The sequence below is a fragment of the Comamonas terrae genome (assembly GCF_001544075.1).
GTDB lineage: Bacteria > Pseudomonadota > Gammaproteobacteria > Burkholderiales > Burkholderiaceae_C > Comamonas > Comamonas terrae.
Genome location: NZ_BCNT01000006.1, coordinates 111,174 through 166,818, shown reverse-complemented (window position 1 = coordinate 166,818; position 55,645 = coordinate 111,174). Strand labels below are relative to the sequence as shown.

Below are 55,645 nucleotides of genomic sequence, written 5' to 3'. Positions count from 1 at the left end.
GCCGAGAAGGCCAAGCAGCTGCTCACGCAGGACAAGGTGGCCGTGGTCTTCGGCTGCTGGACCAGCGTGTCGCGCAAGTCCGTGCTGCCGGTATTCGAGCAGAACAACGGCCTGCTGTTCTACCCCGTGCAGTACGAGGGCGAGGAGCTGTCCAAGAACGTCTTCTACACCGGTGCCGCGCCCAACCAGCAGGCGATTCCGGCCGTCGAATACCTGATGAGCAAGGAGGGCGGCGGTGCCAGGCGCTTCGTGCTGCTGGGCACGGACTACGTGTACCCGCGCACCACCAACAAGATCCTGCGCGCCTTCCTCAAGTCCAAGGGTGTGAAGGACGCCGACATCCTCGAGACCTACACGCCCTTCGGCCACAGCGACTACCAGACCATCGTGGCCGACGTGAAGAAGTTCTCCACCGGCGGCAAGACGGCGGTGATCTCCACCATCAACGGCGACTCCAACGTGCCCTTCTACAAGGAGCTGGGCAATGCCGGCCTCAAGGCCAAGGACGTGCCCGTGGTGGCCTTCAGCGTGGGCGAGGAGGAACTGCGCGGCGTGGACACCAAGCCCCTGGTGGGCCACCTGGCCGCGTGGAACTACTTCATGAGCGTGAAGAACCCCACCAACACCGCCTTCATCCAGCAGTGGAGCGACTACGCCAAGGCCAAGAACATCGCCGGCCACAAGGACAAGCCGCTGACCAACGACCCCATGGAGGCCACCTGGATCGGCATCCACATGTGGAAGCAGGCCGTGGAAAAGGCCAAGAGCACCGATACCGACAAGGTCATCGCCGCCATGGCCGGTCAGACCTTCACCGCGCCCGACGGCTTCAGCGTGAAGATGGACGAGAAGAACCACCACCTGCACAAGCCCGTGATGGTGGGCGAGATCAAGGCCGACGGCCAGTTCAGCGTGGTCTGGAAGACCAAGGGCCCGGTCAAGGCCCAGCCCTGGAGCCCGTTCATCGAAGGCAACGACAAGAAGAAGGACGAGCCGGACATGAAGTGAGCCACGCCCCTGAGCGGCTGGCGCCGCTTCCCCCTCTCTCGCTTCGCGGGAGGGGGACGGCACCCTCGGTGCGGGGCGGCGCGGCCGGCGTAGGCCCTTCCTCGGTGCCCGCCGATGGGGTGCGCCAGTTTCATGGGCCATGGGGATCTTGCGTTTGGCAGGATTTTCCTGGGGAAGGACTTTTGAAATGATAGCTGCTGACGCTTGATGGATAAGCGCTGGAGGTGGTTCTGACTATGAAAATCCTGCACCTGGCATGGGTGAGTGCACTGGGCCTGCTGCTGTCCCTGCACAGCCACGCGCTGACCGCCGAGCAGGCCTTTGCCATGGCGGCGGCCGAGGACAACGACGCGCGCGCCGCGGCCATCAACGCCGCGGTGCTGGCGCCCGATGCGGGCGGCCCCACTGGCAGGACTGCCGCCTACCTGCAGGCCCTGGCGGATGACGCCGTGCGCACCGCCGGCGGCAAGGCCTATGTGGTGCAGGGCGATGCCGCGAGCGACCCCGCCACCGGCGCGGCCGCCAAGTTGCCCGCCGATGCCGAGGAGGTCGTCAACAACAACTACCTGCGCGGCGTGATCGAATCCGCCCAGGCCGCGCTGGCGCTTTCCAGCAGCGACGTGCAGCAGCGCCGCAAGGCCGCGCGGCAGATGGCCGCCGAGCCCGATGCCGCCCGGCTGCCCCTGATCGCCAAGGCCCTGGCCGGCGAGAGCGATGAACAGGTCAAGGCCCTGCTGGGCCGTGCCCGCGCCGCCAGCCTGTTGGGCAGCGACGACGCCGCCCAGCGCCTGCAGGCCGTGCGGCAACTGGCCGGTCTCAAGACCCCCGAGACCCAGCTGCTGCTGAACCAGCGACTGGCCGACGAGACCGACCCCGCGGTGCAGAAGGCCATCCAGGCCGCGCTGCCGGCGATTGCCGAATCGCTGGCCTGGGGCGAGCGCCTGGGCGCGGTCTTCAGCGGCCTGAGCCTGGGCTCGGTGCTGCTGCTGGCGGCCCTGGGCCTGGCCATCACCTACGGGCTGATGGGCGTGATCAACATGGCGCATGGCGAGCTGATCATGATCGGCGCCTACGCAACCTACCTGGTGCAGGTGCTGTTCCAGCGCTGGCTGCCGGAAGCCCTGTTCGGCTGGTACCTGGTCGTGGCCGTGCCCGTGGCCTTCGCGGCTGCCGCATTGGTGGGCGCGGTGCTGGAGCGCGGCGTGATCCGCTTCCTCTACGGCCGCCCGCTGGAGACGCTGCTGGCCACCTTCGGCATCAGCCTGGTGCTGCAGCAATCGGTGCGCAGCCTGTTCGGCGCGCAGAACGTGGGCGTGGAAAACCCCGCGTGGATGAGCGGCGGGGTGGCTCTGCTGCCTAACCTCACGCTGCCGTTCAACCGCATCGCCATCATCGCCTTCGCCTTCGCGGTGCTGGGCGCCGTGGCCTTCATGATCGCCAGGACGCGGCTGGGCCTGTTCGTGCGCGGCGTGACGCAGAACCGCGCCATGGCCTCGTGCGTGGGCGTGAACACCGCGCGCACCGACACCTATGCGTTCGCGCTGGGCTCGGGCATCGCGGGCCTGGCCGGCTGCGCTTTAAGCCAGATCGGCAACGTGGGGCCGGACCTGGGCCAGAACTACATCGTCGACTCCTTCCTGGTCGTGGTGCTGGGCGGCGTGGGCCAGCTCGCGGGCACGGTGTATGCGGCCCTGGGCCTGGGCGTGCTGTCCAAGCTGCTCGAAGGATGGACGGGCGCGGTGCTGGCCAAGATCGCCGTGCTGCTGTTCATCGTGGTCTTCATCCAGAAACGTCCGCAGGGCATCTTCGCCCTCAAGGGCCGCAGCGCCGAGGCATAGATGGACTACCCCCTGAAGCGCCTTGCGCTTTCCCCCTGGAAGGGGGACGACAGCCTCGCTGCAGGGCGGCCTTTGCTCGCCGTCCCTGTCGAGAGCCGATCTTTTCAAACGTTGTGCCCGGGATCATGGATATGACAACTGCTCCACCTGTTTTTCGCGCAACCATGCCGCCCACGGCACTGCCCGCTCCCGAGCCCCTGCTCGGCGCCCGGGGCTGGGCCGGGTTCCTGGCCGCGCTCATCGTGGTCTGCGCGGTGGCGCCGGCCCTCAACCTGTGGGTGCCCGAGGGCAGCGCGCTGCACCTGTCCGACTACCTGGTGGGGCTGCTGGGCAAGTTCATGTGCTACGCCATCGTGGCCCTGGCCATCGACCTGATCTGGGGCTACACCGGCATCCTCAGCCTGGGCCACGGCCTGTTCTTCGCGCTGGGCGGCTATGTGATGGGCATGCACCTGATGCGCGAGGCCGCGGGGCCGGGCGCGCTGCCCGCCTTCATGGGCTTCCTGGACTGGAAGGCGCTGCCCTGGCACTGGGCGCTGTCGGGCAGTTTCACGGCCACGGTGCTGCTGGTGTTCCTGGTGCCGGGCGTGATCGCCGGCGTATTCGGCTACTTCGCCTTCCGCTCGCGCATCAAGGGAGTGTATTTCTCCATCATCACCCAGGCGCTGACCTATGCAGCCATGCTGCTGTTCTTCCGCAACGAGACGGGCTTCGGCGGTAACAACGGCTTCACGGGCTTCACCAGCCTGCTGGGCTTTTCGCTGAACACCCCGTCCATGCACGTGCTGCTGTTCGCGCTGTCCGGGCTGGCGCTGCTGGGTTGCTTCCTGTTCTCGCGCTGGCTGATCCGCAGCAAGTACGGCCGCGTGCTGCAGGCCGTGCGCGATGCCGAGTCCCGCACCATGTTCTGCGGCTACAACCCGCTGCCGTACAAGCTCTCGGTCTGGGTCATCTCGGCCATGATGTGCGGCCTGGCGGGAGCGCTCTACGTGCCGCAGGTGGGCATCATCAACCCCGGCGAGATGAGCGTGGGCAACTCCATCGAGATGGCCGTGTGGACGGCCGTGGGCGGGCGCGCCAGCCTGGTCGGCCCCATCATCGGCGCCTTTGCCGTCAACGGCGGCAAGAGCTGGCTCACCGTGGCCGCGCCCGAGTCCTGGCTGTACGTGCTGGGCGCGCTGTTCATCGTGGTCACGCTGTTCATGCCCGGCGGCCTGATTCGGTTGCCGCAGCAGATCCGCGAATGGCGCGAAAAGCGCCGCGCGCAATCGGCATCGTTGAAGAGTACGCCTGTCAAGGGAGCCCTGGCATGACGCCCGACCTGATGGAAGCCGGCAGCGAACGCCTGCAGCACTACCGCGAACACCGCGACGAACACCGCACCGAATCCGGCGGGCGCAGCGCCAGCATGGCGCGGCCCGTGGTGGCCGGCGAGGTGGACGTGACCCACGGCCGCATCCTCTACCTGGAGGACGTGCACGTGAGCTTCGACGGCTTCAAGGCCATCAACGGCCTGAACCTCGACATCGCGCCCGGCGAGCTGCGCTGCATCATCGGCCCCAACGGCGCGGGCAAGACCACGATGATGGACATCATCACCGGCAAGACCCGGCCCGACCGCGGCACGGTGTTCTTCGGCTCCACCATCGACCTGCTGCGCTACAACGAGCCGCAGATCGCCGCCATGGGCATAGGCCGCAAGTTCCAGAAGCCCACGGTGTTCGAGCAGCTCACGGTGTTCGAGAACCTGGAGCTGGCGCTGAAGACGCACAAGGGCGTGGGTGCATCCATGCGCTTTGCGCTGAACGGCGCGCAGAAGGACCGCATCGCCGAGGTGCTGCACACCATCCACCTGGCCGGCAGCGTCACGCGGCAGGCCGGGCTGCTGAGCCACGGCCAGAAGCAGTGGCTGGAGATAGGCATGCTGCTGGTGCAGGAGCCCAGGCTGCTGCTGCTGGACGAGCCCGTGGCCGGCATGACCGATGAGGAGACCGCGCGCACGGCCGAGCTGTTCCTCACGCTCAAGGGCAAACACTCGCTGATGGTGGTGGAGCACGACATGGGCTTCATCGCCACCATCAGCGAAAAGGTCACCGTGCTGTGCGACGGCGCCGTGCTGGCCGAGGGCCCGCTGGCCCAGGTGCAGGCCGACGAGCGCGTGATCGAAGTCTATTTGGGGCGTTGAGGGGCCGGACATGCTCAAAGTCAACAACCTGCACCAGTACTATGGCGGCTCGCACATCCTGCGCAACGTCAGCCTCAAGGCCGAGATCGGCAAGATCACCGTGCTGCTGGGCCGCAACGGCGTGGGCAAGACCACGCTGCTCAAGAGCCTGATGGGCCTGGTGCCCATCAGGAGCGGCAGCATCGAATGGCAGGGCCGCGACATCGCGCGCAGCACGCCCTACGAGCGCGCGCGCGCCGGCATAGGCTATGTGCCGCAGGGCCGCGAGATCTTCGCGCGCCTGACGGTCGAAGAGAACCTGCGCATGGGCCTGGCCTACAGCCCGGCGGGCACCAAGATCCCTGCCGAGCTGTACGAGCTGTTCCCGGTCCTCCAGCAGATGCTGCACCGGCGCGGCGGCGACCTCTCGGGCGGGCAGCAGCAGCAGCTGGCGATCGCCCGCGCACTGGCGCCGGGGCCGCGCATGCTCATCCTCGACGAGCCCACCGAAGGCATACAGCCCAGCATCATCAAGGACATAGGCCGCGTCATCCGCATGCTGGCCAATCGCGGCGACATGGCCATCGTGCTGTGCGAGCAGTACTACGACTTTGCCGAGGAGCTGGCAGACCACTATGTGGTCATGGAGCGCGGCGAAGTCATCGCCAGCGGGCCGGGCAGCGAGATGCAGGAAAAAGGCATCCAGCGCCTGGTGGCGATCTAAGATCGGGGCCCATGGGCTGGCATGCACAACTGAATCTCGACTACCGCGCGCAACAGGGCAGGACGGCCGTGCACTTCACGCACGACGGGCCGCTGCGCGTGCTCAAGAGCCTGTATCCGGAAGGGCCGGGCATCTGCCACAACGTGCTCGTGCATCCGCCGGGCGGCCTGGTTGGCGGCGACGTGCTGGACATCGCCGTGCGCGTGGGCGAGGGCGCGCACGCGCTGGTCACCACGCCGGGCGCCACGCGCTTCTACAAGAGCAATGGCGAGCCCGCGCTGCAGCGCACGCGGCTCAGCCTCGCGCCCGGCGCGCGGCTCGAATGGCTGCCGCTGGAGGCCCTTGCCTACAACGCCTGCGAGGCGGTCAACCACCTGGAGCTGGAACTGGCCGAAGGCGCGCAGCTGCTGGCCTGGGACGTGACGGCCCTGGGCCTGCCGCTGGCCGGCCAGCCGTTCGAGCAGGGCTGTTTCACCCAGCACCTGGAATGGCCAGGCCGTTTCCTGGAGCGCGGCGTGATCGCGGCGCACGATCATCTGCTGCTGGACGGCGGCCTGGGCCTGGCCGGCCGGCGCTGCCTGGCCAGCCTGGTGTTCGCCAGCGGCTCGCCTGTGGCGCGCGCGCAGCGCGAGGCGCTGCTGGAGGCCACGCACGAGTTGCTGCAGGCCGCGCCCTCCGATGTGGTGGCTGGCGTGACGGCGCCCAACGACCACATGCTGGTGCTGCGCGCGCTGGCACCGGTGGTGGAGCCGGCCATGGCGCTGTGCAAAAGCGCCTGGGCATTGTGGCGCAGCCAGCTTTGGGGGCTGCGGGCCGCTGCGCCCCGGATCTGGGCCATGTGAGTAGCGGCCCCGCGGGCTATGGCTCCGGCAAGCCGTGCGGCGGATTGCCGGCCACGGGCTTGGCGACCGCGCCGCCAGGGCTTGCGGCGACCAGGACGAAGGCGATGCGTGCAGGCCTGCCTGAGCGGTTGGCCCAGGCATGGTTGGTGCCTCGCTGCACCAGTACATCGCCTGCGCGCAGCACCGTTTCTTCCTTGTCCAGGATGGCGACCAGCTCGCCCTCCAGCATCAAGGCATAGTCCACCGAATCGGTGCGGTGCATGCCGGGATGCTCGCCGGGCTGCACGTTCCGGTGCGCATCGCCGTACATGCGTGAGAACGTGGCGTTCAGCGCCTTCTCTAGCTCCTGCGGATCGGCCGGTTCGGCAGGAATGTCGAGAATGCGCAGCACCGTGCCGGACGGTGGGGGAGCCACGCCCTGGTGCAGATGAATGGTATCGGGCGATTCGATCGGCGCAGGCGAGGCGTCCGTACGCCAAAGGTTGGTGATGCGATAGCCGGGCCGCTCCGGCACGTACCGTACCGCGGGAGAAGGTCCGTCCTCGCAAACGTAGGACCGGCCTTGATCGTCATTCGCTGTCACGACGCGGCGAATGGGGGCGAGGGGTGTGGAATCGATCATGTTGTCTGCATTGGTCAAAATCAGGGAGCTGCTGCACCGTTGCGTCTGGCCGTCTCGCCCTGCTTGCGGAACTCGGCGGCGATGCGCTGTTCCCATTGCCGGTGGTTTTGATAACGCACGACCTGGTCGCCCTGCTGCGCAACGCGCCTGACGGCTTCGGACGCGGCGGCGCTGGCGCAGGCGGCATCGAGTTTGTCCAGCACGGCCGGCGGCACGCCGCGGGGGGCAAACAGTCCTGCGAAGGAATCTTCCTGGACGTGCATGCCCCGCTCCTGGAAGGTGGGCACCTCCGAAAAGGCCGGATGGCGCCGCTGCGACGTGACGGCGAGCAAGCGCAGCTTGCCCGCCCGGATATGCGGCGCCGCCGACGCAACGATGCTGCTGACGAAATCCAGCCGGCCCGCGAGCAGTTCCTGGATGGAGCCCGCATCGCCTTTGTAGGGAATATGGTTGAGCTGCAGCTTCTGGTCCCGTTCCAGTTGGTCCATGGCAAGAAAAGGCGCCGAGTTGGGGCCGGGCGAGCCGTAGTTGAGTGGCTTGTGCCTGGCGGCTGCCACCAACTGCTCTATGTTCTGGTAGGGGCTGTCGGTGCGCACGCTTACGCCGAGGATGTTTTCGGTAACGCCGCACACGGGCTGCACGGCTTCGGGATCGAGCTTGAGCCCCTTGACGTAATGAGGCTGGATGGTGATGGGGGTCATCGGCGTAAAAGCCAGGGTCGAACCATCAGGGGGCGACTGCGACAGCACGTTCATGCCAATCACGCCGGATCCGCCTTCGCGTGAAATCACCACAACGCTTTGGCCGAGCTGCTGGTGCAACGCATCGGCCAGGGTGCGCGCCATCACATCGGTGGAACTGCCCGCAGCCCAGGGGTTGATGATCGTCAGCGGTTTGCGGGGCAGCGGGTCCTGGACCTGGCCCCAGCCAGGCATGCAGGCCAAGGCTGCAGCGGCTGTCAGCGCACAGCGTCTGATGCTCATGTTCGGTTTCCTCGTTGTTGGTGGCCGGGTTCTCGTACATCATAATTCAGTCAGTCGACTGAAACAATGAAGCCGGTGCCACTCGACCCCGCAAGATATGGCTGCAGGTCCTATCATTCGAAGCCATGACGCACATCACTTCCGATGCCGCATTTCCCCATGGAGCAAGCGCAGGCGGGCGACCCCGCCGCGGGGCCGCGCCCGGTGCAGCCGATGTGGCGGATGGCCTTCCCGGTGATGCTCCACGGACCCAGGCCCGCCGGCGCATGCTGCAGGCCGCCGAACAGTTGTTTGCCCGGCACGGGTATGCAGGCACCTCGCTGCGTGCGGTGATGGCGGATGCCGGCGTGGATACCGGCGCCATCCATTACCACTTCAAGAACAAGCTCGGCCTGCTCAAGGCATTGTTTGAAGAGCGTGTCTCGCGCGTCAACGAGCAGCGTGAAGCCTTGCTGTCCGGATTGGAGCAGCGTGCGCAGGCGCCGGCCATTGAAGAGGTGCTGCAGGCCTTCATCGCGCCGGCCTTGCATACGGCCTATAGCCCGAGCGAAGCCGCCTTCAACCGGGTGACGGCCCTGTGCTCCGTCGATCCGTTGCAGGAGGTGCGCGAAGTCGTATTCCAGGCCTACGACCCTGTCGCGCAGCGCTTCGCACGGCTGCTGCGCCAAGCGGCACCGCACTTGAGCGACACCGCATTCCAGTGGCGGCTGGAGTGCATGTACGGGGCGATGATGTACATCCGCTCCGACAATGGGCGCGTCAGCTCCCTGCTCAACGATGCCCACCGCAAGGAGCCGGTGGAGCAGGTCATCGCCCAGCTCGTGGCATTCACGGCAGCGGGATTCAAAGCGGGAGCGGATGAAACAGCCCCGCGCCGCCAATGAAAAGCGGCAAGCGGAATGCGAAGCGCCGGGAAAGCTGCGATGCGCGCAGCCGCTCCCGGCAAGCTACCGGCCATCACCGTTGAAATTCCCGAACTCGTTCTGTCGAGCGAGACCGCTGATATCGATCACCTGGCTTTCGCGGAGCATTTCGAGGCCACGGTGTCCCGCTCTGCCCCGGATGGCGCCGTCGCGCTTCAGCGTCGGCAGGATTCGCGGGGACGGACAGGGGACGCCGGCATCGGGCCGTGCGAAGCCAGGGCCGAGCAGGCCTACCTGAAGGAGTGCATCCTCCGTCAGGCGGCGGACATCTTCATACTGGACGACGCTTCCAGGCTGGGTCGCGTCCGGCAGCAGCACTGAACGCTGCTCGACCACGCCTGGGCACTGCTCACCGACGCCACGGCTGCGCGGCTGGAGCCGTCGCGGCGCCCAAGCAAGTGCACGTGGCGATCGTGCACGCCTGGGGCCGCGGCGGGTCAACGCATCTCTCGGGTCGAGGTGGCTGGCCCTAGTCATTCTGAGAACCCCTCCGCGCCCACCCCGTCGTATGCTTCTCGATGGCGCTGAACAGCTCGTACATCAGCATGGCCATGGCGCCGACCACGATCAGGCCCGCGAAGGCCAGCCCCATCTGCATCGACGAGCCGGCCGACACCAGCAGGTAGCCAATGCCCTCGTTGGCGGCCGTCATCTCGCTCACCGTGGTGCCCACGAAGGCCAGCGTGATCGCCACCTTGAGCGAGGCGTAGAAGTAGGGCAGCGAGCGCGGTAGGCCGACCTTGACCAGCACGTCCCAGCGCCTGGCGCCCAGCACGCGCAGCACGTCCTCCAGCTCGGGCTCCAGCGTGGCCAGGCCGGTGGCGATGTTGACCGTGATCGGGAAGAAGCTGATCAGGAAGGCCGTGAGGATGGCCGGCCCCGCGCCGATGCCGAACCACACCACGAGGATGGGCACGAAGGCCGCCTTGGGCAGGGCGTTGAAGGCCGTCATCAGCGGATAGAAAGCCGCGTAGGCCAGGCGCGACGAGCCGATCAGAAAGCCCAGCAGCACGCCCACCACGATGGCGAGGCCGAAGCCCGCCATCGTCACCCAGAAGGTGCGCCAGGCGTGGCCGGCGATGACGCCGCTGAACTCCGCCAGCTGCCGGCCTATGGTCAGCGGGCTGGGGAAGATGAACTCCGACACTCCGAAGCCCGAGCAGATGATCTGCCACAGCACGACGACGGCCAGCAGCACCACCCACGGCGCCCAGCGTTCCACGTTCTTGCGTTGCATGCGATGTTCCCTCTGGTCTTATGGATGGATGGCGGCGCCGCCGGCCGGGGCGTGGCGCATGGCGCCGATGTGGCCGCGCAGCTCGAGCACGATGTCGGTGAACTCGGGGGTATAGGTCAGCGCCAGGTCGCGCGGACGCGGGAAGCCGATTTCGCGGCGCACGACGAAGCGGCCGGGGCTCTTGCTCATCACGTAGACCGTGTCGGCCAGGAACACGCTCTCGCGCAGGTCGTGCGTGACCAGGATGACGTTGAAGCCCTGCTCGGCCTGCAGGTCGCGCAGGATGCACCACAGCTCCTCGCGGGTGAAGGCGTCGAGCGCGCCGAAGGGCTCGTCGAGCAGCAGCATCTGCGGCTCGTGGATCAGCGCGCGGCAGATGCTGGCGCGCTGCTGCATGCCGCCCGACAGCTGCCAGGGGTACTTGTCCTCGTAGCCGGCCAGCCCCACCTTCTGCAGCAGCGCGCGGGCACGGGCCTCGTACTCCTGGCGCCGGGCCTTGAACCGGCCGCGGTGCGGCTCGACGATCTCCAGCGGCAGCAGCACGTTGTCCACCGTGGTGCGCCAGGGCAGCAGCGACGGCGCCTGGAAGGCCATGCCCGAGATCTTGAGCGGCCCGGTCACGCGCTCGCCGGCCACGAGGATGCGGCCGATGGACGGCATCTTCAGCCCCGTGGTCAGCTTCATGAAGGTGGACTTGCCGCAGCCCGAGGGGCCGACGATGGCGATGAACTCGCCGCGGCGCACCTGCAGGTCGATGCCCTCCACGGCAAAGTGGTTGGCGCGCAGCAGCTCTTCGTTGTAGGCCAGCCAGACGTCGCGGAATTCCACGAAAGGAGCTGCGGGGTCGGATTCAACAGAATGCATAGAAAAACCGGTTCAGGCGCTTGTGTGGCAAGCGCTGGTAGCTATTGAAATTGATGCTTACTTGCTGGGTAGCACATGGCGTTCGGCGGCCGTGGGCAGGAAGCTGCCGTTCCAGACGGCTTCCGGCTTGACCCGCGTCTTGGTTCCATACACATCCGAGACCTGCGATGCCATCAGCGCCAGGCGCGTGGGCGCGATCTGGCCGAAGCCTTCTGCGCGCGCGTCGGGGGTGTTCACCACGGTGGCAATGGCCAGTTGCAGGCGGCGTGTTTCCAGCTGCGTGTTGACGATGCCGTCGCGTTCCTTCACATAGGCAATGGCCGCGCCGGGGTCGGCCATGACTTCCCTGGCGCCCCGGGTGAAGGCCTGCAGGAAGGCCTTCACCGCTGCCGGGTTCTCCTTGATGAGCCGGGGGCTGGCGATGATGGCGTTGCCGTAGAGCTTGACGCCGTAGTCGGCGAAAGGCATCACGGTGATGTCGGCGGCCTTGACGCCGCGTGCCTCCAGGTTCAGCAGCGAGGTGAAGGTGAAGCCGGTGATCGCATCGACATCGCCGCGCACCAGCATGGTCTCGCGCAGCGGCGGATCCATCGCCGTCCACTGAACGGATCCCACCTGGTTGGCCTTGGCGAACAGCGCAAAGCCGCGCCGGCCCGCGTCGAACACCGGCGCGCCCAGCTTTTTGCCCGTCAGGTCGGCAGGCCTGGCGATGCCGCTTTTCTTCAGCGCCATCACCGAGGCAGGCGTGTTGTTGTAGACCATCATCACGGCCACGGGCTGGTTGGGCACGTCGGGGTTGTTGGCCTGGAACTCCATCAGCGCGGCCAGGTCGGCAAAACCCATGTCGTAGGCGCCCGAGGCCACGCGCTGCACCACGCCGCCCGAGCCGCTGCCGGCGTCGATGGCGACATCCAGGCCTGCTTCCCTGAAGTAGCCCTTTGCAGCCGGCTGGAGAAAGAATGCGGCCGGGCCTTCGAAGCGCCAGTCGAGCTGGAATTTCAGCGGTGTGGCGGCCTGTGCCGGCGCCAGGCCGGCACAGGCGGACAGCGCCAGTACGGTGTGCAGGAACAGTCGTTTTTGCATGGTGGCTTCCTCTCTGATGAAATGAAAACGGGAATGGGGATCAGCTTTTCCAGGCGCCGCGGTGGGAGGCCGAGGCCTCCTCGATCAGCGCCGGGCCTATGCATTCGATGGGGTGCGAGGAGGCCGCGAACACATCGCGGCAGGACAGCTCGGCGTCCTTCTGGTCCAGCCGCTCGCCACGGAAGGCGCGCAGCCGCACCGCGTCTATGCCGTAGACCACGCGGCCTATGGCGGACCAGAAGATGGCGCCTGCGCACATCACGCAGGGCTCCGCCGACGAATAGAGCGTGGCGCCCGCAAGCTGTTCGCGGGTGTGATGCGGACTGGCTGCGCGGATGGCCGACAGCTCGGCATGTGCCGTGCAGTCGCCGCTTTCGCCGTTGGCATTCGAGGCCTGTGCAAGCACGCTGCCGTCGGCACCGACGATGAGCGCGCCAAAAGGCCGGTTGCCGCGCGCGCGGGCCCGGTCGGCCAGCGCGATGGCCTGGCGCAGATGGCGGTCGTCGTGCTCGTGAAGCCTGCATTCGACAGGCATGGAGGGGGTGGAATTTGCCATATGCATCCGCCTTCAGGCCTTGGCCGTGCGTGCCGCTGCTGTGGGCAGCAGGCTGCGGTTGAAGATGCTGTCGACGGAGGGCTGGGCCTTGAGCGAGAAGGCCTGGGCCACTTCCGCTATCTGCTGGGCCAGCAACTGCGGATGGATGTCGCCCAGGCCGTGCCTGTGCGTGTCGGCGCCGGCCACGTACTGGCGGGTGATGGCCCAGCGTGCCAGCTCCACCTTCTCGTCGAGGATGGGTTCGCGCTGGCGCATGGCGGCCAGCGCGGGGCCCGGATCGGCCAGGGTCTCGACGATGGCGCGGTTGCTGGCGCGCAGAAAGGCCGCGACCGCCTGGGGACGCTCGGCCATCAGGTTGCCGGATGCCAGGATGGCATTGCCGTAGAGGTGCACGCCTGCATCGGTATAGCGCAGCACGGCCAGCTCCTCGGGCTTCATGCGGGCGAACAGCGACACGGCCGAGTCGTGGAAATAGGTGGCCGCGTCCACGTCGCCGCGCACCATCACGTTGTCGCGCGCCGAGAATTCGGTGGTGGACCAGGTGAACAGGTCGGCCGGCAGGTTCTGCCTGCGGGCCACGATGGGCCAGGCACGGCGTGTGGACTCCACCGCCGCGGCAGCCACCTTCTTGCCCTTGAGGCTGGCGAAATCCTGGCCGATGCCGCGGTCCTTGCGGCCGATGATGACGAAAGGCGCCCGGTTGTAGTACTGGTAGACGGCCTGCACCCTGGCCGCGCCGGGGTTCTGTGCCTGGAACTCGATCAGGGCGCTGAGATCGCCCAGCCCCAGCTGGTAGGCGCCGCTGGCGACGCGCGTGATGGATGCCACCGAGCCCGAGCCCACGTCGATGGACACGTCCAGGCCTTCCTCGCGATAGTAGCCTTTTTGCTGCGCCAGCAGGAACGGCGCTGTCTGGGACGTGATGCGGTAGTCCAGCGTGAACTTGAGCGGGACGAGAGTCCTGTCCTGCGCATGGGCCAGCGGCGCGCAGGCAACGGGAAGAGCGGCTAGGAAATGGCGGCGTTGCATGATGGATGTCTCAGGTCAGGAGGACAACAACCCCGCCAAGGCACCGGTGTCCGATGGCGGGAATGACATGAGCAATTTCCGGGCGCTGCGCGATGCGCAAGGCTGAACGCTTCTACTCGTGGAACCATTCAAGCAATAGGCGTGCCGGATTGCCTGCCGTGCATCGGCCTGCTGGAGATGCTTCAGCTTGGTGCCTGGGAGCCCTTTGCCGGGACCTGTTCGTTCGCGCCTCGCACCAGTTTGGGGCCGCTTCGGAAAGCGGCGCCCTGTGCGACGAACTGGCGCGCAACTTGCATTGCGCAGCGGCAAGAGTAGAAGCGTTCAGCGTGCACATGCGGCCTGCCCGGCCGGCCTCGCGGGTCATTGCTCTTGTCCCACAACCAAGGCAATCAAAGGAACCTGCCATGCATACGCTTCATCCCTCCGCTCCATCCACGGCCTATGCGCTGGGCGAACTCGACAAGGAATCCCGCATGGGCGGGATGGGCGAGGAAACCCATTCGCGCGAAGTGCGCATCGTCGATATCTCCGACTTCGAGGCGCGCCGTGCCGAGATCGCCGAGCAGATCTGGGCCGCTTCCGTCGAGATCGGCTTCTTCCAGGTCTCGGGCCACGGCATTGCGCTGGCTGATATCCAGGCCGCCTTTGCGCGCGCCGAGCAGCTTTTTGCATTGCCGCGCGAGACCAAGGCACGGTGGCCCCTGGCGCGCAATGCAGGCTGGGAGCACAAGGCGCAGATCCGTCCCTCCACCAGGACGCCGGACCAGAAGGAGTCCTATCAGGTCACCCGGCCGCGCATGGATGGCCTGTGGCCCACGGACCAGGAACTGCCGGGCTTTGAGCGGGCCACGCTCGATTTCGAGCACCAGTGCTGGACCGTGGGCATGCAGTTGCTGTCATGCTTTGCGTGGAAGCTGGGCTTCGATGACGATTTCTTCACCCGCGCGCACAACCCCGCGTCGCCTGCCTACCAAAGCACGCTGCGCATGCTGCATTACTTCGCGGTCGATCCTGCGCTCAAGGACGAACTGGGCCTGTGGCGCGCGGGCGCGCACACCGATTTCGACTGCCTGACGCTGCTGTTCCAGCGCGAGGGGCAGGGCGGCCTGCAGGTGCTGCCGGGCAAGGAGATGGAGTCGCGGCAGTGGACTTCCGTGGAGCCGGTGGAGGGCGTGATCACCTGCAATATCGGCGACATGCTCATGCGCTGGAGCGACGATCGGCTGCCGAGCAACTTCCACCGCGTGCGCAACCCGCTGCCGCACGAATACCAGGGCGCGCGCTACAGCCTGGCCTTCTTCTGCCAGGCCAACGAGGATGCCGTGATCGAGGGGCCTGGCAAGAAATATCCTCCCATCACCGCAGGGGAGTATCTGCGCCAGCGCATCAGCGCCAATTTCTCCAGCCGCTACTGAGCGATTGTCCCGGGCGTCAGGCCGCCATGAAAAAAGCCGCCAGGTCTTGTGACCTGGCGGCTTTTTCGGTGTCTGGTGCCCGGGGCCGGAATCGAACCGGCACGCCTTGCGGCGGGGGATTTTGAGTCCCCTGCGTCTACCAATTTCACCACCCGGGCTGGCGTAGTGCAGATAGAAATTATGGCACAGTATTGTTCATGAAAAATTATTTGACCATCGAACATGCTATCGGTCACACGCCGCTGGTGGCATTGCAACGCATTGGCGCGGATGCAAACCGTGAGCGCGGCAACGTGGTGCTGGGCAAGCTCGAAGGCAACAATCCCGCCGGCTCCGTGAAGGACCGGCCTGCACTGTCCATGATCCAGAGGGCGGAGGAGCGCGGCGAGATCAAGCCCGGCGATGCGCTGATCGAGGCGACCTCGGGCAACACCGGCATCGCGCTGGCCATGGCGGCGGCCATCAAGGGCTATCGCATGATCCTCATCATGCCCGAGGACCTGTCCATCGAGCGCGCCCAGACCATGAAGGCCTATGGCGCCGAGCTGATCCTCACGCCCAAGAGCGGCGGCATGGAATACGCGCGCGACCTGGCCGACCAGATGGTGGCCCAGGGCAAGGGCGTGCTGCTGGACCAGTTCGCCAATCCGGACAATCCGCGCGCCCACTACGAGACCACGGGCCCGGAACTGTGGGAGCAGACCGGCGGCGAGATCACGCATTTCGTGAGCGCCATGGGCACCACGGGCACCATCACCGGCGTGGCCAGGTTCCTCAAGGAAAAGAACCCCGGCATCAGGATCATCGGTGCCCAGCCTGCCGAGGGCTCGCGCATTCCCGGCATCCGCAAGTGGCCCGAGGAATACATGCCCAAGATCTACGACGGCAGCCTGGTCGACGAGCAGGTCTCGGTGACCCAGGACGATGCCGAGGACATGGCTCGCCGCATGGCGCGCGAAGAAGGCATTTTTGCCGGCATCTCGGCTGCCGGCGCCTGCTGGGTGGCCCAGCAGATCGCCGAGCGCGAGCGCAATGCGACCATTGTTTTCGTGGTCTGCGACCGTGGCGATCGCTATCTCTCGACAGGCGTTTTCCCCGCCTGAGCATTTCTTTTGAGCATGGATGCAGCGCCCCCTTCAGAGGGGCGCTGCGCGTTGCCGGCGCTTGACGCCGCGATCACCAGGAAAGTGGAGGGTTTCATGGCCTATGAGACACGTTTCTGCACCAACTGCAGCACCGAGCTGCAGTGGATTACCGCCACGGAAGACAGCGGCAATGTGGCGCGGCTGCGCTGCCAGGCCTGCGGCTGGACGCATTGGGGCAATCCCACGCCCGTGCTGGCGGCTGTGGTCGAGGGCGATGACGGCCGTGTGCTGCTGGCGCGCAATGCGCTGTGGCAGGAAGGGGTGTTCGGCCTGATCACCGGCTTCATGGAGGCCGGCGAGTCGCCCGAGGCCGGCATTTGCCGCGAGGTGCTGGAGGAGACCGGGCTGAAGGTCAAGGCGCTGCGCCTGCTGTCATGCTCCGAATTCCTGCGCATGAACCAGGTGCTGATTGCCTACCATGTGCGCGTGGACGGCCGGCCCGAGGACGTGAAGCTTTCGCCCGAGCTGCTGGAATACCGCTGGCAGACGGCCGAGGAGTCGCTGTGCTGGCCCGCTGGCACGGGCTATGCGCTGGCCGAGTGGATCAAGCAAAAGGGCTTCGAGCCGCGCTTTGGCGCCTTCCGCCCGGGGCAAAATCCCGAGCCCGACCCGGCGCGCTGGCCTGTGAAGTACTGGTCCGAGGACCCGCGCTTTGTTGTGGCCCCCGCGCTGGACTGAAAGCCTGCCGGGCAAAGACCGCGTCGGCCTTGCCATGGCGCGGCTTTCCTAAAATCCTGTGCCATGCAGCGAGGCGGTCCGGCCGGGCCGGATCTGCCGCCGCGTCAGGAATCTTCAAATGCACATAGACCAAGAAATCGATACCCGCGGGCTGAACTGCCCGCTGCCCATCCTCAAGGCCAAGAAGGCGCTGGCGGCCATGGAAAGCGGCCAGCTGCTCAAGGTGGTGGCCACCGATACCGGCTCCATCCGCGACTTCCAGGCCTTTGCCAAGCAGACCGGCAATGCGCTCGTGGAGCAGCAGACGGTGGGCGACGAGTTCATCCACATTCTCCGCCGCCGCTGAGGCGGCCCTGGATCCATGAGCTGCCGACGCGCAAAGGGCCTGCATTTGCAGGCCCTTTGCATTGGAGGAGCGCGCAGGGGATGCGTCAGATGCTCAGGTTCTTGAGGTAGTCGCGGAAGCTTGCGCCGACCTCGGGGTGTTGCAGCGCCAGTTCCACCGTGGCCTGCAGAAAGCCTTCCTTGCTGCCGCAGTCGTAGCGCTTGCCCTTGTACTGGAATGCGTAGACGGCTTCGGTCGCCATCAGGCGCTCGATGGCGTCGGTCAGCTGGATCTCGCCGCCCACGCCCTTGGGCTGGTTGCGGATCTCGTCGAAGATCGCGGGCGTGAGCACATAGCGGCCGGCCACGCCCATGCGCGAAGGCGCCTTCTCGGGAGCGGGCTTTTCCACGATCTCCTCGATGCGCATCAGCGCGCCGCCGGCGGCCTCGCCCTTGACGATGCCGTAGCGCTTGGTGTGCTCCAGCGGCACTTCCTGCACGGCCAGCAGCGAGCGGCCCTGCTTCTGGAAGGCGGCCGTCATCTGCGCCATCACGCCGGGGCCGCCGTTGTCGCCCACCATCAGGTCGTCGGCCAGGATCACGGCAAAGGGCTCGTTGCCCACCAGCGGCTCGGCGCACAGCACGGCATGGCCCAGGCCCAGCGAGCGCGGCTGGCGCACGAACAGGCAGTTCATATCGGCCGGGCTGATGCTGCGCACCAGGTCCAGCATGGCCTGCTTGCCGGCCTGCTCGAGCTCGTTTTCCAGCTCGTAGGCGGTGTCGAAATGGTCCTCGATGGCGCGCTTGCTGCGGCCGGTGACGAAGACCATGTCGCGGATGCCGGCCTCGTAGGCCTCTTCCACGGCGTACTGGATCAGCGGCTTGTCCACCACGGGCAGCATCTCCTTGGGCGATGCCTTGGTGGCGGGCAGAAAGCGGGTGCCCAGGCCGGCGACGGGGAAGACGGCTTTGCGGACGCGGGTATGGCTCATTTTTGCTCCTGAAATAAAAGCTGCCAGCGCTGGTTGGCAATGGGATTTCGCAGATTCTTCCTGCAAAACCCAATGCCTGCAAGCGCTGGCAGCTTCTGTTTTTGCATCAACCCAGGCGGGCGAGCTGCTCCTGGATGCGGACCAGCGTGGCGCCGAAATCGGCCACGCGCTTCTTTTCCTGCTCGATCACGGCCGGGGGCGCCTTGGCCACGAAGGCCTCGTTGGACAGCTTGCCGTTGGCCTTGGCGATCTCGCCTTGCAGGCGCGCGGCTTCCTTGGACAGGCGGGCCTTCTCGGCGGCCACGTCGATCTCGACGAACAGCGCCAGGCGGATGTCGCCGACCACGTTCACGGGCGCGCTCTGCGCGGCCTGGCTCCAGGCCGCCTCGTCGTCGAAGACCTTGACCTCGCTGAGCTTGGCCAGGTTCTGCAGCACGGCGGCATTGGCGCGCAGGAAGTCGGCGTCGGCGGCATTGCCGGCCACGGCCAGCAGCGGCAGGCGCTGGGCGGGCGAGACGCCCATCTCGCCGCGCAGCGTGCGGCAGGCGTCCACCATCTGCTTGAGGCGGTCCACATAGGCAATGGACGCCTCGTCGATCTTGGCGGGCTGGGCCTCGGGGTAGCGTGCCACGGCGATGGATTCGCCCGGCAGGCCGGCCACGGGGGCCACCTTCTGCCACAGCTCTTCGGTGACGAAGGGGATGATGGGGTGGGCCAGGCGCAGGATGGCTTCCAGCGTGCGGATCAGCGTGCGGCGCGTGGCGCGCTGCTGCGCCTCGTTGCCGGTCTGGATCTGCACCTTGGCGATTTCCAGGTACCAGTCGCAGAACTCGTTCCAGACGAAGTCGTAGATGGCGTTGGCCACGTTGTCCAGGCGGAACTCGGCAAAGCCCTTGGCGACTTCGGCCTCGACCTTCTGCAGCTGCGAGGCGATCCAGCGGTCGGGCTGGCTGAAGTGCATGTAGCCGGCGAACTCGCCGCCGGGCTGGCACTGCTCCTTGGTGTGCTCCTTCAGGCCGCAGTCGTAGCCTTCGCAGTTCATCAGCACGAAGCGCGAGGCGTTCCAGAGCTTGTTGCAGAAGTTGCGGTAGCCTTCGCAGCGCTTGCTGTCGAAGTTGATGCTGCGGCCCAGCGACGCCAGCGCCGCGAAGGTGAAGCGCAGCGCATCGGCGCCGTAGGCCGGAATGCCTTCGGGGAATTCCTTTTGCGTGTTCTTGCGCACCGTGGGCGCGGTCTCGGGGCGGCGCAGGCCGGTGGTGCGCTTGTCCAGCAGGGGCTCGAGCGCGATGCCGTCGATCAGGTCCACCGGGTCCAGCACATTGCCCTCGGACTTGGACATCTTCTTGCCCTGCGCGTCGCGCACCAGGCCGTGGATGTACACGTGCCTGAACGGCACGCGGCCCGTGAAGTGCGTGGTCATCATGATCATCCGGGCGACCCAGAAGAAGATGATGTCGTAACCGGTGACCAGCACCGAGGAGGGCAGGTAGAGGTTGAAATCGTCGTCGGCGGCGTCGGTCTGCGCGGGCCAGCCCATGGTCGAGAACGGCACCATGGCCGACGAATACCAGGTATCGAGCACGTCGGGGTCGCGCGTGAGCTTCTTGCCCGGGGCGACCTTGTCGGCCTGGGCCTGCGCCTCGGCTTCGCTCCTGGCCACGTAGAGGTTGCCTTCCTCGTCATACCAGGCGGGAATCTGGTGGCCCCACCACAGCTGGCGCGAGATGCACCAGTCCTGGATGTTGTTCATCCACTGGTTGTAGGTGTTGACCCAGTTCTCGGGCACGAACTGCACCTGGCCCGAGGCCACGGCGTCGATGGCCTTTTGCGCAATGCTCTTGCCGGTGGGGTCCTGGTCGCTGACCTTGCTCATGGCGATGAACCACTGGTCGGTCAGCATGGGCTCGATCACCTGGCCGGTGCGGTCGCAGATCGGCACCATGAGCTTGTGCTTCTTGGTCTCGACCAGCAGGCCCAGTTCCTCGAGGTCGGCCACGATGGCCTTGCGGGCCACGAAGCGGTCCATGCCGCGGTACTTCTCGGGCGCCTCGTCGTTGATCCTGGCCTGCAGCGTCAGCACGCAGATCATGGGCAGGCCGTGGCGCTGTCCCACCTGGTAGTCGTTGTTGTCGTGCGCGGGCGTGACCTTGACCACGCCGGTGCCGAACGCGCGGTCCACATACTCGTCGGCGATGATGGGGATCTGGCGGCCCACCAGCGGCAGCGTCACGGTCTGGCCGATCAGGTGCCGGTAGCGCTCGTCCTCGGGGTGGACCATCACGGCCACGTCGCCCAGCATGGTTTCGGGGCGGGTGGTGGCCACCACCAGCTGGCCCGAGCCGTCGGAGAGAGGATAGGCGATATGCCAGAGCGAGCCGTCCTTCTCCTGGTTTTCCACTTCCAGGTCGGACACGGCCGATTGCAGCACCGGGTCCCAGTTCACCAGGCGCTTGCCGCGGTAGATCAGGCCCTGCTCGTAGAGCTTGACGAAGGTGTCGGTCACCACGGTGGACAGCTTGTCGTCCATGGTGAAGTATTCGCGGCTCCAGTCCACGGTATCGCCCATGCGGCGCATCTGCGTGGTGATGGTGTTGCCGCTCTTTTCCTTCCATTCCCAGACCTTCTTCACGAACTCGGGGCGGCCCAGGTCGTAGCGGCTCTTGCCCTGCTCCTGCAACTGGCGCTCCACCACGATCTGCGTGGCGATGCCGGCGTGGTCGGTGCCGGGAATCCAGGCCGTGTTGTAGCCCTTCATGCGGTGGTAGCGCGTGAGGGAGTCCATGATGGTCTGGTTGAACGCATGGCCCATGTGCAGCGTGCCGGTCACGTTGGGCGGCGGCAGCTGGATGGAGAACGAGGGCTGGGACGCATCGGGCTTGCCCGTGCCGCGCACGCCGGCGTGGCCGTAGCCGCGCTTTTCCCATTCGGGCCCCCAGTGGGCTTCGATGGAGGAAGGCTCAAAAGACTTGGAGAGGCTGTCGAGGCCGGGTTGGGCAGGGGTGTCGCTCATGGCTGCGTGGCAAAAATCTGGAAATGAAAACGGCATCCGTATGCGGGATGCCGTCTGCAAGGTTGGATGGACGGATTGCCAACGATTTTAGCGATCCGTTCCGCCGCTGGGCGCGGTAGGCCTTATTTCTGCCTTGGGCGCATGCCCATCATGCGCTGGCTGCTATGGATTTCTGCTTCAGGCCCTGGTGCCCGGTGCGAATTCCGGGCGGTCGTTCGTCTGGGGTTTGAGCGGTGCGCTGGACTTGCCTTCGGCGCGGTCCTTGCGCCACTGCTGCTTGCGCTGCGTCCATTCGTTCAGCCGCGCATGGGCGGTCTTGCTTTCCTGCAGCATCTGCATTTCGTCGGCCAGCTGGGCGGTCAGCTCCAGGCGGATGCCGTTGGGGTCGAAGAAGTAGATGCTCTTGAAGATGTGGTGGTCGGTCACGCCCAGCACTTCCACGCCGCAGGCCTGCAGGCGGGCCTTGGTGTTCTCCAGCTCCTGCACGGTGTCCACGCGGAACGAGATGTGGTTGATCCACAGCGGCGTGTTGGGCGAGGGCTGGGCCGCCTCGTCGTCGCCGATGTCGAAGAAGGCGATGAACGAACCGTCCTTGAGGCGGAAGAAGAAGTGGGTGTAGGGGCAGTACTCGCCCGTGGAGGGCACGTAGTCGCTCTGGATGATGTGGAACAGCGGCAGGCCCAGGATGTCTTCGTAGAAGTGGCGCGTTTCCTCGGCATCCCTGGCCTTGTAGGCATAGTGGTGCAGCTGGCGCCAGGCGGCCGGGGCGGGTAGCTGGGAAAGGTCGGGATACGGGGCGGCGGGGGCGCTGCTGACAGTCATGGCGTGTCTCCTGGAAAGATGTTGATTATTCTACTATCCGTAATCAATTCTACTAAATGGAATTTTCTGAGGAAAACGATGCCATGAAAAAAGCCCAGCCGGGCGACCGGCTGGGCCTGTCGTCGAAACGCCAGGTTACTGCTTGACGGCTTCGATCTGCAGCACCACGCGCACCTGCTTGGGGAAACCGTAGGCCATGCCGTAGTCCACGCCCCACTGGGTGCGGTCGATGGTGGCTTCGAAGTCGCCGCCGCAGGTCTCGCGCTTTTGCAGCATGGGGTTTTCGTAGCAGTTGAACTTGTTGGCCTTGAAGGTCACGGGATGGGTCTGGCCCTTGATGGTCAGCTGGCCGGTGACTTCCTTGAGCTTGTCGCCGTCGAACACGAATTTGTCGGACACGAACTTGGCGGTGGGGAACTTCTCGGCATCGAAGATTTCTGCGCTTTGCAGGTGCTTGTTGAAGGCCGGCGTGCCCGAGTTCACCGACGCCATGTCCAGCGACACCTCGACCTTGCCGCTCTTGCCGGCCTTGTCGAATTCCACGCTGCCGCTCTTCTTGTCGAAGCGGGCACGGTTGGTCGTGGTGCCCATGTGGTCGATCTCGAAGGTGGCGAAGGTGTGGGTGGGATCGATGGCATAGCTGGCCGGGGCGGCCTGCACGGCGGTGGCAAACAGGGAAGCGGCGGCCAGGGCGAACAAAGCGGTGCGCATATCGGAAAGACTCCTTGGATTGAGGGAAGGGTGAATCAAAAAGATGAGCTGCCAGCGCTTTATTCATGAGCGCTGGAGCCCGAAAATGCTTAAAGCTTGCCGACGCCGGTCAGTGCCAGCTTGAACTGCACGGTGACCTCGTCGGCCACCATCGAGGTGTCGGCCCAGTCGCCGTCGCCGATCTTGAAGGCCAGGCGCTTGAGCGGCAATGTGCCGGTGGCAGTCGTGGTGGCGCCGGACTGGGCCAGCTGCACGGGCAGGCTGACCTTCTGGGCATTGCCCTTGATGGTCAGCGTGCCGTCCACCTGGTACTTGCCGCCGCCCAGGGGCTTGACGGCGCTGGAGTCGAACGTGGCCTGGGGGAACTTGGCCACGTTGAACCAGTCCGCCTTGGGCAGTTCGGCATCGGTTTCCTTGGCGCCCATGGTGGCGCTGCCCGTGTCCACCGTGAAGTGGATCTTGCTGGCCTCGGGCTTGGCCGTGTCGAAGTTGATCTTGGCGTCGAACTTTTTGAAGTGGCCTTTGATGGGCACGCCCATCTGCCTGGCTTCGAAGTTCACGGCGCTCTGGGCGGCAACCAGGGCCTGCTCGGCATGGGCGGCGCTGCCGATGAAGGCTGCGGCGATCAGGGCGGAGGAGAAAAGGGCTTTCATGCAGAAACTCCAGGGTGGACAGGGGTGATCAGTGCGGGATCATTCGCGAGAGCAGGCCGTCGCGGTCGATGAACTGGTGCTTGATGACTGCGCCGACGTGCAGCAGGACGAGCGCAGCCAGCGCATAGGCCGCATAGCCATGCCAGGGCTTGAGCGCCTGGGCCAGCTCGGGGCTCTTGCCGACCAGGTCGGGCAGGGGCAGCAGGCCGAACAGCACGACGGGAAAGCCCGCGGCGCAGCTGTAGACCCAGCCGATCAGCGGCACGGCAAGGAACAGCAGATACATCAGGTGGTGCGTGCCTGCATGGGCCACATGCTGCCAGCGCGGCATGGCGCGCGTCACGGCGGCGGGTAGCTCGGGCGGACGGTGGGTCAGGCGCCAGAAAATGCGCAGCAACGACAGGATCAGAATCGTCATGCCGGCCCATTTGTGCCAGTTGAAATACTTGAGGCGGGCGGGCGAGAACGGCAGGCCGGTCATGTACAGGCCGAAGGCGAAGAGGCCGATCAGGGCCAGGCCCAGCACCCAGTGCAGGGCAATGGCCACGCCGCTGTAGCGGGTGGCGCCGGTGGCAGTCCTGCCGGTCGGGGAAGTGGCGGCAACGGTATTCATGTTTGGAATGGAAAAAGGCCGTGAAGAACTTGGCCTGCATGCTGCAATGCAATAAGGCTGCAGTGTAGGAAGCCGAAAGTGCAAAAGAGTTCAGTCAAATTGAGTGCTTGATTCAAAAAACATGAAGTGTCGCCAGCCAGGTCCCGGCCGGACCTGCCGGCCGTCCGATTGCAGGAGTGCTGCGCGACCGCTACGCTGGCGGGATCGAACAGGCGCAGGCGCGCAGGAGGATGGAGCAAATGCTGGTTCGCGTACGTATCCATGAAGCCGGAGGCCCCGAGGTGATGCGCCTGGAGCCGCTGCAGCCGCAGGAGCCGGGAGCCGGCGAGGTCTGGCTGGAGCACACGGCCATAGGCGTCAACCCGCTGGACCTGTTGCAGCGCGGCGGCCAGGTGCGCATTCCCCTGCCGTCCGGGCTGGGCCTGGAAGGCGCGGGGCGGGTGCTGGCCGTGGGCGAAGGCGTCAGCAACGTGGCCGTGGGCGACAGCGTGGGCTATGCCACGGGGCCGCTGGGCGCCTATGCGAGCGGGCGCCTCTACCCCGCAGAGCGGCTGGTGAAGCTGCCGGCCGCGCTGGCGCCCGAAGATGCGGCGGCCATTCTGTTCAAGGGCATTACCGCCCAATACCTGATCAAGACCACCTATCCCGTAGGCCCCGGCACGCGGGCGCTGATCTATGGCGCGGCCGGCGGCGTGGGCCAGCTCATGGCGGCCTGGGCCCGGCATCTGGGAGCCTTTGTGATCGGCGTGGTCTCGCGGCCGCAGAGCGTGGAGCGTGCAAGAGTCGCCGGCTGCCACGAAGTGCTGGTCTTTGATGCCGACCGCCTTGCGGCCCAGGTGCAGGAGAAGACCGAGGGCCGCAAGGTCGATGTGGTCTACGACTGCATCGGCCGGGTTTCGCTGCAGGCCTCGCTGGACAGCCTGCGGCCGCGCGGCCTGCTGGTGTCCTTCGGCGCGTCCTCAGGGGCTCCGGCGCCCATAGAGATGGCCACGCTCAACGCCAAGGGTTCGCTGTTCGCCACGCGTCCTTCGCTGGCCGCGCATACCGCCACGGCCGAGGAATACCAGCAAAGGGCCCGCGATGTGCTGGAGGCGGTGGCTGCCGGCATTCTGCAGCCCCGCGTGGCGCAGCGCTATGCGCTGGACCAGGTGGTGCAGGCCCATGCCGACATGGAACAGGGCCGCAACCAGGGCGCCGTCGTGCTGCTGCCCTGACGCGGGCAGAGCGGCTGGGCGGCCGCCGTTTCAGTCCTGGCGGGCCGGGTTGTCGGCCAGAACCACGGTGGCCCTGGCCGCCTGCTTCCAGGCCTGGGCGGCGGCTTGGCTGTCGCCGCGGTGCTCGGCCATCAGGGCCAGGCGCTGCCAGGCCATGCTGCGCAGCAGCGGCTCCTGCAGCTGAGGCGCGCAGCGGGCCAGCAGCTGCTGGGCCTTGCCCCACAGCTCGCGCTGCACGCAGGCCATGCCGGCCAGGAATTGCAGGCGGGGCTCGTGCGGATGGGTATTGGCCGCGCCTTCCATGCGGGCCAGCCAGGCCCCATCGAGCCTGCCCAGGCAGGTCGCCATGACCTGCACCAGCTTGGGCAGATAGTTGTCCGTGCGCGGGCCGGGGTGGGCGGTCAGATTCTCCCAGACCGGAAGCAGCCAGGAGCGGGCCTGGGGGGCCTCGCCGCCGAGCTCGATCAGGCGCTCGGTCGCGGGAATGGCCACTTCGGGCATGGCGCGCTCCTCTTCATCCAGCGAAAGCCAGAACTGCTGCAGCGACGAGGTGTCGCGCGCATCGCGAATGCTGGCCAGCAGCAGGCTGCGCACCACGCTGGCCGAGGCGGCCGGAGAGAAGGCGCGATGCTTGGCCAGCAGGCGGGCGGTGTCCAGTGCATTGCGGGTATCGCCGGCCAGGCGCGAGGCCTTCAGGCGTATGCGCAGGGCAATCGTGCGGCGGGCCGCACCCTGGGGCAGTTCGGCCAGGCGGCGCAGCGCCTCCGGGGCGTCGCGGTCGTCCAGCGCCCAGCGCGCGCTGCGCATCTGCGCGCCTTCGCGGATTTCCGCATCCTGGGTGCTGCCGGCCTGGGGCAGTGCCTGCAGGGCCTGCTGCCAGTGCCGGTCGCGCAGGGCGGTATCCTGCAGCGCGTGCGAGGCGTCGGCGGCGATCAGGTGGGCCGTGGCCCGCAGGCGTGCGCCATAGGGCGGGGAGGAGCGGGAGGCGCTGAGCGACTGCTCGGTGGACAGTGCGGCCAGTGCGGCCTTGCGTGCACGCAGGAAGCGGCCGGCCTGCAGATGGGACAGGGCTTCCAGCAGGTTCTGGTTCATGCCGCGCTCCTGTTGCTGGGCGCGCCAGCGGCGCGCCTGGTGCGGCATCTGCAGCAGCGCGCCGAGGGCGCGCAGCGCCGCGTAGAGCACGGCAAAGGCCAGGGCGATCAGCACGATGGCCAGATTGAGCGACATGTCCACCCGGTACGGCGGCCAGAACCAGGTCATGGTGCTCTGGTTGTTGCCGGCAAACAGCGCGGCGGCCACGGCCGCGGCAAACAGGGCGATGAGCCACAAGGCAGCACGCATCAGTGTTCTCCTCGGGGTCAGCGGCCCGCCGCGGCGGTGGCCAGTGCGGTCAGCGTGTCGTCCAGCTGCAGGCGCTCGGTGCTGTGCAGATTGTTCTGGAGCTGCTCCAGCTGGGCCTGGACGATCTGGGTGCGCCGCGAGCGCGTGTCGAAATATTTGTTGAGCGCGGCGCCGGCCGAACTCAGGTCGGCGCGCGCCGACTCCCATTGGCGCGAGAGCAGGGCCAGCCGCGCATTGAGCAGCTTGAGCTTGAGGTTCTCGCGCAGGAAATAGGCTTGCTCGGGCGCAAGCAGCACGGCCTCGGGGTGGTCGATGCGGCGCACGCGCACCAGATCCGCCGTGCCGTCGCGCATGGCGCTCCACAGGCGCTGGCCCTGGCCCTGCCACCAGGCCCATTGCGTGGGCGTGGCGCTGGCATCGATCGCGGCCGGGGCTGGTGAAGGCCGGGCCTTGGCATCCGCCGCCGCGGCGCGGATGGCGCGCTGGCGGCCCACATCGTTGACCAGGGGCAACTCGTCCACCTGGCGGGCCAGATCCTCGATGCGCACCAGCACGCCGCTGGTATCGGTCACGCTCATGCGCGAGAGCTTGTCCAGGTCTGTGTCGATGGCGCGCACCACGGGTGCCAGGCGCGGCTGGGCGGCGCTTTCCACGCGCTTGCGCGCGGACTTGAGCACGGCCACCAGCGGCTGCAGGCTGCCCGAAAGCTCGGCCTGCTGCTGGGCCAGGCGGATGGACGACTCGATATCGGCCACCAGGTTCTCGTCGCGCGAGCGCGACATGCTCTGCATCAGTTCCTCGAGCTGGTTGCGCTGCAGGCTCAGCTCGCCGATCCGGGCCTCCATCACCGAGACGCGTGCCGCACTGTCGCGGGCCAGGTCCTGCGCATCCTTGGCCAGCGTGCGGGCCTCCACCGACTGCGCACCGGACTGGGCCGACTGGCGGGCCAGCTGCTCCTGCATATTGCCCACGCGCTGCCACAGCATGCCGCTGGCGACCAGCGCGCCGACCGCGACCGCGCCCAGGACGAAAACCAGGGCCGTGGGCGCGCCGGATGCTGCAGTGGCTCCAGGTGCGTGGGGCGGAGGCGGTGTGTCCGTGCGGGAGGGCGGAGGGGCGGTGTGCGTGGCGTCGGAGCTCATGGAGCCGATTCTATCGACGCGAGCACCTCATCCAGTGCGGGGCGGCTGCGCAGGACCATGCCGAAACCGGCCTGCAATGCTTTGCTGGCAATGCGTTCGTGGGTAGCGAGCGCTCGCCCTGCATGCCAGTCCTGCTCCGGCAGCAGCTGTTGCAGGTTGGCAACAGCTTCGGAGCTGCTGAACAGCCACAGCGTGCCGTCGGCAGCGGCGCCGCGCGCCAGCGCCCGCTGCTCGGCCGTCCACTGCGGCAACTGGCGTTCATAGACGGCCAGCAGCTCCACCCGGGCGCCGGCTTCGCCCAGGCGTGCGGCCAGCCAGTCGCGGCCGGCGCCGGCCGTCGTGGCCGACGGGGTGTCGGCAGCTGGCGCCGACGGCGTGTCGCCGCGCACGATCAGCACCCGGTCGCCGGGGCGGATCTGGCCGTGCACCTGCTGCCACAGGGTTTCGGATTCGAACTGGGCCGCATCGGGCGGCGGACCGTCGATCCGGTCATCCGGCACGCCCAGGTTCCGCAGCGCGCGCGCCGTGCCGGGGCCAGGCGTCCATGCTCTGGTATCGGGAGCCAGCAGCGCTTTATGGGTATGGGGTTGAGCCGGATTGGATTGAAAAAAATACTGGGCCGCATTGCCGCTGACGAACATGATCGCGCGGTAGTGGCCCGGGGTCTGCGCTGCGGTGCGCGTGGCGGCCAGGGCCTGGCGGGATTCAGCGCTGCGGCAGGGGCCTATGGCGATGAGCGGCAAGGCCTGGGCCTGCAGGCCGTGCGCGCGCAGGGCCTGCACCCAGGGCTGGGCGTCGTGCAGCGGGCGGGTGACCAGGACGCGGCGCATGGCCTGCTGCATGCCGCGCTCAGGCCTGCGGATGGCCGGGGACGGCCGGCACCGCGCCGGCTGCCTGCAATTGCGCGGCCAGGCGTTCGCCCAGGGCGTTGGCGGCGGCGAAGTCCTTGACCACGGCGTTGTCCTGCACGCGCACCATGGACAGCTTGCCCTCGGGGTCGCCCCAGGCAGCATCCAGGTGCAGGGTTTCGCCCTCGAAGCGCCCGAAGGCCGCCAGCGGCATGGAGCAGCTGCCGCCCATGCTGCGGCTGACGGCGCGCTCGGCGGTGACGGTGAGCCAGGTGGCCTGGTCGGCCAGCGGGGCCAGCGCGTCGATGATGTCCTGGCGGCTGCTGCGCACCTCGATGCCCAGCGCGCCCTGGCCGGCGGCCGGCAGCATCTGGGCCGGCTCGAACTTGGTGCGGATGCGGTCGGCCAGGCCCAGGCGCATCAGGCCGGCGGCGGCCAGCACGATGGCGTCGTACCGGCCTTCGTCCAGCTTGCGCAGGCGGGTGTTCACATTGCCGCGCAGCGGCTCGATCTTCAGGTCCGGCCGCAGCGCCTGCAGCAGTGCCTGGCGGCGCAGGCTGGAAGTGCCGACCACGGCACCCTGCGGAAGATCCTGCAGCGTGGCGTAGCGGTTGGAGACAAAGGCATCGCGCGGGTCTTCGCGGGTCATCACGCAGGCCAGCACGAAGCCTTCGGGCAGCTCCATGGGGACGTCCTTGAGCGAATGCACGGCCATGTCGGCACGGCCTTCCTCCAGCGCGACCTCGAGCTCCTTGACGAACAGGCCCTTGCCGCCCACCTTGGACAGGGCACGGTCCAGGATCTGGTCGCCCTTGGTGGTCATGCCCAGCAGCTCGACCTGGTGGCCGCGGCCGCGCAGGAGGGCCTGCACATGCTCGGCCTGCCACAGGGCCAGCTGGCTTTCGCGCGTGGCGATCACGATGGAGGAGGGAGAAGACGGTGCGGAACTCATAACGGAGACGTTATCTGACAGGGAACAGGGGATGCTAGCATGCGGCGCAGTCTTACCCTGCCCGAAGGAGAAACGCGAATGCCTGCCGCCCGCCACAAGTCGCCCGTGCCTGTTGACCCGCCGGGGCGCACGACGGATAAGTCCAAGGACAAGGATCTGCCGCTGATCGAGGACATACGCCTGCTGGGCCGCATCCTGGGCGATGTGATCCGCGAGCAGGAGGGCGAGGCGGCATTCGCGCTGGTGGAGCAGGTGCGCCAGCTGTCCGTGAGCTTCAGGCGCAATGCCGATGAGGCGGCCGACAAGGCGCTCAAGAAGCTGCTCAAGGGCCTGACCAGCGACCAGACGGTGAGCGTGATCCGCGCCTTCACCTATTTCTCGCACCTGGCCAACCTGGCCGAGGATCGCCACCATATCCGCCGCCGCGCCGTGCACGAGCGCGCCGGCAACACGCAGGAGGGCAGCATCGAGGTGGCGCTGGCCCGCCTGCGCTGGGCCGGAATCAGCTCGGGCACGGTGGCGCAGACGCTGGCGCAAAGCTATATCTCGCCCGTGCTCACGGCCCATCCCACCGAGGTGCAGCGCCAGAGCATTCTCACGGCCGAGCGCAGCATTGCGCAGCTGCTGGCCGAGCGCGACGACATACTGATGCGTGCCCAGCTGTACAACAGCGCCAAGGATGCGCTCACGCCGCGCGAGCTGGCCCGTGTAGAGGCCCAGCTGCGCGCCCGCGTGGCCCAGCTGTGGCAGACGCGGCTGCTGCGCCACTCCAAGCTCACCGTGGCCGACGAGATCGAGAATGCCCTGTCGTACTACGAAGCCACCTTCCTGCACGAGATCCCCAAGATCTATGCCCAGCTGGAGCAGGAGCTGGGCCAGGCGCTGCCGGCGCACAGCTTTCTGCGCATGGGCCAGTGGATTGGCGGCGACCGCGACGGCAATCCCTTCGTGACGGCCGAAAGCCTGGAGCTGGCCCTGTCGCGCCAGGCCGACGTGGCGCTGCGCCACTACCTGCGCGAGGTGCACTGGCTGGGCGGCGAGCTGTCGCTGTCGGGCAATCTGGTGCAGGTCACGCCGCAGATGCAGGCGCTGGCCGATGCCTCGCCCGATACCAATGTGCACCGCAGCGACGAGCCCTACCGCCGTGCCCTGACCGGCATGTACGCGCGCCTGGCCGCCACGCTCAAGGTCCTCAGCGGCGGCGAGGCCGCGCGCCACGCGGTGGCGCCGCAGAATGCCTATGCCTCGGCCGCCGAGTTCCTGGCCGACCTGCAGGTCATCGACGATTCGCTCTCGCGCTTTCACGGCGACGCGCTGGCGCCCCAGCGCCTGCGCCCGCTGATGCGGGCCGTGCAGGTGTTCGGCTTCCATCTGGCCACGGTCGACCTGCGCCAGAGTTCCGACAAGCACGAGGAAGTGATCGCCGAGCTGCTGGCCGTGGCCAAGGTGGAGGCCGACTACAGCGGCCTGCAGGAGGACGCCAAGTGCGCGCTGCTGGTGCGCCTGCTCGACGACGCCCGTCCGCTGCGCGTGATGGGCGCCGAATATTCGGACCATGCGCGCAGCGAGCTGGCCATCTTCGAGGCCGCCAGGCGCCTGCGCGAGCGCCAGGGCGTGGAGGCCATACGCCATTGCATCATCAGCCACACGGAGACCGTGAGCGATCTGCTCGAGGTGCTGCTGCTGCAAAAGGAAGTGGGGCTGATGCGCGGCACGCTGCAGGACGGCGCCGAGTGCGGCCTCATCGTCGTGCCGCTGTTCGAGACCATTGCCGATCTGCGCAATGCCGAGCCCATCATGCGCCGCTACTACCAGATGCCCGGCGTGGCGGAAATGGTCAGGCAAAGCGGCGGCGAGCAGGACATCATGCTGGGCTACAGCGACAGCAACAAGGACGGAGGCATCTTCACCAGCAACTGGGAGCTGTACCGGGCCGAGATCGCGCTGGTCGACCTGTTCGACGACCTGGCCGACCAGCACGGCATACGGCTGCGCATGTTCCACGGCCGCGGCGGCACCGTGGGCCGCGGCGGCGGCCCCAGCTACCAGGCCATCCTGGCCCAGCCGCCGGGCACGGTGCGCGGCCAGATCCGCCTGACCGAGCAGGGCGAGGTCATCGCCTCCAAGTACGCGAATCCCGAGATCGGCCGGCGCAACCTGGAGACCCTGGTGGCCGCCACGCTGGAGGCCACGCTGCTGCAGCCCACCAAGCCCGCGACCAAGGCCTTCCTGGAGGCCGCGGCCTTTCTGTCCGAGGCCAGCATGGCGGCCTACCGTGCGCTGGTGTACGAGACCCCGGGCTTTACCAGCTACTTCTTCAGCAGCACCCCGATCCGGGAGATCGCGGAGCTCAACATCGGGTCGCGCCCCGCATCGCGCAAGGCCACGCAGGCCATCGAGGATCTGCGTGCCATTCCCTGGGGCTTCAGCTGGGGCCAGTGCCGCCTGACCCTGCCGGGCTGGTACGGCTTCGGCTCGGCCGTGCAGGCCTTCATCCACCGTCCCGGCAAGGATGCCAAGGCACAGCTGGCGCTGCTGCAGAAGATGTTCCGCCAGTGGCCGTTCTTCCGCACGCTGCTGTCGAACATGGACATGGTGCTGGCCAAGAGCGACCTGAACCTGGCCTCGCGCTACAGCGAGCTGGTGACCGATGTGCGCGTGCGCCGCCGCATCTTCGGCGCCATCGAGGCCGAATGGAAGAGCACCGCGCAGGCGCTGACGCAGATCACCGGCGACAAGGAGCGCCTTGCGCACAACACGGCGCTGGCGCGCTCCATCCGCCACCGCTTCCCCTACATCGATCCGCTGCACCATCTGCAGGTCGAGCTGGTGCGCCGCTGGCGCGCGGGCCAGACCGATGACCGCGTCAAGAACGGCATCCACCTGTCGATCAACGGGATTGCAGCCGGAGTGCGCAACACGGGTTGAGTGCTGCTCCATAAGGCGCTTTCGGCGCTCGACGGAAAGGGCCTGTGGCTGTCGTGCCTCAGGCCTTTGTCGTCCTGGCGCCGGACCCGGCCACGCCCGGCGGCTGCGGCAGCCAGCGAAAGGCCAGGGTCCCGGCCACCAGCAGTACGGCAATGCTGCCGAACACGGCGCTGAACGGCTCCATGCCGTGCGCCTGCGCGGCCGAGGCGATGGCGCCGGTCAGCCACTGCATCAGCGCCACGCCCATGAAGGTGGCCATGGTGAACAGCGCCATGGCGCGGCCCATGACGGCGGGCGCGTAGGCGTCCTTGACGTCCGGATACTGCAAGGCCATGTAGCCGCCGAAGGTGCTCATCAGCAGCATCAGCGCCACATCGACGGACGCGCTGGGCGCCAGGGCCATGCCGGCGAACAGGGCCGCGATGAGGAGGGTCAGGACCACCAGCCAGTGCCGGCGGCGGCGCGGACCGGGGTCGGCGCGGCCGAACAGCGGCGGTCCGGCCAGGGCCACGACGGACAGCAGCATGGCGAGGTTGCCGCTGTCCACCAGGCTCCAGCCATGCCGCTGCATCATGACGGGCCCGAGCCACAGGCCGCGCAGCGCCACGAAGGACGCATAGGTCACGAGCGAAAACACAATGATGCCCAGCGTGTGCGGCAGCCGGAACAACTGGCCGAAGGCGCGCACGGCCTGGCCCAGCGATTCGCGCGGATGGGGTGTCGATGCAGGGGCTGCGGGAGGCTCGCCGACCCATAGCGCAATCGCCACCCATGAAGCGGCCGCACAGGCGCCGAGCACCGCAAAGCCCATGCGCCAGGAACTGGCCTCGATCAGCCAGGCCAGCGGCGTGCCCGTCAGCAGCATGCCGGTGCTGCCGATGGCCAGGATGGCGCCCGACACGGCAGCAAAGCGCTGCGGCGCAAAGCAGCGCGCGATGTAGACCGTGCAGACCAGAAAGGCCGGTGCGCAGCCTATGCCGATCAGCACCTGCCCCGCCACCAGCATGGGAAAGCTGGTGGCCAGCGCCGACAGGGCCGCGCCCAGCACCATCAGCGGCGAAGCCGTCAGCACCGTGCGCCGCAGGCCGTGCACATCGAGGCCGATGCCCATGAACAGCTGCAGCGCGGCAAAGGCGAAATGGAAGGAGCCGGCAAACAGGCCCAGCTGCTGCGGCGTGAGCTGGAACTGGTCCTGCAGCGGTGCGGCCATGATGGCGGCAATGGTGCGGAAGGCCTGGCTGAGGATGAAGCCGGTGGCAAGCAGCAACAGCCCGGTCCAGGGCGCTGGAGCGGGCTGGCCGTGATCGCAGGAGGGGGCCATGGCAGGCGGAGTCGTGGGCATCTTGTACATGATGCCCGCAGCGCCGGGGCCGGGGTGTCAAACAGGCATCAGTGCAGCATGAGAGAGCCGGCGCTCTTGCTCTTGCCGGCGCGTGCAGGCGGATTGCACAGGCCGCACTGGTAGTGGCGGGCGTTCTCGTAGGGCTCGGTCACGAACTGGCCCTTGCAGACCGAGCATTGGGTGCGGGTGAGCATTTGCGCATCGACGAACTTCACGAGGCGCCAGGCGCGGGTGAAGGACAGCAGCACGTCCAGTTCGGCGGCCTGGATCTGCTCGCAATAGAGGCGATAGGCCTTGGTCAGCTGCTCGACGGAGTCCAGCTCGGCGCCCTTGGCCAGGTATTCATAGATGTTGAGGAACAGCGAGCTGTGGATGTTTTCCTGCCAGGTCAGAAACCAGTCGGTGGAGAACGGCAGCTGGCCCTTGGAAGGCGACTTGCCCGAGATTTCCTTGTACAGGCGGATCAGGCGTTCGTACGACAGGGTGGTCTCCGATTCCAGGACCTGCATGCGGGCGCCCATCTCGATGAGCATGGCGGCGCGCTCGATCTGCTTGGATTCGTTCAGAACGCTTTTGGTGGCGGGCTTGGTGGCGGGCATGGACTTTTCCTGGTGGCTGTCGTTCGGCAGAGGGGGGCGGTGCGCTGTCTTTAGAGCACTTCGGAAACGCGGCTGGCCATCAGGATGTTGGCGTGCAGGGTGTTGGTGGCGCTGTTGGCGATCTTGTTGCTGCTGTGGTTGGTCAGCAGGCTCCAGACCATTTCGTCGTCCACGCGGAAGCTGGCCAGCAGGGTGTTGCGGGATGCCAGCTTGAGCACCTGCGCCGAAGACAGCGAAGCCAGCAGGTCGCAGGACTCTTCGTTCAGGCCCAGACGGAACACCGCCTCGGCCTTGTCCTGACGAATCAGGGTCTGGGCCAGCATCAGGTAGGTGAGGTTGGCTTCGCGGATCTCGGCAAGCAGTTGTTCGTTGTTCATGGGGACCATCCTTTCAATCACGGCGGCTCGCAACGGCTGACACAAAGAGGAGTTGCGATCTGTTGGGATGGATTGTGTTGGAGGCCCGTGTTTCACTGAAGTCGGGGCGCGGCGGTACGACATGTCTGGTTGAGGAGGGGGGTGTGTAAGCTTTCCCCTACAAGAATGTCTTCCTGTTTGATGACGTGGCCCGACGGCCCGGCATGCGTGCTGTCCCCTGATGGCCAACGAGCATGGGAGGCATTGTGCGCCAGCACATGCCCGCTCATGCGGCGAAGTGAGTGGCTTTTGCTAGCTATTTGAGAGCATCGGTGGAAATGCTTCTCGCGCCAGGCCTGGTGGTGATAATCTGTATCAAACACCCTGGTTCGTGTTACAGAAATGAGGAATCCGCTTGAGCCCAGAGACCTCTGCCCCGAGCCGCAGCCTGCTGCAGCGCATGCTGGATCTGCTGCTCACGAACGAGCCCCGCCAGCGCATGTCTCTTGTCACGACAGGCCTGGCCTGCCTGCTCATGGTGTTTTGCATTCTCGCCATGAAGCTGGTGGCGGCTGCGGGCCTGGCAGACGAGGAACTGGTGCACTGGTGGGCGCTGGCAAGCGGTGCCTGCGTGTTCGCCAGCTTTGCGCTGATCCGCAGCGGCTTCACGCGCCATTGGCACGATCCGGCCTTCACGCACATACAGATCACCTACGCCATCACGAGCAATGCCGCCGCCTATGTGATTGCGGGCCATGCGCGCGGCATCGTGCCGCCCATACTGGCGGTGATCATGATGTTCGGCGTCTTCGGGCTGGGACCTGCACAGATCAAGGCACTGCTGGCCTATGGGCTGGTGGCCTTTTGTATTGCAGGAGCGGTGGTGCAATGGTGGGGGCCGCCCGACACCACCACGCCCGGTGCATTGGCTGCCGTATACCTGCTGATCGTGGTGATGGTGCTGGTCACCAGCACGGCGTTGACCTTGCGGGCCCATGCCGTGCGCGAGAGGCTGCAGGCCAAGAAGCGCGAGCTGTCCCGGGCGGTGGAGCAGATCCGCGACCTGGCCACGCGCGACGAACTGACCGGGTTGCCCAACCGGCGCTACATGCTGGAGGTGATGCGCATAGAAGGCCTGCGCGCCGGCCGCAGCGGGCAGCCGCTATTGATGGCGCAGCTGGATCTGGATTTCTTCAAGGCCGTCAACGACACCTATGGCCATGGCGCCGGCGACCAGGTCCTGCAGTGCTTTGCCCGCACGGTCTTGGCCTGCGTGCGCAATACCGACATTCTGGCGCGCTGGGGGGGCGAGGAATTCGTGCTGCTCATGGCGGACACCTCGGCCGAAGACGGCCAGCGCCTGCTCGAAAGGGTGAGGGCGACGGTCGCCGACACGCCGGTCCAGCTGGCGCCGGGCGTCATCATCAATCTCACGATCTCGATCGGAGCGGCGCAACTGAACCGCGATGAGACGCCGCTGCGGCTGCTGCAGCGTACCGACGAGGCGCTTTATTCGGCCAAGCGGCAGGGGCGCAACAGCGTGGTGTGGGCTGAATAGTTGCCCCTGGGCCGCTGCGCGGTTTCCCTGGCCGGGCGCCCCACGGCCTTTGCTGGGGCAGCCCATGCTGCGGGGAGGCGCGGCCGGCTTGGGCCCTTGCAGGCCGTCCCGCTGTCGGGTCGCGCCAGCTTTGTCGATTGTGGGCGGTGCGCGCGGTAGTGGCAGGCCTCAATACCTGTGGTCAGCCGCGCTCCACGGGGCGTTCGGGGTTGCTGCACCATTCGCTCCAGCTGCCTGCAAACAGCGCCGTGGGCGGCAGGCCCGCGATGCGCATGGCCAGCAGGTTGGGCAGGGCGCTGACGCCGCTGCCGCATTGGTGCACCACGGTGGAGGGATCGCGTCCGGCCAGCAGCTCCTCGAATTCGGCGCGCAGCAGGGCCGCGGGCTTGAAGCGGCCATCGGCGGCGATATTGCTGGCAAACGGGCGGTTGAGCGCGCCGGGGATGTGGCCGGCCACGGGGTCCAGCGGCTCCACCTCGCCGCGGTAGCGGGCCGGTGCGCGGGCATCGATCAATGTCTGCGTGGGCTGGCCCAGCTCGGCCTGCACCTGGTCCACGGTCTTCAAGGTTTCCAGCGGCGTGCCCAGTTCGAAATTGCTGCTGAAGTGGCTGGGCTCTTCGCCCGAGACGACGGGCTGGCCGGCGGCCTGCCATGCCTGCAGCCCGCCGTCGAGCACGGCCACGGCATCGTGCCCGGCCCAGCGCAGCATCCACCACAGGCGCCCGCAGTAGTTGGCGCCATTGCGGTCGTAGACCACGGCCTGCATTCCGTTGTCGAAACCGACGGAGCTCAGCCAGGCCGAAAAGCGCTCGCGCGTGGGCAGGGGATGGCGCCCCCCCGAGGCCGACTGGCTGCTGGTGGCCACTTCGCCGTGTGCCCCGGGCGTGCCGTGCGGGGCGCTGAGGCTTTTGTCCAGGTCGGCGAATACGGCATCGGGAATATGGGCCCGCAGATACTGCGCATGGCCTGCGGCCGGATCGGCGAGGTCGAAGCTGCAGTCGAACACCATGAGCGGCCTGCCGGCGGCCTGCAGGTCGGCCAGCTGCCGTACGGAAATCAGGGTGTTGTAATGCCCGGATGCGGGCATGGAAGGCGTGGTGGTCATGGATGAGCGCTCCGGAAATGACGATCCATTATGCGTGCGCCAAGCCCCGTGTTCCGGGTCGCAGGGCAGCGGCCTGAGCCTTCCGGCAATACCTGTTCCGTCCCTTCGCGCAAAACGTGGAGCACAGAACCCAGGCGGCCCCGCGGCCTCGCCGGAGGCGTCGTCTTCCTTGGGGGCTGACCAGGGGGAGCCGCTCAGCGGCTCCAGGGTCAAGTCCTGGAGCGCAGCGCCGTCGCAATGGCGCCGCTGACCACGATGAGCGCGATGCCCGCCCAGCCGATCAGAGGAATGCGCTCGCCGAACATCACCAGGCTGAGCAGGGCTGCGAACACGATGCCCGAATACTGGAGATTGGCCACGACCAGGGTGTTGCGCTTGCTGCCGGCCGAGGCATAGGCCTTGGTCATGCAGACCTGCGCCACGGCGGCCAGCACGCCCACAGGCAGCAGCCACAGCGCGCTCCAGCCCGGAAAGGGCGAAATGCCCGTGAGGCACATGGCCGCGCCGCCGGCGACCGCCGAGCCCAGGGAGAAATAGAACACCACGCGCGACTCGGGCTCGCCCATGCGCGAGAGCGTTGTCACCTGCATATAGGCCATGGCGGCGAACATGCCGCCAAACAGCCCGCCCATGGCTGCCACCCATTCGCCCGCAGGGGCGGAGCTGGGCCGCAGCACCAGCAGCACGCCCACAAAGCCCATGACCACGGTGCTGACCAGGCCCCAGGGAAAGGGCGGCAACGTGCGCGGCCCCGGAGGCAGGCCGTGCGCATCGTCCTGGCGCATGCGGTGGCGCAGCCACAGGCCCTGCGCGATGAGGAATACCGCCATCCAGATGCTGCTCATGGAGTTGAGCGTGGTGGCCGTGGCCAGCGGCAGGTGGCCGATGGCGTAGAACCAGGCACCCATGGAAATCACGCCCACAAAGCTGCGCCAGGCATGCTCCCTGGGAAACCTGGTGGCCAGAGAGATGCCGTCGCGGCGCGCCAGCAATGCCAGCAGCGCCATGCTGACCAGGCCGCGGTAGAAGACGATTTCCGCCGCATTGAAGTCCCGGGAGGCAAACTTCACACACACACTCATGACCGCGAAAATGAACGCGGCCAGCACCATCCACAGGGCTTGCATACCTAAATCAATTCAGCATAAAAAATAGCTGCAGCGCTTGTGGGGTAAGCGCTAGCAGCTATCGGTTTTGAGGTGAATGCCTCGTTCAGCGTTTGGGGATGGAATCGCCCATCACGCCTCTGTACCACTCGTGGAAGTGCTGCATGCCGTCTTCCATGGGGCTCTGGTAGGGGCCGACCTCGTTGTCGCCACGCTCGTACAGGGCCTTGCGGCCGCCGTCCATGCGCTCGGCGATCTCGTCGTCCTCGATGCAGGTTTCCATGTAGGCGGCCTTCTGCGCCTGCACGAACTCGGGCTCGAAGGCCGCGATTTCCTCGGGGTAGTAAAACTCCACCACGTTCAGCGTCCTGTCCACGGCCAGCGGGTGCAGCGTAGAGACGGTGAGCACATGCGGATACCACTCCACCATGATGTGGGGGTAGTAGGTCAGCCAGATGGCGCCGCGCTCGGGCAGCTTGCCTTCGCGGTAGTTCAGCAGGACCTCGTGCCACTTCCTGTAGACATCCGAGCCCGGGCGGCCGAAGCCGGGCGCCACGCCCACGGTCTGCACCGAGTACTCCTTGGCGAACTCCCACTGCAGGTCATCGCAGGTCACGAAGTTGCCCAGGCCGGGGTGGAAGGGGCCGACGTGGTAGTCCTCCAGATAGACCTCGATGAAGGTCTTCCAGTTGTAGTTGCACTCGTGCATCTCGACATGGTCGAGCACGAAGCCGTCGAAGCTGAGCTGCTCGCGCAGCTTCATGCCGGCCAGGTCGGCTTCGATGTCGCGGCCGTTGTCCTCGAACAGCAGGCCGTTCCATTCGCGCAGCTTGTAGTTGTTGAGGTTCAGGCAGGGGTCGTGGCTGAAATGGGGCGCGCCCAGCAGCTCGCCGCTGGTGCTGTAGGTCCAGCGGTGCAGCGGGCAGACGATGTTGCCGCCCGCATGGCCCTTGCCCTCGGTCAGCAGATTGCCGCGGCCCTTGAGCATCACGGCCTGGCGGTGGCGGCAGACGTTGGAGATCAGCTCGATCTGCCCCCTGGCATTGCGCACCAGCGCACGGCCTTCCTTTTCCTGGGGCAGGGCGTAGTAGTCGCCTATCTCGGGAACGGCCAGCTGGTGGCCCACATAGCGGGGGCCGGGCTTGAAAATGGTTTCCAACTCGCGCTGGAACAGCGCTTCGTCGAAGTAGCTTGAAACTGGTAGTTGGCTTGCGGCCTGCTGCAGTTGAAGACTTAAATCAGACATGGGTGACCTGACCTAAAGACTCCCCACAGGGAGGGTGCGCGTGCGCACGGGTAAAAAACGAAACCGGCCTTGTCTGGACATGGGCACTGGGCTGGAATCCATGGCGCAAGCGCTCACCTTCTTCAAGCCCGGCCAAGATGACCAGGCACGGGGCCGGCTTGACGGGAATGGGATTATAGCCCGTGGGGTTATTTCCGGCTTTTCGGTACGTGTATTGGCCTGGGCAGCCGCTTGCGGCCTGAAGCAGCGGGGCTCCGGGGGCACCATGGAAAAGATGGCGGCCACGGCCGATCCGGGCATGAAAGGCGCAATGCCGGCCGGCCTTTGCCCGCATTGCCGGCTTGCCGTGCCGGGGCGCCTAAAATCGTCGTTTGCCTCCAACACTGCCCAGACCGCCCATGCCCAAGGCCGCAGCCTCCAAAACATCCGCACCGACCGCCGCATTGCCCGCCAGTTACGAAGCTGCACTGCAGGAGCTGGAGCAGTTGATTGCCCAGATCGAATCGGGCCAGCTGCCGCTGGAGCAGATGCTGACCGGATACCAGCGTGCCGCCGAGCTGCTGAACTTCTGCCGCAGCAAGCTCGATGCGGTGCAGGAGCAGGTCAAGGTGCTGGACGAAGGCACGCTGGCGCCCTGGAGCCAGGACTGAAACCTCTTGCCGGCCCGCAACCGACCGGGCCTTGCCTTGTGCATCTGTAAGCGAACACTCAATGAACGTAGCGATGATTGCCGAACCGCAGCCGACCGCCGGAGCGGTTTTTTCCGCGCAGGAATTTTCCGCCTGGATGCAGCAGTGTCTGGAACGCACCGAAAGCGCACTGTCCCGCTGGGTCGGCGTGGGCGCACCGGCGGGCCTGGGCGAAGCCATGCGCTATGCCGTGCTCGACGGCGGCAAGCGCCTGCGACCGCTGCTGGTCTGGGCCGCGGCCGAAGCTGTGGGCGGCTTGCCGGCCGCAGCGATCCGCGCCGGCTGCGCGGTGGAGCTGATCCATGCCTATTCGCTCGTGCATGACGACATGCCCTGCATGGACAACGATGTGCTGCGCCGCGGCAAGCCCACGGTGCATGTGCAGTTCGGCGAGGCCTCGGCTCTGCTGGCCGGCGATGCGCTGCAGGCCCTGGCTTTCGAGCTGCTGGTGCCGGAAAACGACGGAACCGCCGAAGAGATTCCCGCCGCCCTGCAGGCGCGGCTATGCCGCCTGCTGGGCGCTGCGGCCGGCAGCCAGGGCATGGCCGGCGGCCAGGCCATCGACCTGGCCAGCGTGGGCAAGCAGCTGACCGAAGACCAGCTGCGCGAGATGCACCGCCTCAAGACCGGCGCCCTGCTGCTGGGCAGCGTGCGCATGGGCGCGGCCTGCAATCCGCAGGTCGATCCCGCAGCCTGGGAAGCGCTGACCGCGTACGGCCAGGCGCTGGGCGTGGCCTTCCAGGTGGTGGACGACATTCTCGACGTGGTGGCCGATTCGGCCACGCTGGGCAAGACGGCCGGCAAGGATGCGGCCAACGACAAGCCCACCTATGTCTCGCTGCTGGGGCTGGAGCGCGCGCGCGCCCATGCCGAGGAGCTGTGCGCACAGGCTCATGCGGCCCTCGCAGGAAGCGGCCTGGCCGATACCCGCGCGCTGGCGGCGCTCGCGGATATGGTCGTGCGCCGCACGCACTGAGCATCCCGGCCTACACTGCCCGACTGTTGTGACCACGAAGCAGCTGCCCGGCCGCCATCCAGATCTGGATGCACGGGCGCAGCTGTCGAACATGGCTTACGCAAAACAGGCGCCTACGGCAGGCCTACTTCTGTGCCGCCGCCGCGGATGCTCTGCGGTTTGCGCAAGTCCTACAAAATAATGCCCATGTCCACGAACACCTATTCCCTGCTGCAAACCGTCAACGATCCTGCCGACCTGCGCGGCCTGTCGCGTGCCCAGCTCAAGGCACTGGCGGGCGAGCTGCGCGCCTATGTGCTCGACAGCGTCTCCAAGACCGGCGGCCACCTGAGCTCCAACCTGGGCACGGTGGAGCTGACGGTGGCGCTGCACTCGGTGTTCGACACACCCCACGATCGCATCGTCTGGGACGTGGGCCACCAGACCTATCCGCACAAGATCCTCACGGGCCGGCGCGACCGCATGGCCACGCTGCGCCAGCTCGGCGGCCTGTCCGGCTTTCCGCAGCGCGCCGAGAGCGTGTACGACACCTTTGGCACGGCCCATTCGTCGACCAGCATCTCGGCGGCGCTGGGCATGGCGCTGGCGGCCAAGCAAAAGGGCGAGGACCGCCGTGCGATCGCCGTGATCGGCGACGGCGCGATGACGGCCGGCATGGCCTTCGAGGCGCTCAACAATGCGGGCGTGTCGGAGGCCAACCTGCTGGTCATCCTCAACGACAACGACATGAGCATCAGTCCGCCCGTGGGCGCGCTCAACCGCTACCTGGCGCAGCTCATGAGCGGCCAGTTCTACGCCAAGGCCCGCGACGTGGGCAAGAGCGTGCTCAAGCAGGTGCCGCCACTGCTGGAGCTGGCCAAGCGCCTGGAGCAGCAGGCCAAGGGCATGGTGGTGCCGGCCACCATGTTCGAGAACTTCGGCTTCAACTACATCGGTCCCATCGACGGTCATGACCTCGATTCGCTGATTCCCACGCTGGAGAACATCAAAAGCCTCAAGGGCCCGCAGTTCCTGCACGTGGTCACCAAGAAAGGCCAGGGCTACAAGCTGGCCGAGGCCGACCCCGTGGCCTACCACGGCCCCGGCAAGTTCGATCCCAGCGTGGGTCTGGTCAAGCCGGCCACGCCTGCGAAGCAGACCTTCACCCAGGTCTTCGGCCAGTGGTTGTGCGACATGGCCGAGAAGGACCCGCGCCTGGTCGGCATCACGCCGGCCATGCGCGAAGGCTCGGGCATGGTGGAGTTCCACAAGCGCTTTCCGGGCCGCTACTACGACGTGGGCATCGCCGAGCAGCATGCCGTCACCTTTGCGGGGGGCATGGCCTGCGAGGGCGTCAAGCCCGTGGTGGCCATCTACTCCACCTTCCTTCAGCGGGCCTACGACCAATTGATCCACGACGTGGCGCTGCAGAACCTGCCCGTGGTCTTCGCGCTGGACCGCGCGGGCCTGGTGGGCGCCGATGGCGCCACGCACGCCGGCGCCTACGACATCGCCTTCGTGCGCTGCATTCCCAACATGAGCATGGCCTGCCCGGCCGACGAGCGCGAGACCCGCCAGCTGCTGAGCACGGCCTACGAGCAGGACCACCCCGTGTGCGTGCGCTATCCGCGCGGCGCGGGCGTGGGCGTGGCGCCGCTGGAGGGCCTGGAAGGCCTGCCCTTCGGCAAGGGCGAGATCCGCCGGGAATCAGCAGCCGGGACAGTGGCCATCCTGGCCTTTGGTACCCTGCTGTATCCGGCGCTGGCTGCCGGCGAGGCGCTGGATGCCACCGTGGCCAATATGCGCTGGGCCAAGCCGCTGGACGAGAAGCTGGTGCTGGAGCTGGCTGCGGGGCACGACCTGCTCGTCACCGTCGAAGAGGGATGCATCATGGGCGGCGCGGGCAGCGCCGTGCTGGAGTGCCTGCAGGCCCATGGCATCGTCAAGCGCGTGCTGCAGCTGGGCCTGCCCGACGAGTTCATCGAGCACGGCGATCCGGCCAAGCTGCTGGCCGGGCAGGGACTGGATGCCGCAGGCATCGAAGCATCGATCCGCAAGGCCCTGCACTCACGCTGAGTTCCACCGCAAAGCAACTGAAAGAGGACGCCAATGGACCGCCGCTCGCTTGTCAAAAACGTGGGTCTGGCCGGTGTGCTGGCTGCCGGCATGGCGCCCGCCGTCCATGCCCAGGAGACACTGCGCTGGCGCCTGGCGACAAGCTTTCCGAAATCGCTGGATGCGATCTCCGGCGCTGCCGAGAAGTTCGCCCAGACGCTCAAGCTCATGTCGGGTGGCCTGATCGAGGTCAGCATCCATCCCGCCGGCGAGCTGATGCCCGCCTTCGGCGTGATGGAAGGCGTGCAAAGCGGCACGGTCGAGATGGCGCTGACGGCTTCCTATTACTTCACGGACAAGGACGACTGCTTTGCCTTCGGCTGCGCCGTGCCGTTCGGCTTCACGGCCCGCCAGATGGACGCCTGGATGGAATACGGCGGCGGCCGCAAGCTCATGGACGAGTTCTATGCGCAGTACAACATCAAGAGCCTGAGCGCGGGCAATACCGGCACCCAGATGGGCGGCTGGTACCGCAAGGAAATCAGGACCGTCGCCGACCTCAAGGGCCTGCGCATGCGCGCCGGCGGCGGCCTGCTGTGCGAGGTCCTGCAGAAGCTGGGCGTGCAGGCCTTCAATCTGCCCGTCGGCGATGCCTACCAGTCGCTGGAGAAGGGCCGGCTCGATGCCGTGGAGTTCGTCGGTCCCTACGACGACCAGAAGCTAGGCTTCGGCAAGATCGCGCCTTACTACTACTACCCCGGCTGGTGGGAGGGAGGCTCCGAGCTGTCCTATTTCATCAACACCAAGGCCTGGGCGGCGCTGACACCGGAATTCAAGGCCATGGTGGAAGCCGCCGCCGCGCTGGCGGCCAAGGACATGACGGCCAAGTACCTGGCGCTCAACCCCGTGGCGCTCAAGAAGCTGCTCAGCGAACGGGTGCAGCTCAGGGCCTTCCCGCGCGAGCTGATGGATGCGGGCTTCAAGGCCGTGATGGCGACCATGGCCGAGCACGAGGCCAAGTCCGCCACCTTCAGGAAGATCCATCGCAGCCTGCGCGGCTTCCAGCACGACCAGCTGCTGTGGGACCGCTTCTCGGAGTTCCGTTACGGTAGCTATATGAGCGGGGCGCGCCTGTAGCCGTTGTTGGAGCCGTGCCACTAGGTAGAAATTCCTAAGCATGTGGCTGTTTTTTCGATGGGGCGCGGGCCATGGCTCGTGTACATTTTGAGATCGTTTTGCGATAGCAGGCCGACGCAGATCGGCTGCCTGCCTATCCCCCCGTTCATCAAGGAGACAGAAGTGGATCGTCGTTCCATTCTCAAAAATGCCGGCATCGCCGGCGTCCTGGCTGCCGGCGCGGCCCCCGCCGTCCATGCCCAGGCCGCAGTGCGCTGGCGCCTGGCTTCCAGCTTTCCCAAGTCGCTGGACACCATTTTCGGCAGCGCCGAAAAGCTGTCCCAGACCGTCAAGGCACTGTCGGGCGGCAAGTTTGAAATTTCGGTCCACCCCGCCGGTGAGCTGATGCCCGCCTTCGGCGTGGTGGATGCCCTGCAGGCCGACACCATCGATATCGCCGAGACGGCGGCCTACTACTTCACCGGCAAGGACCCCATCTTCGCCTTCAGCTGCGCCGTGCCCTTCGGCCTGACCACGCTGCAGATGAATGCCTGGAAGGACCACGGCAACGGCCGCAAGCTGCTGGACGCCTTCTTCGAGAAGTACAACTTCAAGACCGCCAGCGCAGGCAATACCACGACCCAGATGGGCGGCTGGTACCGCAAGGAAATCAAGAGCGTGGAAGACCTCAAGGGCCTGAAGATGCGTCTGGGCGGCGGCGTGTTCGGCGAAGCCATGGCCAAGCTGGGCGTGGTGGCGCAGAACATGCCCGCCGGCGACGTGTACCAGGCTCTGGAAAAGGGTACGCTGGATGCCGTGGAGTTCGTCGGTCCCTACGATGACGAAAAGCTGGGCTTCAACAAGGTCGCGCCTTACTACTACTACCCCGGCTGGTGGGAAGGCTCGGCCGACCTGGAGTTCTTCATCAACATCAAGAAGTACAACGCGCTGTCGCCCGAGAACAAGGCCATCCTGGATGCCGCCACCCGCGTGGCGGCGGCCGACATGACCAGCAAGTACCAGGTGCTCAACCCCATCGCCATCAAGAAGCTGGTGGCCAACAAGACCCAGCTCAAGATGTTCCCCAAGGCGCTGATGGACGCCGGCTTCAAGGCTTCGATGGAAGTGTTTGCCGAGCACGAAGCCAAGTCGCCTGAATTCAAGAAGATCCACCAGGACATGCGCGCCTTCCAGCGCGACCAGATCCTGTGGAACCGCTTCTCCGAGTTCCCGTTCAACCAGTACATGGCCTCCGCCAAGATCTGATGGATATGAGCAGGGCATGGCCCTGTTCGAAAAAAACCGCAGCTTGCTGCGGTTTTTGTCTTTGAGCTCGCAGAAATTTAAGCAGCGGACGATGTGGCTGAGGCTGCTCTGGGGTAGCTTTCGCATCCCTCTTTGATCTCTTTATCGCTCCCATAGGGGGCGTGCTGACTGCTTTCCCGATACGCTTTTTCACTAACTCATTTGGCTTTGGCATATAAGTCGGAAAAGCCTTTGGAGATATTCGCAGTGACTGATACACGAACCCTTCGCGGCGCGACCATCGCTTTCGACCTTGATGGCACGCTAAGTGAAGCGGGCCCAGATTTAATTGGAGCAGTGAACGCCACCCTGATCTCAGAAGGCTTTAAGGCGCTGCCCTATACCAAAATGCATGGCCTTTCATCAGCCGTGGAGCCCATTGGCTGCTTCAAGGGGTCTTACGGAAGCTGGAGCGAAAGACCCCGACGGTCTCGCTAATGCACTTTTTGGGCGCTTCCTAAATCACTGCGGTGCGTATATCGCGGATGAGAGCCGGCCTTTTTCCGGTGTGATTGATGCCCTAAAAGAATTGAAGGCAGCGGGCGCGAAACTGGTGGTCTGTACCAATAAGCCTGCTGATCTGTCAATTAGTCTGCAGACCAAGATCAGTATGGTTGCACTATTTGATGGCGTGGTCGGAATTGATGCCGTTACTGCGGCGAAGCCTAATGCAGCACACTTGATTGAAGCGGTGGAATCTGTGGGAGGTGATTTGGCTCGCACGGTCATGGTCGGGGATGCAGATGCCGATGCGGGAGTCGCTCATGCAGCGGCGACACCGCTAATCTTGGTTGATTTCGGCTATACCGAAACTCCTGCTGCTGAGCTCGCCCCCGATGTGCTGATACAGCATTTCGATGATTTGGTTGATGCATGTACCGCCATTTTTAACTGATCGATTTTTGTGGCTTGAACAAACGCTCCCCATTTTGCGACATGGACTCAAGGTCTGCTATTGGCCGAAATATGGCTGCCGCTGGGCAACTGGCGCGGGACATTGATACCTGCTGGAAGATCGGCGGGCCTAGGCTAGATCATCGGGCTGATCTGGCGCGTAGATGAGCTCATGCTCTGAACGGGGTGATGGCTGTCGGCAGGTTGGAACAATTCGACCCGATTGCGTCCTGAGGTTTTGCCGCGGTAAAGCGCGGTGTCGGCCTGTTTCATGGCGTCTTCCAGCGCAGATTTGTTCGCGAAGCTCTGTGAAACCCCAATCGTGACTGTGCAATGCAGCGATTGATCGGAGTCGTTGATCCGGAGAGCTTGCTTTTCTACCTCCAGACGCAAGCGTTCCGCCAAATGCAGAACTCCCTGTGTGTCAGTGTCCAGGCAGATGACAACGAACTCCTCCCCGCCAAGACGGCTGACCAGATCGCTGCGGCAAGCGGTGGCCCGGAGAACCTCGGCCACGTGGCATAGAACCGCATCTCCGATCTGATGCCCATAGGTGTCGTTGATGCGTTTGAAATGGTCAACGTCCAGCATCAGCAGGTATGCAGCCTCTGTCTTGCGCGTGTTGAAACACAGTTGCAGGGTCTCTTTGAGTCCTCGGCGGTTGAGTAGCTGCGTCATGGGGTCGCGCGCAGCAATGCCGCGAAGCTCGTCGGTCAATCGGCGCAATATCAGCCAGACAATCGATGGCGGCAACACCGTGGCCAGGAACGACATATAGATGTAGAACACCAGTTGAAAATTGCGGTCCATCTGCAGCGCCTCCAGGCCCCCCTCCAGCAGCTTCATGAACTTCAGTGCGTTGAGTACGCAGATGCCGCTGATCAGAACTGCAAAGAACACCATTTCGCCATACAAGTCCTTGGCAAAGGTGCGCACGCCATAGATCACGGTGATGGCCATGATCAAGAACAGCAGTGCCGACATGCCTGAAAGCATGGCGTAGCGGGCGACCGGGCCCAGGCTCCACTGCACCAATACTTGGGCGACGCTGTAGACCGCGGCAAATGCCAGCAGCGGGCGCAACAGAGGAACGGGTTGCCCAAAGAAGCGCATGGCCCCGAGCCAGTAAGCCACCGGTGAGGCCAGTGTCAGGGTATGGTTTACCAGGCTCATCAGGCTCCAGGCGGGGCCTCCCTCCAGCAGTTGCAGCACATAGGCCAAACCCAGCAGGAGGTTGCCCATGGCAAAAAAATCCATCCCCATTTTTTTGCCTTGCAGGCGCTTGCTGATGAGCAAAAACATGACCGAAAAGCACAGCAGATGTGCGCACAGCATGCCGACGAGAACGGTAGCAACCATGTTGAGATTCAAAGGGGATGGTGGAGTCTGTGGTACATCGCTTTGCAAAGATGGCTAAGGATTTGACCGCCGGTCTTTGCAACAATGTGTAATCAAAAAAACGAGATGGAGTTTAAGCGCCTGCGTGTAGTTTCCAAATCCCAGGGCTGAGGCAGGGGGCAGATGCTTGCCGGACGTTGCCGGCTGCGTGGGGGCGCTGACAAGTCTTTGATCGGTCGAACACGGCCGCGCAGAGCAGGTGGTGCTGCCCGCATCTCTGCACCCTATATCGAGGCTTGGCAGTTCGCTGCATCCGCTGCGAAACAGACAGAAAAAAGCCCCGGCTCTTTCGAGACAGGGCTTGATGAAGCAAGGCTTCGCGAACTTTACTTGGCTGCCGGGGCTGCCTTGAGCGAGTCCTGCAAGGCCTTGGCCGGATCGTCCGAGCCGTAGGCGCCGGCGTCGGGGGCTGGCGCTTCGGGCGCAGCCGGGCTGCCGTCCTTGGGCGCCTCGGGTGCGGCCGAACCTTCCTCGCCTTCCTCGGGGGCCCCAAACGGGTTTTCCGTGCCATAGCCGCCACCGGCGTCGTTGAGCTGCTCGAGCATCTGGTCGCCAATCTTGTTCATGTCCACGGCCACAGGTTTGTCCAGCGCACCGGTCACGATGCCGGGGAAGGCGATCAGCACGCCCACCATCACCAGCTGGATCAGCACGAAGGGAATGGCTCCCTTGTAGATCTGCATGGTGGTCACGGGTTCGACCACCTTGTGCGTGACCCGGTCCACATACTGCTTTTCAGGCGCCACCGAACGCAGGAAGAACAGCGCGAAGCCGAACGGCGGATGCATGAACGAAGTCTGCATGTTCACGGCCAGCAGCACGCCGAACCAGATCAGGTCGATCCCCATCTTGTCGGCAACCGGCCCCAGCAGCGGCACCACGATGAACGAGAGTTCGAAGTAGTCCAGGAAGAAGGCCAGGAAGAAGATCATGATGTTGACCACGATCAGGAAGCCCACCTGGCCGCCCGGCAGGCTGGTCAGCAGATGCTCGACCCACTTGGGGCCGTCGGCGGCCTGGAACACCAGGCTGAAGGTCGTTGCGCCGATCATGATGAACATCACGAAGCTGGCGAGCTTGGTCGTCGATGCCAGGGCCTGCTTGAGCAGGTCCATGTTCAGGCGCCGGCGCGCGAAGCCCATGACCAGTGCCGCCATGGCCCCCATGGCACCGCCTTCGGTCGGCGTGGCAATGCCCAGGAAGATGGTGCCCAGCACCAGGAAGATCAGCAGCAGCGGCGGAATCAGCACAAAGGTCACGCGTTCGGCCAGCCTGGACAGCAGCCCCAGCTTGAAGACGCGGTTCAGCGAGGCGATCACGAAGGCGATGAAGGTGCCGCCGCACATGGCCGTGACGATTTTTTCGTCGGTGGCGACTTCGGTCACCAGCTGGCCTTGCCACCAGGTGTGGATGTCGGTCATGTGCTGGGCCATGAAGATGGCCACGGCGGCCGAGATGGCGGCCACCACCACCAGCGAGGTGTAGCCGCCGCTGCCATTGGCCTCGCGGTAGATGCGGGCCTCGGGCGGCAGCGCGGGCACCATCTTGGGCCTGAACACGGCCAGCAGCACCACCCACAGCACGTACAAGCCCATCAGCATGAAGCCGGGAATGAAGGCGCCTTTGTACATGTCGCCCACGCTCTTGCCCAGCTGGTCGGCCATCAGGATCAGAACCAGGGACGGCGGGATGATCTGCGCCAGCGTGCCCGAGGCGGCGATCACGCCGGAGGCCAGGCGGCGGTCGTAGTCGTAGCGCAGCATGATGGGCAGGGAGATCAGGCCCATGGAGATCACCGAGGCCGCCACCACGCCCGTGGTCGCGGCCAGCAGCGCGCCCACGAAGATCACGGCCAGCGCCAGGCCGCCGCGGATGGGGCCGAATACCTGGCCCACGGTGTCGAGCAGGTCCTCGGCCATGCCGGAGCGCTCCAGGATCAGGCCCATCAGGGTGAAGAAGGGCACGGCCAGCAAGGTGTCGTTGGCCATGATGCCGATCAGGCGCTGGGGCAGCCAGGCCATCACGGAGGAGGGGAACACGCCCAGTTCGATGCCCAGGAAGCCGAAGGCTAGGCCTGCGGCACCCAGGCTGAAGGCGACGGGAAAGCCCAGCAGCAGGAAGACGATCAGCCCCGCGAACATGATGGGGGCGTAGTTGGCAGCAATGAATTCCATTGGATATGTCTCCTGCTGCCTTCAGGCCTTGTGCGAACCGGCTTGCGCGGCCAGGGCCTCAAGCTGCTTGCGCTCGGCTTCGGCGCGCAGGGCCTCGGCCAGTTCTTCTTCCGCGCTCTTGTCGCCGAGCTTGCCCGTGGGATCAGGGCCGTCGCCGGTCAGGAACGCGATGCGCTTGATCAGCTCGGAAATGCCTTGCAGCAGCAGCAGCGTCACGCCCACGGGAATCGCCATCCACACGGGCCAGCGGATCAGGCCGCCAGGATTGCCCGACATCTCGCCGGACTGGATCATCTGCATCACCACGGGCGTCGTCAGCCAGAGGATGGTCAGGCACAGCGGAGTCAGGAAAAAGGCGAAGCCCAGGATGTCGATCCAGACCTGGACCTTCTTGGACAGGCGGCTGTTGATCACGTCGATGCGCACATGCTCGCGGTGCAGCAGCGTGTAGCCTGCGGCAATCAGGAACGACCACGCAAACAGATACCACTGGACTTCCAGGAAGGCATTGGAGCTGGTGTCGAAGACTTTGCGGACGATGGCGTTGGCGGCGCTGATGAAGGTGGCGGCAAATATCAGCCAGATGCAATATTTGCCGACAAAGGCATTCAGCCTGTCGATGGCCCTGGAAAGGGCAAGAAAAGCCTGCATGGTGTCTCCAGAAAGTAGGCTGTGTGCGTCGCACGCTGGGGGCCGGTAAGCCTCAGGAGCGATCTGTTTGGATGGATCGGAAACGGCCGGGCCCCCGGTTGCCCCGTGATCGCAGCCGTCAGGCAGGGCGATGCCCGGCAAAAGCCGGGGCCGGTGGCGCTGGCCGTTCCAAGCCAAGGATTCTACGAAGTGGCGGGTCCTGTTCCCGCCAAATTTCGTCGTGCCTGTGGCGGCATAGCGTCAGTGAACATGTGCTCTTTTGTTGATAGCTGCAGACGCTTTCCGGATATGGGGTAGAACTGCTTTTCTTTCGTATTGGTTGCGAAGGCAAGCGCCCGGCGCCGGCGCGGCGCTTGGGGTAAGTCCCGTGCCGAAGCTTTGGGCCGCAGTCCGCTTCAGCCGGCCGGCGGCCTGCGCCGGGACAGGCGCCGGTACAGCGTGGCGCGGCTCAGCCCCAGGTTCCTGGCCGCCAGGCTGATGTTGCCGCCGGCTTCCTGCACGGCCTGCTGGATCAGCAGTTGCTCGTTGGTGCGCAGCGGCATGGCGCCCGAGGCGGGCCGGGGGGTGGCCGCCAGCCCCTGGAAGAGCCCGGGCTGCAGCGCCGGCCCGGTGCGCACCAGCGCCTGCAGCCGCAGGCCCGACCACAGCGGCACCTGTACGGGCTCGTCCTGGCGGCGGCGTGCATGGTCCACCAGATTGCTCCAGGGCATGGCCAGCAGCTCCTGGCAGTGCAGACGCCCGCCCGGCGGCTGCAGGGGGCGTGGAACCAGCTGGCGCGCCACGGTGTTGCCGCCCAGCAGGTAGCCTTCGGCATCCAGGGCCAGCAGGCCTTCGCCTTCCTGTCCCAGCGGACCGCCAGGCCAGTTCAGGTGTAGCAGCACCGCATGGGGCATGGCGCGCAGCAGACGGTCTTCCATGGCGCGCGCGCAGCGCAGGGCCAGCAGCTGCAGCTCGGGGCGCTCGGGCACCTCGATGCCCGTGATGTCCAGCATGCCCAGGCACTGTCCCTCGGGCCCGAAGACGGGCGCGCCCGCACAGCTGTAGTCGCGCAGCGCATCGAAGAAATGCTCGCGTTGGTGCAGCCAGACCGGCCCCTGCTCAGCCAGCGCCGCGCCGATGGCCGAGGTGCCCACGCCATGCTCGGACAGATCCACGCCCACGCGGCCGATGGCCAGGGCGCGCAGGTCCTGGCGGTTCACCGGGCCCTGGACTTCGAGCACCGTGCCGGCGGCATCGGTCAGCAGGCAGAAATAGCGCATAGCCCCCACGGCCCCCACCAGCTGGGCCATCACGGGCCGTGCGGCCTGGATCAGAGCCTGATGGCGCTCCTGCGCATGGCGCAGCGCATGCGGTCCCACGGCCTCGAACTCCACCTTGTCCTGCGGGCGCCGGCCGCCTGCCATGCAGCGCTGCCAGGAGCGCCACAGCCAGCCGGCCACGCCCTGCGGCACGAGCGCGTTCTCGGCGCCGGAAAGCATCTGGGTGCGAGCCTGGGCGACCAATACATGGCGCTCGCCGGCCGGGGGCGCTGCGGGGCAGAGTGAGGTCATGGGGCGGAGGGCTTGTGGGCTGCGGTGGGTTGTCTCATTTTGAGACTATCTGCGCTGTGGCCCGCTGCCTTGGGGGACAACCCTAGGGCTGCCGCAGCGCCGGCACCTGACCATGCAGGGGTGCACCGAGTCTGTTTTTCCCCAGGAGCAATTCGAGCCGGTCACCGGCAGGAGGCAGCACGATGAATGTCCAGTTCACGGTCAACGGCCGCGCGGCCAGCATTGACATCCCGCCCAACACCTTGCTTGTGCATGCGCTGCGCGAGCACCTGCACCTGACCGGCACCCATGTGGGCTGCGACACCAGCCAGTGCGGTGCCTGCACGGTCATCGTCGACGGGCGCGCCATCAAGTCCTGCACCATGCTGGCCGTGCAGGCCCAGGGCTGCGAGGTGCAGACCATCGAGGGCCTGGCCGCCGCCGACGGCAGCCTGCACCCCATGCAGGCCGCATTCAAGCAGTGCCACGGCCTGCAATGCGGCTTCTGTACGCCGGGCATGGTGATGAGCGCCATCGACCTGTGCCGCCACAGCCCCGAGGCCGGCGACGGCGAGATCCGCGAGCTGCTCGAAGGCAACATCTGCCGCTGCACGGGCTACCAGAACATCGTCGCCGCGGTCAAGAAGGGCCGCGAAGGCATGCAGGCCGCGCCGTCCGCCTGATACGCAGACCCGCCAGGACACAAGGAGACACACCATGGGTGCATCCGACTTTTCCAAGCTCCCGCACATCGGCGAGGCCGTGCTGCGCAAGGAGGACGAGCGCTTTCTCACCGGCGCCGGCCAGTACACCGACGACATCACGCTGGGCGCCCAGGCCTATGCGGTCTTCGTGCGCTCGCCCCATGCCCATGCCAGGCTGCGCAGCGTCGACACCACCGCGGCCAGGGCGGCCCCGGGCGTGATCGGCGTGCTCACGGGCGCTGACGTGGCGGCCGACAAGATCAACGGCCTGCCCTGCGGCTGGCTGATCACCAGCACCAACGGCGAGCCCATGAAGGAGCCTCCGCACCCCATCCTGGCGCTCGATACCGTGCGCTACGTGGGCGACCAGGTGGCCATGGTCGTGGCCGAGACGCTGCAGCAGGCGCGCGACGCGGCCGAGCTGGTGGAAGTGGATTACGAGGTGCGGCCCGCGGTCGTGAACGTGGCCGATGCTGCCGCGGGCCGCATTGCCGGCGCCACGGTGCACGACATCGCGCCCGACAACCACTGCTACAAATGGGCCATAGGCGACAAGGCCGGCGTGGACGCGGTGTTCGCGGGCGCGGCCCATGTCACGCGGCTGGACCTTGTCAACAACCGGCTGATTCCCAACGCCATGGAGCCGCGCGTGGCCATAGGCAGCTACAACCGGGCCAGCGACGAATACACGCTGTACGTGGCCAACCAGAACCCGCACGTGGAGCGCCTGCTGATGACGGCCTTCGTGCTGGGCCTGCCCGAAAGCCGGGTGCGCGTGATCGCGCCCGACGTGGGGGGCGGCTTCGGCTCCAAGATCTTCCTCTACGCCGAGGACGTCTGCCTGACCTGGGCGGCGCGCAAGCTCAACCGCAACATCAAGTGGACGGCCGACCGCAGCGAGTCCTTCCTCTCCGATGCCCACGGCCGCGACCATGTGAGCCATGCCGAGATGGCCATGGACGCCAACGGCAAGTTCCTGGCCATGCGCGTGCACACGGATGCCAACCTCGGCGCCTATCTGTCCACGTTCGCCAGCGCCGTGCCCACCATCCTCTATGCCACGCTGCTGGCCGGGCAGTACGCGACGCCGCAGATCTATGTGGAGGTCGATGCCTGGTTCACGCACACGGCTCCCGTGGATGCCTACCGCGGCGCGGGCCGGCCCGAGGCCACCTACCTGCTCGAGCGCCTGGTCAGCCGCTGCGCCTGGGAGATGAACCTCTCGCAGGCCGAGATCCGCCGGCGCAACTTCATCACCAGCTTCCCCTACCAGACGCCGGTGGCGCTGCAGTACGACGTGGGCGACTACCACGCCTGCATGGACCAGGCCGAGCAGCTGGCCGACGTGGCGGGATTTGCCGCGCGCCGTGCCGAGAGCGAGGCCAGGGGCCTCAGGCGCGGTATCGGCTACAGCAGCTACATCGAGGCCTGCGGCCTGGCGCCCAGCAACATCGCGGGCGCACTCGGCGCCCGCGCGGGCCTGTTCGAATGCGGCGAGGTGCGCGTGCATCCCACGGGCAGCGTGACGGTGTTCACGGGCTCGCACAGCCACGGCCAGGGGCACGAGACCACGTTTGCCCAGGTGGTGGCGGCGCGGCTGGGCATACCGGTGGAAAACGTGGACGTGGTGCACGGCGACACGGGGCGCGTGCCTTTCGGCATGGGCACCTACGGCTCGCGCTCCATCAGCGTGGGCGGCGCAGCCATCATGAAGGCGCTGGACAAGATCGAGGCCAAGGCCAAGAAGATCGCGGCCCACCTGCTGGAGGCCAGCGACGCCGATATCGACTTCGCCGACGGCGAATTCACAGTGCGCGGCACGGACCGCAAGATCCCGTTCGCCCAGATCGCGCTCACGGCCTATGTGCCCCACAACTATCCGCTGGACAAGCTGGAGCCCGGCCTCAACGAGACCGCGTTCTACGACCCGACCAACTTCACCTTCCCCGCAGGCACCTATATCTGCGAGGTGGAGGTGGACCCGGCCACGGGCGTGGTGCGCGTGGACCGCTTCAGCGCCGTGGACGACTTCGGCACCATCATCAACCCCATGATCGTCGAAGGCCAGGTGCATGGCGGCCTGGCCCAGGGCATAGGCCAGGCGCTGCTGGAAAACTGCGTCTACGACCGGGAGTCGGGCCAGCTGCTCACGGGCAGCTTCATGGACTACGCCATGCCGCGTGCCGACGATCTGCCGGATTT

General features: G+C 66.2%; 50 protein-coding genes and 1 tRNA gene (2 of these 51 only partly in view). 23 read left to right on the top strand and 28 right to left on the bottom strand.

Annotated elements, in window-relative coordinates; genetic code table 11:
- The 6 genes from urtA to Cte04_RS11005 all read left to right on the top strand — a co-directional run.
- Positions 1-1,008, top strand: the 3' portion of a protein-coding gene (gene urtA / locus Cte04_RS11030) for an urea ABC transporter substrate-binding protein (protein ID WP_066476664.1). The gene continues 255 nt to the left of window position 1, outside the view; the window shows 1,008 of its 1,263 coding nt (coding positions 256-1,263); the start codon falls outside the window, past its left edge; its stop codon occupies positions 1,006-1,008.
- 236 nt (positions 1,009-1,244) lie between these two features.
- On the top strand, positions 1,245-2,846 hold the full coding sequence (urtB, locus tag Cte04_RS11025; protein WP_066476656.1) for an urea ABC transporter permease subunit UrtB: 1,602 nt from the start codon (positions 1,245-1,247) through the stop codon (positions 2,844-2,846).
- 164 nt (positions 2,847-3,010) lie between these two features.
- A complete protein-coding gene (urtC, locus tag Cte04_RS11020; protein ID WP_083526615.1) occupies positions 3,011-4,159 on the top strand; it encodes an urea ABC transporter permease subunit UrtC in 1,149 nt (382 codons plus the stop codon).
- Complete coding sequence (gene urtD, locus Cte04_RS11015) at positions 4,156-5,031, top strand: urea ABC transporter ATP-binding protein UrtD (RefSeq protein ID WP_066476653.1); 876 nt, start codon at positions 4,156-4,158, stop codon at positions 5,029-5,031. Before urtC ends, urtD begins: the two co-directional genes overlap by 4 nt.
- A 10-nt stretch (positions 5,032-5,041) precedes the next feature.
- The gene (urtE, locus tag Cte04_RS11010) at positions 5,042-5,734 is read left to right on the top strand and encodes an urea ABC transporter ATP-binding subunit UrtE (protein ID WP_066476650.1); all 693 of its coding nucleotides are present in this window, start codon (positions 5,042-5,044) and stop codon (positions 5,732-5,734) included.
- A gap of 11 nt (positions 5,735-5,745) precedes the next feature.
- Entirely contained in the window at positions 5,746-6,576 is an 831-nt protein-coding gene (locus Cte04_RS11005) for an urease accessory protein UreD (RefSeq protein WP_066476648.1), read from the top strand.
- Between the two features lie 16 nt (positions 6,577-6,592).
- On the opposite strand, the gene Cte04_RS11000 is transcribed toward Cte04_RS11005, so the two are convergent.
- A complete protein-coding gene (locus tag Cte04_RS11000) occupies positions 6,593-7,198 on the bottom strand; it encodes a cupin domain-containing protein (protein WP_083526623.1) in 606 nt (201 codons plus the stop codon).
- 20 nt (positions 7,199-7,218) lie between these two features.
- Complete coding sequence (locus Cte04_RS10995; protein WP_245633347.1) at positions 7,219-8,133, bottom strand: tripartite tricarboxylate transporter substrate binding protein; 915 nt, start codon at positions 8,131-8,133, stop codon at positions 7,219-7,221.
- Positions 8,134-8,306: 173 nt separating this feature from the next.
- On the opposite strand from Cte04_RS10995, the gene Cte04_RS10990 reads away from it, so the two are divergent.
- Complete coding sequence (locus Cte04_RS10990; RefSeq protein WP_245633346.1) at positions 8,307-9,065, top strand: TetR/AcrR family transcriptional regulator; 759 nt, start codon at positions 8,307-8,309, stop codon at positions 9,063-9,065.
- 39 nt (positions 9,066-9,104) lie between these two features.
- Complete coding sequence (locus Cte04_RS21970) at positions 9,105-9,425, top strand: hypothetical protein (RefSeq protein ID WP_066476638.1); 321 nt, start codon at positions 9,105-9,107, stop codon at positions 9,423-9,425.
- Between the two features lie 148 nt (positions 9,426-9,573).
- On the opposite strand, the gene Cte04_RS10980 is transcribed toward Cte04_RS21970, so the two are convergent.
- Genes Cte04_RS10980 through Cte04_RS10960 form a run of 5 tightly spaced genes read right to left on the bottom strand, consistent with a single transcriptional unit; the run spans position 9,574 to position 13,873 of the window.
- The gene (locus tag Cte04_RS10980) at positions 9,574-10,341 is read right to left on the bottom strand and encodes an ABC transporter permease (RefSeq protein WP_066476635.1); all 768 of its coding nucleotides are present in this window, start codon (positions 10,339-10,341) and stop codon (positions 9,574-9,576) included.
- A gap of 18 nt (positions 10,342-10,359) precedes the next feature.
- Entirely contained in the window at positions 10,360-11,205 is an 846-nt protein-coding gene (locus Cte04_RS10975; protein ID WP_066476632.1) for an ABC transporter ATP-binding protein, read from the bottom strand.
- 57 nt (positions 11,206-11,262) lie between these two features.
- On the bottom strand, positions 11,263-12,288 hold the full coding sequence (locus Cte04_RS10970) for an ABC transporter substrate-binding protein (protein WP_066476626.1): 1,026 nt from the start codon (positions 12,286-12,288) through the stop codon (positions 11,263-11,265).
- A gap of 40 nt (positions 12,289-12,328) precedes the next feature.
- Entirely contained in the window at positions 12,329-12,844 is a 516-nt protein-coding gene (locus tag Cte04_RS10965) for a nucleoside deaminase (protein ID WP_066476624.1), read from the bottom strand.
- A 12-nt stretch (positions 12,845-12,856) separates the two neighbouring features.
- Positions 12,857-13,873 carry an ABC transporter substrate-binding protein gene (locus Cte04_RS10960; RefSeq protein WP_066476622.1) on the bottom strand — a complete coding sequence of 339 codons (1,017 nt, stop codon included), beginning with the start codon at positions 13,871-13,873 and terminating at the stop codon, positions 12,857-12,859.
- A gap of 404 nt (positions 13,874-14,277) precedes the next feature.
- Between Cte04_RS10960 and Cte04_RS10955 the strand changes: the two genes are divergently transcribed.
- On the top strand, positions 14,278-15,288 hold the full coding sequence (locus Cte04_RS10955) for an isopenicillin N synthase family dioxygenase (RefSeq protein ID WP_066476621.1): 1,011 nt from the start codon (positions 14,278-14,280) through the stop codon (positions 15,286-15,288).
- Positions 15,289-15,361: 73 nt separating this feature from the next.
- Here Cte04_RS10955 and Cte04_RS10950 read toward each other — a convergent pair.
- Positions 15,362-15,446: transfer RNA gene (locus Cte04_RS10950), tRNA-Leu, on the bottom strand.
- Between the two features lie 39 nt (positions 15,447-15,485).
- On the opposite strand from Cte04_RS10950, the gene cysM reads away from it, so the two are divergent.
- The 3 genes from cysM to Cte04_RS10935 all read left to right on the top strand — a co-directional run bounded on the left by cysM (position 15,486) and on the right by Cte04_RS10935 (position 17,457).
- On the top strand, positions 15,486-16,391 hold the full coding sequence (gene cysM / locus Cte04_RS10945; RefSeq protein WP_066476619.1) for a cysteine synthase CysM: 906 nt from the start codon (positions 15,486-15,488) through the stop codon (positions 16,389-16,391).
- Positions 16,392-16,487: 96 nt separating this feature from the next.
- On the top strand, positions 16,488-17,111 hold the full coding sequence (locus Cte04_RS10940; protein ID WP_066477125.1) for an NUDIX domain-containing protein: 624 nt from the start codon (positions 16,488-16,490) through the stop codon (positions 17,109-17,111).
- Between the two features lie 118 nt (positions 17,112-17,229).
- Entirely contained in the window at positions 17,230-17,457 is a 228-nt protein-coding gene (locus Cte04_RS10935; protein WP_066476615.1) for a sulfurtransferase TusA family protein, read from the top strand.
- An 85-nt stretch (positions 17,458-17,542) separates the two neighbouring features.
- Here Cte04_RS10935 and galU read toward each other — a convergent pair whose 3' ends face one another.
- The 6 genes from galU to Cte04_RS10905 all read right to left on the bottom strand — a co-directional run bounded on the left by galU (position 17,543) and on the right by Cte04_RS10905 (position 24,236).
- Complete coding sequence (gene galU / locus Cte04_RS10930) at positions 17,543-18,427, bottom strand: UTP--glucose-1-phosphate uridylyltransferase GalU (protein ID WP_066476595.1); 885 nt, start codon at positions 18,425-18,427, stop codon at positions 17,543-17,545.
- Between the two features lie 106 nt (positions 18,428-18,533).
- On the bottom strand, positions 18,534-21,437 hold the full coding sequence (locus tag Cte04_RS10925) for a valine--tRNA ligase (protein WP_066476591.1): 2,904 nt from the start codon (positions 21,435-21,437) through the stop codon (positions 18,534-18,536).
- A gap of 177 nt (positions 21,438-21,614) precedes the next feature.
- Positions 21,615-22,259 (bottom strand): VOC family protein, encoded by a 645-nt coding sequence (locus Cte04_RS10920; RefSeq protein ID WP_066476588.1) that lies wholly within the window; start codon positions 22,257-22,259, stop codon positions 21,615-21,617.
- Between the two features lie 135 nt (positions 22,260-22,394).
- Positions 22,395-22,970, bottom strand: coding sequence for a YceI family protein (locus Cte04_RS10915; RefSeq protein WP_066476585.1), 576 nt, complete (start codon positions 22,968-22,970; stop codon positions 22,395-22,397).
- Positions 22,971-23,059: 89 nt separating this feature from the next.
- Positions 23,060-23,623: a YceI family protein gene (locus tag Cte04_RS10910; RefSeq protein ID WP_066476582.1), complete on the bottom strand. Its 564-nt coding sequence runs from the start codon at positions 23,621-23,623 to the stop codon at positions 23,060-23,062.
- 28 nt (positions 23,624-23,651) lie between these two features.
- On the bottom strand, positions 23,652-24,236 hold the full coding sequence (locus tag Cte04_RS10905) for a cytochrome b (RefSeq protein WP_066476579.1): 585 nt from the start codon (positions 24,234-24,236) through the stop codon (positions 23,652-23,654).
- A 239-nt stretch (positions 24,237-24,475) separates the two neighbouring features.
- Between Cte04_RS10905 and Cte04_RS10900 the strand changes: the two genes are divergently transcribed.
- Entirely contained in the window at positions 24,476-25,450 is a 975-nt protein-coding gene (locus Cte04_RS10900; RefSeq protein ID WP_066477115.1) for a quinone oxidoreductase family protein, read from the top strand.
- Positions 25,451-25,480: 30 nt separating this feature from the next.
- On the opposite strand, the gene Cte04_RS10895 is transcribed toward Cte04_RS10900, so the two are convergent.
- The 4 genes from Cte04_RS10895 to hemC are packed head-to-tail and all read right to left on the bottom strand — an operon-like array spanning position 25,481 to position 29,733.
- Positions 25,481-26,791 carry a heme biosynthesis HemY N-terminal domain-containing protein gene (locus Cte04_RS10895; RefSeq protein ID WP_066476576.1) on the bottom strand — a complete coding sequence of 437 codons (1,311 nt, stop codon included), beginning with the start codon at positions 26,789-26,791 and terminating at the stop codon, positions 25,481-25,483.
- A 17-nt stretch (positions 26,792-26,808) separates the two neighbouring features.
- Positions 26,809-27,933 (bottom strand): uroporphyrinogen-III C-methyltransferase, encoded by a 1,125-nt coding sequence (locus Cte04_RS10890; protein WP_066476572.1) that lies wholly within the window; start codon positions 27,931-27,933, stop codon positions 26,809-26,811.
- Entirely contained in the window at positions 27,930-28,763 is an 834-nt protein-coding gene (locus Cte04_RS10885) for a uroporphyrinogen-III synthase (protein ID WP_066477112.1), read from the bottom strand. Before Cte04_RS10885 ends, Cte04_RS10890 begins: the two co-directional genes overlap by 4 nt.
- Positions 28,764-28,782: 19 nt before the next feature.
- Positions 28,783-29,733 carry a hydroxymethylbilane synthase gene (hemC, locus tag Cte04_RS10880; protein WP_066476569.1) on the bottom strand — a complete coding sequence of 317 codons (951 nt, stop codon included), beginning with the start codon at positions 29,731-29,733 and terminating at the stop codon, positions 28,783-28,785.
- A gap of 78 nt (positions 29,734-29,811) precedes the next feature.
- Between hemC and ppc the strand changes: the two genes are divergently transcribed.
- The gene (gene ppc / locus Cte04_RS10875) at positions 29,812-32,661 is read left to right on the top strand and encodes a phosphoenolpyruvate carboxylase (RefSeq protein WP_174522913.1); all 2,850 of its coding nucleotides are present in this window, start codon (positions 29,812-29,814) and stop codon (positions 32,659-32,661) included.
- A 58-nt stretch (positions 32,662-32,719) separates the two neighbouring features.
- On the opposite strand, the gene Cte04_RS10870 is transcribed toward ppc, so the two are convergent.
- The 3 genes from Cte04_RS10870 to flhD all read right to left on the bottom strand — a co-directional run bounded on the left by Cte04_RS10870 (position 32,720) and on the right by flhD (position 34,979).
- A complete protein-coding gene (locus tag Cte04_RS10870) occupies positions 32,720-33,982 on the bottom strand; it encodes an MFS transporter (protein ID WP_066477092.1) in 1,263 nt (420 codons plus the stop codon).
- Between the two features lie 68 nt (positions 33,983-34,050).
- Entirely contained in the window at positions 34,051-34,602 is a 552-nt protein-coding gene (flhC, locus tag Cte04_RS10865) for a flagellar transcriptional regulator FlhC (protein ID WP_066476566.1), read from the bottom strand.
- Between the two features lie 50 nt (positions 34,603-34,652).
- Complete coding sequence (flhD, locus tag Cte04_RS10860) at positions 34,653-34,979, bottom strand: flagellar transcriptional regulator FlhD (RefSeq protein WP_066476563.1); 327 nt, start codon at positions 34,977-34,979, stop codon at positions 34,653-34,655.
- A gap of 394 nt (positions 34,980-35,373) precedes the next feature.
- Between flhD and Cte04_RS10855 the strand changes: the two genes are divergently transcribed.
- Complete coding sequence (locus Cte04_RS10855; protein ID WP_245633345.1) at positions 35,374-36,516, top strand: GGDEF domain-containing protein; 1,143 nt, start codon at positions 35,374-35,376, stop codon at positions 36,514-36,516.
- A gap of 181 nt (positions 36,517-36,697) precedes the next feature.
- On the opposite strand, the gene Cte04_RS10850 is transcribed toward Cte04_RS10855, so the two are convergent.
- From Cte04_RS10850 to Cte04_RS10840, 3 genes are all read right to left on the bottom strand, one after another.
- Positions 36,698-37,621, bottom strand: coding sequence for a sulfurtransferase (locus Cte04_RS10850; protein ID WP_066476556.1), 924 nt, complete (start codon positions 37,619-37,621; stop codon positions 36,698-36,700).
- A 209-nt stretch (positions 37,622-37,830) separates the two neighbouring features.
- Complete coding sequence (locus tag Cte04_RS10845; RefSeq protein WP_066476552.1) at positions 37,831-38,748, bottom strand: DMT family transporter; 918 nt, start codon at positions 38,746-38,748, stop codon at positions 37,831-37,833.
- Positions 38,749-38,833: 85 nt separating this feature from the next.
- Positions 38,834-39,973, bottom strand: coding sequence for an aromatic ring-hydroxylating oxygenase subunit alpha (locus Cte04_RS10840; RefSeq protein WP_066476550.1), 1,140 nt, complete (start codon positions 39,971-39,973; stop codon positions 38,834-38,836).
- Positions 39,974-40,371: 398 nt separating this feature from the next.
- Here Cte04_RS10840 and xseB point away from each other — a divergent pair, with 398 nt between their 5' ends.
- From xseB to Cte04_RS10810, 6 genes are all read left to right on the top strand, one after another.
- Complete coding sequence (gene xseB / locus Cte04_RS10835) at positions 40,372-40,623, top strand: exodeoxyribonuclease VII small subunit (RefSeq protein ID WP_066476543.1); 252 nt, start codon at positions 40,372-40,374, stop codon at positions 40,621-40,623.
- 73 nt (positions 40,624-40,696) lie between these two features.
- Complete coding sequence (locus tag Cte04_RS10830) at positions 40,697-41,638, top strand: polyprenyl synthetase family protein (protein ID WP_370671029.1); 942 nt, start codon at positions 40,697-40,699, stop codon at positions 41,636-41,638.
- Positions 41,639-41,824: 186 nt separating this feature from the next.
- Positions 41,825-43,693 (top strand): 1-deoxy-D-xylulose-5-phosphate synthase, encoded by a 1,869-nt coding sequence (dxs, locus tag Cte04_RS10825; protein WP_066477078.1) that lies wholly within the window; start codon positions 41,825-41,827, stop codon positions 43,691-43,693.
- Positions 43,694-43,726: 33 nt separating this feature from the next.
- A complete protein-coding gene (gene dctP / locus Cte04_RS10820) occupies positions 43,727-44,809 on the top strand; it encodes a TRAP transporter substrate-binding protein DctP (RefSeq protein WP_066476539.1) in 1,083 nt (360 codons plus the stop codon).
- 162 nt (positions 44,810-44,971) lie between these two features.
- Positions 44,972-46,054, top strand: coding sequence for a TRAP transporter substrate-binding protein (locus Cte04_RS10815; RefSeq protein WP_066476537.1), 1,083 nt, complete (start codon positions 44,972-44,974; stop codon positions 46,052-46,054).
- 391 nt (positions 46,055-46,445) lie between these two features.
- On the top strand, positions 46,446-46,988 hold the full coding sequence (locus Cte04_RS10810; protein ID WP_217997577.1) for an HAD hydrolase-like protein: 543 nt from the start codon (positions 46,446-46,448) through the stop codon (positions 46,986-46,988).
- A 134-nt stretch (positions 46,989-47,122) separates the two neighbouring features.
- Here Cte04_RS10810 and Cte04_RS10805 read toward each other — a convergent pair whose 3' ends face one another.
- The 4 genes from Cte04_RS10805 to Cte04_RS10790 form a co-directional block, all read right to left on the bottom strand.
- Positions 47,123-48,346 (bottom strand): GGDEF domain-containing protein, encoded by a 1,224-nt coding sequence (locus tag Cte04_RS10805; RefSeq protein ID WP_066477077.1) that lies wholly within the window; start codon positions 48,344-48,346, stop codon positions 47,123-47,125.
- Positions 48,347-48,711: 365 nt separating this feature from the next.
- A complete protein-coding gene (locus Cte04_RS10800; protein WP_066476531.1) occupies positions 48,712-50,559 on the bottom strand; it encodes a TRAP transporter large permease in 1,848 nt (615 codons plus the stop codon).
- A 21-nt stretch (positions 50,560-50,580) separates the two neighbouring features.
- Entirely contained in the window at positions 50,581-51,210 is a 630-nt protein-coding gene (locus Cte04_RS10795; protein WP_066476528.1) for a TRAP transporter small permease subunit, read from the bottom strand.
- 395 nt (positions 51,211-51,605) lie between these two features.
- The gene (locus tag Cte04_RS10790) at positions 51,606-52,760 is read right to left on the bottom strand and encodes a helix-turn-helix domain-containing protein (RefSeq protein ID WP_066476523.1); all 1,155 of its coding nucleotides are present in this window, start codon (positions 52,758-52,760) and stop codon (positions 51,606-51,608) included.
- A gap of 182 nt (positions 52,761-52,942) precedes the next feature.
- Between Cte04_RS10790 and Cte04_RS10785 the strand changes: the two genes are divergently transcribed.
- Together Cte04_RS10785 and Cte04_RS10780 are read left to right on the top strand one after the other, a co-directional pair.
- On the top strand, positions 52,943-53,422 hold the full coding sequence (locus Cte04_RS10785; protein WP_066476518.1) for a (2Fe-2S)-binding protein: 480 nt from the start codon (positions 52,943-52,945) through the stop codon (positions 53,420-53,422).
- A gap of 34 nt (positions 53,423-53,456) precedes the next feature.
- Positions 53,457-55,645: the 5' portion of a xanthine dehydrogenase family protein molybdopterin-binding subunit gene (locus Cte04_RS10780; RefSeq protein ID WP_066476516.1), read on the top strand. It continues 199 nt past the right edge of the window; the window shows 2,189 of its 2,388 coding nt (coding positions 1-2,189); the start codon lies at positions 53,457-53,459; its stop codon lies off the right edge, out of view.

What these genes read in the sequence shown, in the direction of transcription:
- Cte04_RS10955 (WP_066476621.1), top strand. Translation starts at nt 14,278, where the DNA reads ATGCATACGCTTCATCCCTCCGCTCCATCCACGGCCTATGCGCTGGGC.
- Cte04_RS10795 (WP_066476528.1), bottom strand. Translation starts at nt 51,210, where the DNA reads ATGCAGGCTTTTCTTGCCCTTTCCAGGGCCATCGACAGGCTGAATGCC.
- Cte04_RS10810 (WP_217997577.1), top strand. Translation starts at nt 46,446, where the DNA reads ATGGCCTTTCATCAGCCGTGGAGCCCATTGGCTGCTTCAAGGGGTCTT.
- Cte04_RS10990 (WP_245633346.1), top strand. Translation starts at nt 8,307, where the DNA reads ATGACGCACATCACTTCCGATGCCGCATTTCCCCATGGAGCAAGCGCA.
- Cte04_RS10975 (WP_066476632.1), bottom strand. Translation starts at nt 11,205, where the DNA reads ATGCATTCTGTTGAATCCGACCCCGCAGCTCCTTTCGTGGAATTCCGC.
- urtE (WP_066476650.1), top strand. Translation starts at nt 5,042, where the DNA reads ATGCTCAAAGTCAACAACCTGCACCAGTACTATGGCGGCTCGCACATC.
- Cte04_RS10790 (WP_066476523.1), bottom strand. Translation starts at nt 52,760, where the DNA reads ATGACCTCACTCTGCCCCGCAGCGCCCCCGGCCGGCGAGCGCCATGTA.
- Cte04_RS10940 (WP_066477125.1), top strand. Translation starts at nt 16,488, where the DNA reads ATGGCCTATGAGACACGTTTCTGCACCAACTGCAGCACCGAGCTGCAG.
- Cte04_RS10830 (WP_370671029.1), top strand. Translation starts at nt 40,697, where the DNA reads ATGATTGCCGAACCGCAGCCGACCGCCGGAGCGGTTTTTTCCGCGCAG.
- Cte04_RS21970 (WP_066476638.1), top strand. Translation starts at nt 9,105, where the DNA reads ATGCGCGCAGCCGCTCCCGGCAAGCTACCGGCCATCACCGTTGAAATT.
- dctP (WP_066476539.1), top strand. Translation starts at nt 43,727, where the DNA reads ATGGACCGCCGCTCGCTTGTCAAAAACGTGGGTCTGGCCGGTGTGCTG.
- Cte04_RS11005 (WP_066476648.1), top strand. Translation starts at nt 5,746, where the DNA reads ATGGGCTGGCATGCACAACTGAATCTCGACTACCGCGCGCAACAGGGC.
- Cte04_RS10870 (WP_066477092.1), bottom strand. Translation starts at nt 33,982, where the DNA reads ATGGCCCCCTCCTGCGATCACGGCCAGCCCGCTCCAGCGCCCTGGACC.
- urtC (WP_083526615.1), top strand. Translation starts at nt 3,011, where the DNA reads ATGCCGCCCACGGCACTGCCCGCTCCCGAGCCCCTGCTCGGCGCCCGG.
- ppc (WP_174522913.1), top strand. Translation starts at nt 29,812, where the DNA reads ATGCCTGCCGCCCGCCACAAGTCGCCCGTGCCTGTTGACCCGCCGGGG.
- Cte04_RS10965 (WP_066476624.1), bottom strand. Translation starts at nt 12,844, where the DNA reads ATGGCAAATTCCACCCCCTCCATGCCTGTCGAATGCAGGCTTCACGAG.
- urtB (WP_066476656.1), top strand. Translation starts at nt 1,245, where the DNA reads ATGAAAATCCTGCACCTGGCATGGGTGAGTGCACTGGGCCTGCTGCTG.
- Cte04_RS10800 (WP_066476531.1), bottom strand. Translation starts at nt 50,559, where the DNA reads ATGGAATTCATTGCTGCCAACTACGCCCCCATCATGTTCGCGGGGCTG.
- cysM (WP_066476619.1), top strand. Translation starts at nt 15,486, where the DNA reads ATGAAAAATTATTTGACCATCGAACATGCTATCGGTCACACGCCGCTG.
- flhC (WP_066476566.1), bottom strand. Translation starts at nt 34,602, where the DNA reads ATGCCCGCCACCAAGCCCGCCACCAAAAGCGTTCTGAACGAATCCAAG.
- galU (WP_066476595.1), bottom strand. Translation starts at nt 18,427, where the DNA reads ATGAGCCATACCCGCGTCCGCAAAGCCGTCTTCCCCGTCGCCGGCCTG.
- Cte04_RS10885 (WP_066477112.1), bottom strand. Translation starts at nt 28,763, where the DNA reads ATGCGCCGCGTCCTGGTCACCCGCCCGCTGCACGACGCCCAGCCCTGG.
- Cte04_RS10785 (WP_066476518.1), top strand. Translation starts at nt 52,943, where the DNA reads ATGAATGTCCAGTTCACGGTCAACGGCCGCGCGGCCAGCATTGACATC.
- Cte04_RS10995 (WP_245633347.1), bottom strand. Translation starts at nt 8,133, where the DNA reads ATGCCTGGCTGGGGCCAGGTCCAGGACCCGCTGCCCCGCAAACCGCTG.
- Cte04_RS10905 (WP_066476579.1), bottom strand. Translation starts at nt 24,236, where the DNA reads ATGAATACCGTTGCCGCCACTTCCCCGACCGGCAGGACTGCCACCGGC.
- Cte04_RS10925 (WP_066476591.1), bottom strand. Translation starts at nt 21,437, where the DNA reads ATGAGCGACACCCCTGCCCAACCCGGCCTCGACAGCCTCTCCAAGTCT.
- Cte04_RS10890 (WP_066476572.1), bottom strand. Translation starts at nt 27,933, where the DNA reads ATGAGCTCCGACGCCACGCACACCGCCCCTCCGCCCTCCCGCACGGAC.
- Cte04_RS10970 (WP_066476626.1), bottom strand. Translation starts at nt 12,288, where the DNA reads ATGCAAAAACGACTGTTCCTGCACACCGTACTGGCGCTGTCCGCCTGT.
- Cte04_RS10960 (WP_066476622.1), bottom strand. Translation starts at nt 13,873, where the DNA reads ATGCAACGCCGCCATTTCCTAGCCGCTCTTCCCGTTGCCTGCGCGCCG.
- Cte04_RS11000 (WP_083526623.1), bottom strand. Translation starts at nt 7,198, where the DNA reads ATGATCGATTCCACACCCCTCGCCCCCATTCGCCGCGTCGTGACAGCG.
- Cte04_RS10935 (WP_066476615.1), top strand. Translation starts at nt 17,230, where the DNA reads ATGCACATAGACCAAGAAATCGATACCCGCGGGCTGAACTGCCCGCTG.
- Cte04_RS10980 (WP_066476635.1), bottom strand. Translation starts at nt 10,341, where the DNA reads ATGCAACGCAAGAACGTGGAACGCTGGGCGCCGTGGGTGGTGCTGCTG.
- Cte04_RS10910 (WP_066476582.1), bottom strand. Translation starts at nt 23,623, where the DNA reads ATGAAAGCCCTTTTCTCCTCCGCCCTGATCGCCGCAGCCTTCATCGGC.
- urtD (WP_066476653.1), top strand. Translation starts at nt 4,156, where the DNA reads ATGACGCCCGACCTGATGGAAGCCGGCAGCGAACGCCTGCAGCACTAC.
- Cte04_RS10920 (WP_066476588.1), bottom strand. Translation starts at nt 22,259, where the DNA reads ATGACTGTCAGCAGCGCCCCCGCCGCCCCGTATCCCGACCTTTCCCAG.
- Cte04_RS10805 (WP_066477077.1), bottom strand. Translation starts at nt 48,346, where the DNA reads ATGGTTGCTACCGTTCTCGTCGGCATGCTGTGCGCACATCTGCTGTGC.
- xseB (WP_066476543.1), top strand. Translation starts at nt 40,372, where the DNA reads ATGCCCAAGGCCGCAGCCTCCAAAACATCCGCACCGACCGCCGCATTG.
- flhD (WP_066476563.1), bottom strand. Translation starts at nt 34,979, where the DNA reads ATGAACAACGAACAACTGCTTGCCGAGATCCGCGAAGCCAACCTCACC.
- Cte04_RS10840 (WP_066476550.1), bottom strand. Translation starts at nt 39,973, where the DNA reads ATGTCTGATTTAAGTCTTCAACTGCAGCAGGCCGCAAGCCAACTACCA.
- Cte04_RS10915 (WP_066476585.1), bottom strand. Translation starts at nt 22,970, where the DNA reads ATGCGCACCGCTTTGTTCGCCCTGGCCGCCGCTTCCCTGTTTGCCACC.
- Cte04_RS10850 (WP_066476556.1), bottom strand. Translation starts at nt 37,621, where the DNA reads ATGACCACCACGCCTTCCATGCCCGCATCCGGGCATTACAACACCCTG.
- Cte04_RS10900 (WP_066477115.1), top strand. Translation starts at nt 24,476, where the DNA reads ATGCTGGTTCGCGTACGTATCCATGAAGCCGGAGGCCCCGAGGTGATG.
- hemC (WP_066476569.1), bottom strand. Translation starts at nt 29,733, where the DNA reads ATGAGTTCCGCACCGTCTTCTCCCTCCTCCATCGTGATCGCCACGCGC.
- dxs (WP_066477078.1), top strand. Translation starts at nt 41,825, where the DNA reads ATGTCCACGAACACCTATTCCCTGCTGCAAACCGTCAACGATCCTGCC.
- Cte04_RS10845 (WP_066476552.1), bottom strand. Translation starts at nt 38,748, where the DNA reads ATGCAAGCCCTGTGGATGGTGCTGGCCGCGTTCATTTTCGCGGTCATG.
- Cte04_RS10895 (WP_066476576.1), bottom strand. Translation starts at nt 26,791, where the DNA reads ATGCGTGCTGCCTTGTGGCTCATCGCCCTGTTTGCCGCGGCCGTGGCC.